The organism is Streptomyces sp. TAA040 (genome assembly GCF_000424845.1).
This window is the reverse complement of the sequence record NZ_AUKR01000006.1, coordinates 56863-113212: the sequence shown is the minus strand read 5'-3', so window position 1 is coordinate 113212 and position 56350 is coordinate 56863. Positions and strand designations below refer to the sequence as shown.

The following is a 56350-nucleotide window of genomic DNA, read 5'->3' as shown; positions in this document are numbered from 1 at the left end:
CGGCGCCTGCGGGCGGGACGGCCGGTTCACCAGATCTCGGAGACCCACTCCGGGTGGTCGACGAACGGGTTCCGATTGTGCTGGAAGTCCTCGAATATCACCTGGTTCCGGCGCTCCTCGAAGGCGTCCGGCGGGTCCTGGAGGTGCCACTGCTCCAGGACAGAGATCTTCCCCAGATACGGCACCGAGCCGTTGCCGACCCGGTCGTTGACCTCCAGGTCGGCGTGGCCGTCGCCGCCCTCGTACCGCACCGCCATGTAGAGGACCATGCGGGCGACGTCGCCCTTGACCTCGTCACGGGGTTCGAAGGAGTCGCCGTCGGTGCTGCTGTCCGGCGCCCCGCTGACCGGACTGCCGCCGTTGTCGAAGTCCTTGTTGCCGCGCGCGCTGTTGACCTGCACGTCGGTCGGCCGCAGGTGGTGGAGGTCGGTACCGGGGCCGGTGGACGTGCCGAAGCCCCCGTGCGACTTGGCCCAGACGTGTTCCCGGTTCCAGTCACCGACGCTGCCGCCGTTGGTGTCCTTGGCCTGGGAGCGGCCGCTGTAGAGCAGCACCACGTCTCCGGAGTCGTCCGGGTCCTCGTCGGTCTCCTTGAGCGCGTCCCACACCTGGGAGTAGGAGAGCGTGCTCTGGTCGCTGACGATCTCGTGCAGCGCCTCGCGGAGCGGTTCGCCGGTCTTGCCCTCGGCGTCCGCGTAGTAGGCGTCGATCTCGGCGTCGAGCCGTTCCTGCGCCGCGGTGGAACGTTCCGGCAGCGGAGCGGCGGGGTCCGGCCCGGCAGCGGCGTGGTGCACGGTGAGGCCGGCGAGCAACAGTCCGGCGGAGACGGCGACGAGCGCCCTGCGGTGCCTGGTGCGGGGGACGGTCATGGGGGGGGTGTCCTCTCCCGTTGACGCGCGTAGCTACCGGGCCGGAGCCGTCGAACCGCACGCGCGATGGCATGAACTCAACATGCGGAGCGTGACACGGCCGCCGCTCCCCGGCGTGAACAGCGTGCGCCGGTTCGGTGACAGCCCGGTGCAGGGTGCGCTCCGCACGGCAATTCCGGCTCCGGAGAAGCGTGTTGGGGTGCAATCCGGTGCGCGGTGCTGCGCTGTGTGGTTGGGTGATCACCACCTGACGGCGGCTCGGGAGGGAGCGGTACGATGCGGTGCGGGGTGGACGTGCCGGTGTGGCCGTGCGGATCGCGGTGCTGGTCGTCGTGCTGGTGGGCGCCACCGCCGGCGCCCACCGGCTGATCCGGGCTGACGGGTGGGAGGGCGAACCGATCGTGGTCGGCACCACCGGTTCCGTCACCTCGCTCGATCCGGCAGGCGCCTACGACGCGGCCTCCTCGGCGCTGTTCAGCAACCTCTACCAGTCGCTGCTCACCTTCCGGCCCGGCGCCGCCGACCCGGTGCCGGACGCGGCCGAGAGCTGCGCATTCACCGGGGACGACCCGCTGACGTACCGGTGCACCCTCCGGGCGGACTCATGTTCGCCGACGGGCGGCCGATGACCGCCCGGGACGTGCGGTTCCCGTTGGACCGGATCACCCGCATCAGCGCCGACCGGGGCCCGGCTCCGCTGTTCGAGGCGGTCCGGGAGAGCACAGCCGACGGCCACGTGGTCGAGTCCCGGTTGGCCGCCGCCGACGCCACCTTCCCGTACAAGCTGGCCGGCGGTGCCGCCTCCGTCGTGGACAGCACCGCCTGCTTCCCCGACGGCCTCCTCACCGGCGCCGCGGTGTCGGGCTCGGGACCCTACCTGCTCGACGGGTACGAGCGGGGCGGCACCGTCCGGCTGCCCCCGAACCCCACGTACCGCGGCGCCCAAAGCCGGGCGCACTCCCCCGTGACATGCGGTACGTCGACGACTCCGAGGAACTGGCCGCGGCCTGGGAGGAGGGGCGGATCGACGTCAGCGCCGGGCGGATGCCGCCCGCGGCGCTCGCGGCGCTGGACGCATCCGCCACCGGCTGCCACCTCGTCGAGCAGGCCGGCTCCGGCATCCGGACGGCTGTCCTCGACACCCGGGACGGGTCCCCGCTGGGTGACGCGGCGGTGCGACAGGCCGTCGCCGCCCTCGTCGACCGGCAGCGCCTGGTCCGCGAGGTGCACCGCGGAACGGTCGAGCCGCTGTACTCGCTGATCCCGCAGGGCATGACGGGCCACGGAACGCCCTTCTTCGACAACCGCCCGGAGCCGGACCGTGCCGCGGCGGTGGCCCTGCTGGCCGGGACGGGGGTGGAGACACCGGTGCGGTTCCGGCCGGCGTACGCGCGCGGCGCGACCGGGGAGGCGGAGGCCGCGGAGCTGACCGCGCAGTTGAACGGTTCCGGACTCTTCCGGGTGACGACCCGGGCCTACGAGGGGGACGACCTCGCGGCCGGGCATGCAGCCGGGGACTTCGACGTCTACCTGCTCGACCGCGCCCCCGCCCACCCGGACCCGGACACCTTCACCGCTCCCCTGGTGGGCAGCGGCAGCGTCCTCCACAACGGCTACCGCAACGAGGAGATCGACGAACTGGTCCGCACCACCCGGCGCAGCCGGAGCCGCGGACGGGTGAGGGAGGAGTTCCGGACGATCCACCGCGAGGTGGCGCGCGAGGTCCCGGTCCTGCCGCTGTGGCGGCAGAAGGACTACGGGCTCGGCGTGCCGGAGGTCGTCGGCCTCCAGTACCTTTCGGACAGCAGCGGCGTGTGGCGGCTGTGGCGGCTGGGTTGGCTGTGAGCGAACGTCAGGGGCCGCGGAGGCGCGGGCCGGAGCACCCGGAGGGGCCCCGGCGCCCTGGCGGCGCCCGGCCCCCGTGCGCCCGGCCCGCCCACAGCGGGACGGACGGCCGAACGGGACGCCCCGCGGGGCGGTATGACGGCTCCTTCGCTGCGCCGGCCGCCACGGGACGGCCCGGCGCACCGGGCGGTCCCTGCGGCCGTCTGGCTGATTCCGTTCCCCTTGAGGGGCTACGGCGGCGGGTACCGGTCACGCACCCGGTCCTCAAGTCCGCGAGGAGGCGGTACTTTCACTGAGTGCCCATGATTCTTCATACAGTCGCTCGTTTCCTCGCCCGTCCGGCGGTGACCACCGCCGTGCTGCTGCCCGCGCTGCTCCTGCCGGCGTCCGCGGCCGGAGCGGAGGACGTGAAGCCGCCGAAGCAGATGTCCGCCGTCGGCGGTGAGCGGCTCGGCCGCTCGGGCGACCAGGTGGAGCCGCTGCCCGGCCAGGACGCCCCCGGCCTGCCGAAGAAGCTCACCTCGCGCTCCTGGATCGTCGCCGACGCCGAGACGGGCGAGGTCCTGGCCGCGCGGAACGCGCACTGGCCGCTCGCACCGGCGTCCACCATCAAGATGCTGTTCGCCGACACCCTCCTGCCGAAGTTCGACAAGGAGACCGAGCACATGGTGCTCCCCGAGGACCTCGCGGCCCTGGGTGCGGGCAGCAGCGCGGTCGGCGTCAAGGAGGACCACTCCTACACCGTCGAGGACCTGTGGAACGGCGTCTTCCTCAGCTCGGGGAACGACGCCGTGCACGTGCTGGCCGCCATGAACGGCGGGCTGGCCCAGACCGTGCGCGAGATGAACGACCACGCCGAGAAGCTGGGCGCCGGGGACACCACGGTGGTCAGCCCGGACGGGTACGACGCCGAGGGCCAGGTCTCCTCCGCCTACGATCTGACGCTGATCGCCCGCTCCGGGATGCAGAAGCCCGACTTCCGCACCTACGCCTCCACCGTGCGGACCCAGTTCCCCGGCGGCGGAAGCGGGGACGAGCGGGAGCACTTCGAGATCCAGAACACCAACCGGCTGCTGATCGGTGACCTGGGCCTGGATCCGTACGAGGGCCTGGCCGGCATCAAGAACGGCTACACGAGCGAGGCGGGATACACCTTCACCGGCGTCGCGCAGCGCGGGGACCGCAAGCTGCTGGTCACCGCGATGCACCCGGAGAAGGGCCACCACCGGGTGTACGAGGAGACCGCCGCGCTGCTGGACTGGGGCTTCGAGGCGGCCGGCAAGGTCGAACCGGTCGGCGAACTGGTGCCGCCGCTGGCGGAGCAGCGCCGGGTGGACGCGGCGGGCGGCAAGAACGGCGAGGAAGGCGAGACGGGACTGGCCGGGGGCTCCCGCGTCGCCGCCGGGGAAGCGCCGGCGCGCGGCGGCACCGTGACGGCGCTCGGGGTGAGTGCCGCGATGCTGCTGGCGCTGGCCGGCGTGGGCGTCCTGCTGCGGCACCGGCCGACCGCCGCGGAGCGGGCGGCGGGCACGGCCGCCGGGCGGGCGGGGCGGGCCGGTGGGCGGTTCACTCCCCGCCGGCCGTGGACCTCCCGGCGCGCGACCCCTCGGGCGGCGGCGGACCTCCTCCCGGGCCCGAAGGAGTGACCCCCGGGCCCCCCGGCCCGGGCTCGTGCGCCGCGGGGCCCCGCGGCCCCGGGGCGGACGGGACGGCGTCCTCGTCCCTCCCCTCGCCGGTCCCGCGCTCCGGCTCCTCGGCGCCCAGGGGCTCCTCGTCGGCGTCGGAGTGCCGCGCGCGTGCGGTGGCCGTCCAGGCGGCGCAGAGGAGCAGCAGCTTGGCCATCAGGCTGATCCAGACCAGCAGGGCGATCGGCACCCCGAACGCGCCGTACATGCTCTTTCCGGCGACCCCCCTGAGGTAGCCGCCGAGCAGCAGCTTGAGCAGCTCGAAGCCCACCGCACCCATCAGTCCCGCCTCCACGAGCGTACGGCGGCCGGGCCGGACGCCCGGCACCCGCGTCAGGACGTAGCCCAGCAGCAGGAAGTCCACCGCGAGCGCCGCGGCGACCGGCGCGATGCGCAGCAGCCAGCCGACCGGGTCGGCCTGCTCCACGCCCAGCCGCTCGGCCGTCCACTCCACTGCGCCGACCGCGAACGCGGAGCCGGCCAGGGAGAGCAGCACCACCAGCCCGAGGCCGAGCAGCATGCCGAGGTCCTTGAGCTTGCCGACGACGAGGTTGACGTCCTCCTCGTCCAGCAGCCAGACCGCGCGCAGGCAGTCCCGCAGCGAGTGCACCCAGCCCAGCCCGGTGAAGAGCAGCGTCACCCCGGCGATCAGCCCCACCGTGCCGGCGTTGTCGACGAAGGACTGGAGGCCGATCCGGTCGGAGATCCCCGGCACCTGGTCGGAGAGCCACCGCTGGCCCTCCTCGATCTGCTCCGGGGAGAGGTAGGCGGCGGCCACCGCGGCGCCGAGCGCCAGCATCGGGAAGAGCGAGAGGAAGCTGATGAAAGTGATGGCGGCGGACAGCCGGTCCCAGTGCGTGTGCTCCAGACGTCGGTACGCCCGCCACAGGTGGGTGCGCATCAGGCGGACGAGCAGGGGACCGATGACAGGCTGCTTGATCAACCACTCCATGGAGCCGTTCTACCCCGATTGGGCCCCGACCCGCAGGACCTGCGGACCGGACGGCGCGGCCCGGGGAGGGCATCCGCGGGGCCTGTGCGCGCTCAGCCCGGGTGGCTCCCCGGCGGCCGCCTCAGCGACTGGGAGCGGCCGGGCGGACGTGCCGGGCGTTCTGCTGCGGGAGCCCGGGCAGCGGCGCGCAGCCGGAGCGGCCGCCGAAGTGGAACTCGCGCTGCAACCTCCACACTCCGTCGTCACCCTGCTCGTAGAGGGCGAACCCGGGGGCCGGCCAGGCCGCCTCGAAGTCGGCCAGCTCCGCGTGGGCGAAGTCCATGGCCGCCTCCTCGATGCCGTGGGCGACGGTCACGTGCGGGTGGTAGGGGAAGTTCAGCTCCCTGGCGAGCGGCCCCGAGGCCTCCCGCACCCGCTCCTGGAGCCGGCCGCAGGCCCTCGCCCCCTCGACCACCTGCACGAAGACCACAGGGGAGAGCGGCCGGAAGGTGCCCGTCCCGGCCAGCCGCATCCGGAAGACGTGCTCGGACGCCGCGACGGCGGCGAGATGCTCCTCGACGGCCGGCAGCAGCGCCGCGTCCACCTCGGTGGGCGGCAGCAGCGTGACGTGCGTGGGGATGCCGTGAGCAGCGCCGTCACCGAAGGCCGCGCGCTGCTCCTGGAGCAGACTGCCGTACGGCTCCGGGACCGAGATCGAAACACCGAGCGTGACGGTCCCCACGTTGTCTCCTTTCCGGGACGAACCGGACCGCTGTCTGCGGCCCCGCGGAGCGGTGCGCGCCGGGCGGCGGCCGGTCAGTGCTTGGCGGGCAGGAAGCCCACCCTGTCGTAGGCCTGGGCGAGCGTCTCGGCGGCAACGGTACGCGCCTTCTCCGCTCCTTCGGCCAGGATCGAGTCCAGCGTCTCCGGGTCGTCCAGATATTCCTGCGTCCGTGCGCGGAAGGGTGTCACCCAGTCGGTGACGACCTCGGCCAGCTCGGTCTTCAGCGCGCCGTAGCCCTTGCCCGCGAAGCGCTGCTCCAGTTCGGCGACCGGGGTGCCGGTCAGTACGGCGTGGATGGTCAGCAGGTTGCTGACCCCCGGCTTCTCCTCGCGGTCGAAGCGGATCTCCGAGCCGGTGTCGGTGACGGCGCCCTTGATCTTCTTGGCCGTCGCCTTCGGCTCGTCGAGCAGGTTGACGATGCCCTTCGGCGAGGAGGCGGACTTGCTCATCTTGATCGTCGGGTCCTGGAGGTCGTAGATCTTCGCCGTGTCCTTGAGGATGTACGCCTCGGGGAGGTCGAAAGTCTTCCCGAACCGGGTGTTGAACCGCTCGGCGATGTCCCGGGTGATCTCGATGTGCTGCCGCTGGTCCTCGCCGACCGGCACCTGATCGGCGTGGTAGAGCAGGATGTCGGCGATCTGGAGGACCGGGTAGGTGAAGAGGCCGACCGTGGTGCCCTCGGCGCCCTGCTTGGCGGACTTGTCCTTGAACTGCGTCATCCGGGAGGCCTCGCCGAAGCCGGTGAGGCAGTTCATCACCCAGGCCAGCTGCGCGTGCTCGGGCACCTGGCTCTGCACGAAGAGGGTGCAGCGCTGCGGGTCGAGCCCCGCGGCCAGCAGCTGGGCGACCGACAGCCTGGTGGAGGCGCGGAGCGCGGCGGGGTCCTGCGGCACCGTGATCGCGTGCAGGTCCACGACGGCGTAGAAGGCGTCGTGGTTCTCCTGGAGGGCCACCCACTGGCGCACCGCACCGAGGTAGTTCCCCAGGTGGAAGGATCCTGCGGTGGGCTGGATACCGGACAGCACGCGCGGACGATCGAGAGCCATGGCAGACATTCTCGCAGAGCGCCCGGCCGGGATCGGCCCTTGTGCAAGGACTGGCAGGAGTGCGCCGGTGCCCGGCGACCCTGTCCCGCGACGGCCCCCGGCGCGGGTCCGGCGGCGCCACCTGCCCTGCCTGCGCGGATCACCACAGGTCGCATACCGTCACGGACCGCGCCAATCACCCGGTGTGCGCCCGGGCGCGAGCCGGTGTGGTGCACAACACCCCGGGCGGCGGACGATGGGGGCGGCACCGGCGCTCCGACCGCCGCCGGCGCCCTGACCCGGAAGGAGCGCAGCGATGCCCAGCGCCGAAGAACTGATCGCCTCCGCGGAGGCGCACAGCGCCCACAACTACCACCCGCTCCCCGTCGTGGTGAGCTCGGCGGAGGGCGCCTGGATGACGGACGTGGCGGGGCGCCGCTATCTCGACCTGCTGGCCGGGTACTCGGCTCTGAACTTCGGGCACGGCAATGCGCGCCTGATCGCCGCCGCGAAGGCGCAGCTCGACCGGGTGACGCTCACCTCGCGGGCGTTCCACCACGACCGCTTCGCCGCCTTCTGCGCCGAACTGGCCGCCCTCTGCGGGATGGAGGCGGTGCTGCCGATGAACACCGGGGCCGAGGCCGTCGAGACCGCGGTCAAGACCGCCAGGAAATGGGGCTACCGGGTGAAGGGGGTGCCGGACGGCCGCGCGCGGATCGTGGTGGCCGACGGCAACTTCCACGGCCGCACCACCACGATCGTGAGCTTCTCCACCGACCCCGAGGCCCGCGCCGACCACGGTCCGTACACGCCCGGATTCACGGTCGTGCCGTACGGGGACGCGGAGGCGCTGGCCGCCGCGGTGGACGAGGACACCGTCGCGGTGCTGCTGGAGCCGATCCAGGGCGAGGCCGGCGTGCGGGTGCCCCCGCCCGGGTACCTGCCCGCCGTGCGCGCACTCACCCGGGAGCGGAACGTACTGCTCCTCGCGGACGAGATCCAGTCGGGCCTGGGCCGCACCGGTGCCCTGTTCGCCTGCGAGCACGAGGGCGTCGTCCCCGACATGTACGTGCTGGGCAAGGCGCTGGGAGGGGGCGTGGTGCCGGTGTCGGCGGTGGTCTCCTCCCGGGAGGTGCTCGGGGTCCACCGGCCGGGCGAGCACGGTTCGACCTTCGGCGGCAATCCGCTGGCCTGCGCGGTCGCCCTGGAGGTGATCGCCATGCTGCGCGAGGGGGAGTACCTCGCGCGCGCCGCCGGGCTGGGCGCCCACCTGCATCGCGCGCTGGCCGCGCTCGCGGAGGCGGGGGCGGTCGAGCACGTCCGGGGGCGGGGGCTGTGGGCCGGGGTGGACATCGCCCCGGAGCGGGGGACGGGCCGCGAGCTGTCCGAGCGGTTGCTGGCCAAGGGGGTGCTGGTCAAGGACACCCACGGCTCCACGATCCGGATCGCACCGCCGCTGACCATCTCCGAGGAGGACCTGGACTGGGGGCTCGACAGGCTGCGCGAGGTGCTCGCCGGGCACTGAGGGACCCGGCTGCCCCTCCGGTCCGGGCGTCCGCCGGCGCCCGGACCGGACCAGGGCGCCGGGTGCGGGCGGACGGTGCGGGCGGGGACGCGGGGAGACGCGGCGACCGCACCGGAGCGGGGCTCAGAGTCCCCAGAGCCACTTCTTCCAGGTGCCCTCGTTCTCGCCGGCCCACTGCCGGGCGGCGGCGTCCAGCGACAGGCCGTCGCCAGCGATCATGCGGGCGACCTCGTTCTGCTCGTCCTCGCCCCACTCGAAGTTCCGCAGGAAGCCGGCGGCCTTGCCGCCGTTCTCCGCGAAGTCCGCGTTGAGGTACTTCATCAAGGGGGTCTCCGCGTATCCACAGGCGACCTTGTCCGGATCGTCGTCGCAGCCGTCGTAGTGGTCCGGCAGCCGCACCTCGGACAGCTCGACCTCCGCCTCGATCCAGTGCGGGGTCCACCAGTAGGTGAGAAAAGGTTCCTGCGTCTTGGCCCGCTGCCGGATCCGCTCCAGTTGCGCGTCCTCGGAACCGAGGTACTCCAGCTCCAGGTCGAGGTCGAGGTTCTCGATCAGCGCCTCGTCGTTCGACTTGTACGAGGGGTCGCCCTGGTAAAGCACGCCCTTGCCGCCGCTTCCCGGGGTGGTGAAGAGGTCGGCGTACGCGTTGAGGTTCTCCCAGCGGGTGATCTCCCGGTCGCTGTCCGCCAGATAGCTCGGGACGAACCAGCCGATCCGGCCCGTCACGCCGAGCTGTCCGGCCGACACCACGGTGCCCGCCTGCTCGACCCACTTCTCGTACTCCTCGGGGAGGTCCCAGTCCTCCAGGATGGCGTCGGCGTCGCCCCCTCCCACGGCCGCCCAGCCGTCGGACTCCGCCATCTCCTCCACGTTCACCCGGTAGCCGAGCTCCTCCTCCAGCATGTACTTGGCGACCGCCACATTCGCCTGACCCCCGGCCCATAGCGGCGAGATCAGAGTGACCGGCTCGCGGTCGGCGGCGGAGTCGGAGCCGCACGCGGTCAGCGCGAGCAGCGCGAGGACCCCGGTTCCGGCGATGAGTGATCTGCGGGCGGACAGCCGGGCGGCGCGTATACCAAGCATGTACGTATCTTCTTCGACCTGGACGAGTGCGGCGGGCACGAGCGACGTGTGGGGGCTGGTGGAGATAGACGGACTCTAACAGGGCGGTACCTTGCACGGTCAGGTCGTGACAGCACCGCAACCAACGCGCGCGAACGCGCCGCCATCCGGTCTCGGCACCGGTGGACCCGGAGTGACGGAGACGTTTCCGAACGTCTCCGTCACGGGGCTTCCGCGCCTCGCCGTACGGGCACCTCCGCGCGGCAAGCGGTACCGCCGCGGAACATGCGGGCCCCGCGCGGTCCGTGGCCGGCCCGCCGCCGTGGCGCACCGTCAGCCCGGCCCCCGGGCGGGGCGCTCGGGCATCCAGGAGCTCCACACCGCCTCGTTCTCCTTGATCCACCGGTCGGCCGCCTCCTCCGCCGGCACCCCCTCGTCGCCGATCATCGCGGCCACCTCGTTCTGGTGCTCGTTGGACCAGCGGAAGTTGCGCAGGAACTCGGCCGCCGTTCCGCCGTGCTCCTCGAAGTCGGTGTGGAAGTACTTCTGGAGCGGCATGGTCGGGTACGCGCAGTCGGCCCTCTCCACCGGTTCGTTGCAACCCTCCACGAACGTGGGCAGCTCGACCTCGACGAGGTCGAGCTCCAGGTTCTTCCAGTGCGGTTCGTACCAGTAGGTGAGGAAGGGCTCCCGGGCCTCGTAGGCCTCGTCGATCGCCGCCAGGAGGCCGTCCTCGCCCTCGGTCTCGTCGATGCGGTAGTCCAGCTCCAGGTTCTCGACGAGGTGGGCGTCGTAGTTGGTGAACTGGGCGTCGGCTCCGATGAACCGGCCCCTGCCACCGGACGGCTGGAAGTCCTCGACGTGGTCGTTGAGGTTCTCCCAGTCGGTGATCCCCGGGTTCTCGTCCGCGTAGTACTTGGGCACGAACCAGCCGATGTGGCCGGTGACGCCGAGGTCGCCCGCCTCGATGACCGTGCGGCGCTTCTCCAGGTACTTCTCCTCGCGGTCGGTGTAGACCCGCCAGTCCTCCAGGATCGCCTGCACCGAGCCGTCGTTGAGGGCGTCCCAGGAGTCCGCCCCGGTCATGACCTCGACCGTGACGCCGATGCCCAGCTCGCGCTCCAGCAGCCGCTGCGCCACCGCGACGTTCGCCCGGGCCCCGGCCCATGGCGGGACGGCGAGGGTGATGCGGCGGTAGTCCCGCCCGTCCCCGTCATTGTCGTCCTCGGACGACGCGGTGCATCCGGTGGCGGCCGTCAGCACGAGCACCACCCCCGCGGCGAGCGCTCCGCGACGCACAACCGCTCCGCCCGCGCCGCCGACCCTGCCGCTTCCCGTCCGACCCGTCCGACCCGTCCGACCCATCCGAGACGTCCCCCCTGCTGTGTCGCCGGCGGTCCGGGCCCCTCCCGGCCGCGGCACCGCGTCCGGCCGCGCGGGCCGTCCTGCCCCCGGAGCCCCGAGCATCCCGGGAACGGTACCGCCCTGAAGGACGCGCGAGGCCCCGGAAGCCGTTCCCGCACGCTTCCGGGGCCTCGCGCCGCGCGGCGTCAGGCGCCGCGGTGCCTCACTTGGCGGACTCGGGAATCCACTGCTTCCACACGTCCTCGTTGGCGGCGATCCACTCGGCCGCGGCGTCGGCCGGGTCCATCTCCTCGCCGGCGATCATCTTGGCGACCTCGTTCTGGTCGTCGGTGGTCCACTCGAAGTTCCGCAGGAACTCGGCGGCCTCACCCCCGTTCTCGTCGAAGTCCTTGTTGAAGAACTTCTTGAGCATGAGGGTCTGGTAGCCGCACTCGGTCTGCTCCGCGGGCTCGTTGCAGCCCTCCTCGTACTCGGGCAGCTCGACCTCGACCATCTCGATGGTGGCGTTCATCCACTGCGGCTCCCACCAGTAGGAGATGAAGGGCTTCTTCGCGTCGAAGAGCCGCTGGATCTCCTTGAGCTGGGCCGCCTCGCTGCCGGTCGGCAGGACCTTGAAGTCCAGGTCGTGGTTCTTGATCAGCTCCTCGTCGTACGAGGTGTACGACGGGGCGGCACCGATGAACTGGCCCTTGTCCCCGGACTCGGACGTCTTGAAGTCGTCGGCGAAGTCGTTGAGGTTCTTGTAGTCCAGGACCTCGGGGTTCTCCTCCGCGTAGTACTTGGGGACGAACCAGCCGATGTGGCCCTCGACGCCGAGGTCGCCGGCCGGGACGACCGTCTTCTTCTCCTCGACGTAGAGCTCCTCCTTCTTCGGAACGCCGCCCCAGTCCTCCATGATGGCCTGGGCCTTGCCGCTGTTCAGCGCGTCGAAGGCGACCGGCTCGTCCATCTGCTGCTGGGTGACCTCGATGTCCATCTCGTCCTCGAGGAGCTTCGCCGCGACGGCGGTGTTCGCCTGCGCGCCGACCCAGGACGGAACGGCCAGCGTGACCTTGTCGACGCCGCCGCCGTCCCCGGAGCCGCTGCTGTCGGTCTCCGCCGCTCCGCAGGCGCTCAGGGCCACCATGCCGAGCACGCCGGCACCGGCGACGAGGGAAGTGCGTATCCGCTTGCTGTGCATGAGCAGGGGTGCTCTTTTCTGTGTTGGGGTTGATGCGGGTTCGGGAGATGCGTTGGGGGGTGTCGCGAGCCGGCGCGCCGTGTGCGCGGCCGCCGGCGGATCGTGGGGGCCGGTCACCGGCCCGCCGCCCGGCGGTTCGCCGGCTGGGTCAGCCGGTCGAGCATCACGCCGAGGCAGACGATAGCGATGCCGGCCGGGAGGCCGATGGCCAGGTCACCCCTGGAGAGGCCGGTGATGACGTCGTTGCCCAGCGCGCCGCCGCCGACCATGCCGGCGATGACCACCATGGACAGCACCAGCACCACTCCCTGGTTCACCGCGACCAGCAGCGAACCGCGGGCCAGCGGCAGTTGCACCTGGCGGAGCTGCTGCCAGCCGGTCGCGCCCATCGAGCGGGACGCCTCCACCGCCGCCGCGTCCACCTGGCGGATGCCCTGGGTGGTGATGCGGATGACGGGGGGCAGCACGAAGACCACGGCCGCCGCGATGCCGGCCGTGCGTCCGGCGCCGAACAGGGCGATCACCGGGATCAGGTACACGAACTGCGGCATGGTCTGCATGGTGTCCAGCACCGGTCGCAGCAGCCGTTCGACGCGTTCCACCCGGGCGGCGAGGATGCCGATCAGGAAGCCGAGGACCAGTGTGACCAGCAGACCGAGGAGCACCTGCGAGAGCGTGTTGAGCGAGTCGTCCCACAGGCCGATCACACCAGTGGCCGCCATCGCCAGGGTCGCCGTGACCGCCGCCCGCAGCCGGCCGACCGTCCAGGCGAGCACGGCCACGAGCACCAGCAGGGACCACCACGGGGCGGCTATCAGCCCGCTGCGCAACGGGTTGAGCACCCAGACGGCGAAGTTGTCCGCCCAGGCGATGGTGCCGCCGAACACCGGCACGCCGGAACCCAGCGTGCTCTCGAACCAGCCGGTGAAGTCGTTGACCGGCGAGGCGATGTTGACCCGCCACTCCCGGGGCCAGTCCTCCTCGGAGAGCAGTCGGCCGCCGAACGCCAGCGCCGCGGTGAGGACCGCGAACAGCGCCCAGGACGGCCAGCCGCGCAGCCGGGTCCACAGCGTCGGGCCGGTCGCCTTCGCGTAGGTGTCGACCTCGTCTATCCGGGCACCCGCGGCAGCGGTGGTCCGGTCCAGCAGGACCGCGAGCAGCACGATGGCGATACCGGCGGTCAGTGCCTGCCCGACGTTCACCCGGCCGAGCGCCTGGTAGATCCGGTCACCGAGGCCGCCGGAGCCGACGACCGAGGCGAGCACGACCATGGAGAGGCACATCATGATGGTCTGGTTGAGCCCCAGCATCATCTCCTTGCGGGCCAGTGGCACCCGGGCGGTGATGAGCCGCTGCCAGGAGCTGGCGCCCAGCGAGGCGGAGGCCTCCAGGGTCGACGGGTTGGCGTTGCGCAGGCCCAGCGAGGTCAGCCGCGCCATCGGCGGGGCGGCGTAGATGACCGTGGCGATCAGTGCCGAGGGCACACCGATGTCGAAGAGCAGCACGAACGGCAGCAGGTACGCGAACGCCGGCATGACCTGCATGGTGTCGAACACCGGGCGCAGCAGCCGCTCGAAGCGGTCGGACAGCCCGGAGGCGAGTCCCAGCAGCAGTCCCAGCAGCGCGGCCACCGAGACCGCGACGGTCATCAGCGCCAGCGTCTCCATGGTGGACTCCCACATCCCCAGGAAACCGCAGGCGAGGAAGACGCCGAGCGCCGTGCCTCCGGTGCGCAGGGCGCTGCGGCGCAGGCCACCACCGCCCGCGTACCACGCGACCAGGGTGCCCAGGAGGGTCACCCCGACCCAGCCCACGGAGGTGAACAGCTCGGTGAGGCTGTCGACCGAGGACTCGGCGGCGTTGCTGATGTGCAGCAGGAAGTAGAGGAAGATCCAGTGCGAGTCGCGGTTGTTGACCAGCCAGTTGTTCAGGTCCTCCAGCGGGGAGCCGATGTCCCACACGAGGGAGGTCGGCCAGGTGCCCTCGGCGGCCAGCAGGCCGCCGGCCACGGTCAGCAAGAACGCGCCCACGACCAGCGGGAGCCGCGGATCGGCGCGCAACCGCTCCAGCAGGCCGGGGCCCGCCGGAGCCGGGCGCGCAGTGGTCTTCTCCGGAGGCTCCGGGGACTCCGGAGGCTTGGTGAGCGTGGTGGGGGCGGCACTCATACTGCCGCCACCTCCCGCCCCTCGGGTTCCTCGTCCAGACCGGCCACGACGGCGAGCAGCCGCCCGTGGTCGACCACTCCGAGGGTGCGGCCGGCGTCGCCGACGCGGACGTGTTCCCCGCTGCGCGCGACGGCTTCGATGGCGTCCACCACGAGGGTGCCGGGAGCGATGATCGGACCGGTCTCGACCTCGCCGCCGACCGGCGGCCGCATCGCCCGGCGCACGGTGATGACCTGCTCGCGCGGGACGTCGCGGACGAAGTCCCGGACGTAGTCGTCGGCCGGGTTGGCGACGATCTCCTCGGGGGTGCCGAGCTGCACGATTTCGCCGTCCCGCATCAGCGCGATCCGGTCGCCGAGCTTGAGCGCCTCGGAGAGGTCGTGGGTGATGAAGACCATCGTCCGGCCCTCCTCCTGGTGCAGCCGGACGACCTCCTCCTGCATGTCCCGGCGGATCAGCGGGTCGAGGGCGCTGAACGGCTCGTCGAAGAGCAGCACTTCGGGGTCGGAGGCGAGCGCGCGGGCCAGTCCGACACGCTGCTGCTGCCCGCCGGAGAGCTGTCCCGGACGGCGTTCGCCGAGGCCGTCGAGCCCGACCTTCTCCGCCATGGCGGTGGCCAGCTCGCGCCGTTCGGCCTTGCCCATGCCCTGGATCTCCAGGCCGTAGGCGATGTTGTCGATGACGCTGCGGTGCGGGAGCAGGCCGAAGTGCTGGAAGACCATGGCCGCGCGGTGCCGACGCAGTTCGCGCAGCCTCGTCTTGTCCATGGCGCGGACGTCCTCGCCGTCGATGCGGAGGTCCCCGCTGGTGGGCTCGATGAGCCGGGTCAGACAGCGCACCAGGGTGGACTTGCCCGAACCGGACAGCCCCATGACGACGAAGACCTCGCCCTTCTGGACGTCGAACGAGACGTCGCGGACGGCTGCGGTGCAGCGGGTCCGCTCCGTCAGCTCGGCGCCGCTGAGCGAGGCCAGTTCCTTGTCGCCGGGTATCCGATCCGCCTTGGGACCGAACACCTTCCAGAGATTGCGCACGGAGAACACCGGCTCGGTGACTGGGTTCTCGGGGTTCTCGGGACTCCCGGGGCTCTGGGTCGTCTCAGTGAGCGCAGACATTAGGCAACACCTCCCGGTGTCGTAGAAGAAGCTTGCAACAGGTCGGCCGCCTTCTCCCCCACCATGAGCACCCCGATCATGGGGTTGACCGCGGGCATCGTGGGGAAGACGGAGGCATCCGCGACACGGATACCCTCCAGTCCGCGAATCCTCAACTCGGGGTTGACGACGGCAAGTTCGTCGTCCTCCGCGCCCATCCGGCAAGTGCCGGCGGGGTGGTACACGGTGTGGGCGACCTGGCGAGCGTAGGCGCTGATCTCCTCGTCGGACGTCACCTCGGGCCCGGGGCACACCTCCCGCTTGAGCCATTTCGCGAACGGCTCCCGCGCGGCGACCTGCCGGGCGAGCTTGATGCCGTCCACCAGGGTCCGGCCGTCGTAGCCGTCCTCGTCGGTGAAGTAGCGGAAGTCGAGAGCCGGTTTGACCTCGGGATCGGCGCTGGTCAGGTACAGCCTGCCGCGGCTCCTCGGCTTGGGGATGTTGGGCGTCATCGACACCCCGTGCTCCGGACGGTCGTAGCCCAGCCGCTCCGGGTTGTCGGTGAACGGGATCTGGTAGAAGTGGAACATCAGGTCCGGGCCCGGCAGCTCCGGGTCCCGCCGTACGAACAACCCGGCGTCCGAGTCCATCGCCGAGTTCTCCGGGATCGGCCCGTCGGTCTCCCAGACGATCACCGACTCCGGGTGGTCCAGCAGGTTCTCGCCGACCCCCGGCAGGTCGCGTACGACGGGTATGCCCAGCGCCTCCAGGTCCTCGCGCGGCCCGACACCGGAGTGCAGCAGCAGCCGCGGGGTGTCCACGGCTCCGGCGCAGACCAGCACCTCCCGGGTGGCCTCGACCACCGATTCGGTGCCGTCCTTCGCCCGGACGTGCACCCCGGTAACCCGGTCCCCCTCGAACCGCAGGCGGTGGGCCCAGGTCTCCAGCATCAGCTCCAGATTCGGCCGGTCGCCGGCCTCCAGGTGCGGGTGCAGGTAGGCGACGGACGCAGACGAGCGCTTGTTGGTCTCGGGGTGGTACGAGAGGTCGAAGAACCCGGCCCCCTCGTGAAAGGGCTTGTGGTTGAAGCCCTCCACCCGCGGCACCCCGAGCGCGTCGACCGCGGCGGCCACCCAGTCGCGGGCGATGGCGTTCCGGTCCTTCTCGTCCACCGCGACGACGTTGTTGCGCAGCTTGCCGAAGTACGGGTCCATCGACTTCGCGTTCCAGCCGGCGGCCCCCGCCTCCTGCCACTCGTCCCAGTCGGACGGCAGCGGCTTGAACGAGATCAGGGTGTTGTGCGAGGAGCAGCCGCCCAGCACCCTGGCCCGGCTGTGCCGGATGTGCGAATTGCCGTTGGGCTGAGGGGTGGTGGGATAGTCGTAGTCCAGCTCACCACCGAGCAGGCCGAGCCACCGGCGCAGGGTCAGCACCTCGGGCCGGTCCAGGTCGGAGGGGCCGCCCTCGATGACGGCCACCCGGACTCCGGGGTCCTCCGTGAGGCGGGAGGCGATCACCGACCCCGCGGTGCCGCCGCCGATGACGACGTAGTCGTATGCGCTCATGTCTGGGAAGTGCTCCTTGAGGGGTGCCGCCCTGCCGGGGGACGGGGCTCAGCCTGCGAACCAGCGGACGGGGGAGGGGCGCAGGTTCTCGTAGACGTGCTTCGTCTCGCGGTACTCGTCCAGCCCGGTCGGGCCGAGCTCCCGCCCCACACCGGACTTGCCGAAGCCGCCCCACTCGGCCTGCGGGAGGTAGGGGTGGAAATCGTTGATCCAGACGGTGCCGTGCCGGAGCCGGCCGGCCACCCGGCGGGCGCGGGCGGTGTCGGCGGAGAACACCCCGCCGGCGAGACCGTACTCCGTGTCGTTCGCCAGTTCCACCGCCCCGTCCTCGGTCGTGAAGGACTCCACGGTCAGCAGCGGACCGAAGGTCTCCTCGCGCACCACCCGCATCGCACGGTGGCAGTCGTCGAGAAGGGTCGGGAGGTAGAAGTACCCCTCGGCGGGACGGACGTCGCTCGGCTCCGGGCGGGCACCGCCGCACACCAGCGTGGCGCCCTCCGCCAGGGCGGAGGCGACGTAGTCCTCGGTCTTCTCCAGTTGCTGCCGGGAGACGAGCGGGCCGCACTCGACGTCCTTCGCGGTACCGCGTCCCAGCCGGATCAGCCGGGCGCGGCGGGCCAGCTCGGTGACGAAGCGCTCCCGGACGGACTCCTCGACGATCAGCCGGGCGCCGGCCGAGCAGACCTGGCCGCTGTGGATGAAGGCCGCGTTGAGCGCCTGGTCCACCGCGGTGTCGAAGCCCTCCTCGGTGGCGCAGATGTCGGCGAACACCACGTTCGGGTTCTTGCCGCCCAGCTCGAGTGCGACCTTCTTCACGCCGGGCGCCGCGGCCTGCGCGACCTTGACGCCGCTGGCGAGCCCACCGGTGAAGGAGACGAGGTCGACGTCGGGGTGTTCGGACAGCCGGGCCCCCACCGGAAGTCCGGCGCCGGTGACGACGTTGCCGACACCGGCCGGCAGGCCGGCCTCGACCAGCAGCCGCATCAGGTGCACGGTACTGAGCGGGGTGACCTCGCTGGGCTTGAGGACGAAGGTGTTGCCTGCGGCGAGCGCCGGGGCGACCTTCCAGCTCGCCTGGAGCAGCGGGTAGTTCCAGGGCGTGATCATCGCGCACACCCCGACGGGCTCGTGCACCACGACGCTGTGCACCTCGGCGCTTCCCGCGTCGACGACCCGGCCGCCGGACTCGTTCATCACCAGGTCGGCGAAGTAGCGGAAGGCTCCGGTGACGTCGTCGACGTCGACCCGGCCCTCCTCCAGGGTCTTGCCGGTGTCCTGCGACTCGGTGAGGGCGATCTCCTCGCGGTCCCGCTGGAGGAGGTCCGCGACCCTGCGCAGCAGCGCGGCCCGCTCCGCGGTGGGCGTCGACGGCCAGGGCCCGGAGTCGAAGGCGCGACGAGCCGCGGCCACGGCCGCGTCGGTGTCCGCCGTGCCACCCTCGGCGACCACGGCGAGCGTCGTGGCGTCCGCCGGGTTCAGGACGTCGCGGGTGTCACCGGCTGTGGCGGTCCGCCACACTCCGTCCACATGAATACTTTCGGGTCCCGACACGTCTGCTTGCTGCCTTTCTTCACCGTTTTGTTACCTCGCAGCCTTACTGCAACTTGCACCCCTTCCCCGATCCGCCGAAGACATGTCTGTGAATCCCGAATAAGTAATCTTCCTCACCGCCGACGCCGCGCATTCCTGCTTCACCTACCGTGATTCCCCCCTACCCCTCCGTGTCGGGGCGGCGGCGTTGCGCAGCAGGGCACACGCCCGCACCCGGCGCCCGCACCGCGGGGGGCGTCCGAGGGCGGTGCGCCCGAGGGGCGGTGGCGACAGCGCACCGCCGGCCTTCGGCACCGCCGAACGGACCGGAAAACCACACGCCCACCGGCGGTCCGGTCACTGGACGAGAACCCCGGAACCCCGGCGGAACGCGAAGGACCGCCGTTCGGCGGAGCCGGGAAAAGGGCCGCTGCGGCCGGCGGCGGTGCGAACGGGGAAAAGGCCGCGCGACTTCGGGAAGGGCCTCACGGGCAAACTGGCGGAGAAGTCGCGCCGATCCGGCCGGAGGGAGCGAATTCTGCTCCGGAAAAGAACGGCCGCCGGAATTGCCACTGCTGGTTCCCGGTCCCGCCGCGGCTGTCGGGGGAGCCGAAACGGGCACCTCCGGGCACGGAACAGGCCCGGGAGCGCCGTGCTGCTCCCGGGCCCATGGACGGACCGCGCCCAGCCGGTACCTGCCGGCCGGGCCCCGCGTCAGAGGAGGCCGAGTCCGCGGACCGCCTCGCGCTCCTCCGCCAGTTCCTTGACCGAGGCGTCGATGCGGGTCCGGGAGAACTCGTTGACCTCCAGGTCCTGCACGATGCGGTACGCGCCGTCGGCGCAGGTGACCGGGAACGAGGAGATGAGGCCCTCGGGCACGCCGTAGGAACCGTCCGAGGGGACGCCCATCGAGGTCCAGTCGCCGGCCGGGGTGCCGTTGACCCAGGTGTGCACGTGGTCGATCGCGGCGTTGGCGGCGGAGGCCGCGGAGGAGGCGCCGCGGGCCTCGATGATGGCCGCGCCGCGCTTGGCGACAGTCGGGATGAACTCGTCCGCGAGCCACTTCTCGTCGTTCACCGTCTCGGCGGCGTTCTTCCCCGCGACCTCGGCGTGGAAGATGTCGGGGTACTGGGTGGCGGAGTGGTTGCCCCAGATGGTGAGGCGGCGGAGCTCCGCGACCGGGGTGCCGGTCTTCTTGGCGAGCTGCGACAGCGCGCGGTTGTGGTCCAGTCGGGTCATCGCGGTGAACCGCTCGGCCGGTACGTCCGGCGCCGCAGCCCGGGCGATCAGGGCGTTGGTGTTGGCCGGGTTGCCGACGACCAGCACCTTGACGTCCCCGGCCGCGTGGTCGTTGATCGCCTTGCCCTGCGGCTTGAAGATGCCGCCGTTGGCCTCCAGCAGGTCCCCGCGCTCCATGCCCTTCGTCCGCGGACGCGCACCGACCAGCAGGGCGACGTTCGTGCCGTCGAAGGCGACGTTCGGGTCGTCGGAGATGTCGATGCCGCGGAGCAGCGGGAAGGCGCAGTCGTCCAGCTCCATGGCCGTGCCCTCGGCGGCGCCCAGCGCCGGGGTGATCTCCAGGAGCCGCAGCCGGACGGGGACGTCCGGTCCGAGGAGGTGGCCCGAGGCGATGCGGAAGAGCAGCGCGTAGCCGATCTGGCCGGCGGCTCCGGTGACGGTGACATTGACGGGAGTGCGGGTCATGGCGGGTCTCCGTTGTACCTGACGGTGGCGGCTGGATCTCGTGGATCTCACAGGTCTCTCCACATCAAGAGACCCGGCGTCAGGCTACCGTGCCTCGTCACCCGGAGACACCTGGGCAGCCGCCCGCCGGAGGGGGGTGCGGGCGGCTGCCGTGCGGCGCGGCACCCGTGGGGGTCGTGGAGATGCTTGCCCCGAAATCCCGGGCGCATGCACGGAACTTCCCGACCCGAGGCGGACGGGGGGTCAGTTGCGTGTGCAGCCCTGCCCACCCTGTGCCCCGGTCAGACACACCTCGGCGTCCTTCGCCGTCTTCGCGGCGACCATCTGCGTGTAGCCCTCGGTGTTCTCGCCGACCGAGGTGTCCTGCGACTTCTCGTGCGCCGCGATCCGCAGTGCGGCACCGGGCGCGGCATCGGTGACGCGCGCCCAGGCGGCCTGGCAGACCTCGCTGTAGCGCAGCTCGATGTAGGCGTCGCCCACCATCGCGTCCGAGGTGGTCTCGGCGTACTGGCCGCCGCACCCCATGAGTTCCGGGTCCTTCCCGGCGCAGTCCGCTCCGGAGCACTCGACACCGGCGGGGAGCGTCTTGGCGACCTTGCTCGGCTCCGGCTCGGGCGGCGCGGCGGCCTGCTCGCTTTCCTCGAGGCCGAGAAAGAAGATGGCGACCACTATCACGGCCAGCGCGCCCGCGACACCGGCGAGGAACATCCCGGCCCGGCGGGCCGGGGAGGGCTTGCCGTTCGCTCCGGCTGCGGCCGGGGAGACGGGGCCGGGCGGCTCCGGCGCACCGTGCCGGGGGGCGGGGGCGCCCGCCGCCGAGGACGGCGCGGGGTTCTGCCGCCGCAGCACGGTGGTGCCGTCGTGCCGCGGTTCCTGACCGTTCCGGCCGTGGGCGGCAGCGGCGAAGGGGGCTGAGGCGGGCCGCTGCGCCGAGGGGGAGGGGCGCTGCGGGCCGGACGAGGCGGGCCGGGGCTTGGCGGGGCGCGTCCGGGCCTTCTTGATCACCGGAGTGGAGCCGGTGGCGGCCAGGGCGTCCCTGGCCTGCGAGATCCGGATGGCCTCCATGGTCATGTCGTGGCGCATCTCGGCCCGGCCCCAGGCGCGTTCGGCCAGCTCCCACATGGTGGCGAGGTGGCCGACGTCCGTGCGGGTGGCTTCGGCCAGGGCGGATATTGCTCCCTGCGGGGGGAGCAGCCGACCGTTCAGGTACCGTTCCCACGAGGTCTTGCTGTAACCCGTGCGGTCACCGACCTCGGAGAGACTCAGCCCGCTGCGGTCCACGACCCTGCGCAACTGAGTGGTGAACTCGACGATCTCCGGATCCAGTTCATCCGGCAGTGCCTTCCAACGAGGCATGGCCCTCCCCTTGTCCCCCTGTGCGTGCGATGACGGCTCCCCCCTGAGCCGGCGCGCCCGGACCGGCCTGCCCGGGGCAGCCGTCGGTAGTTCTGCGCACGCCTAGTGTGCCACTAGGGAGGGGTCCGCTCACCTCTGCTCACGCCATCGGTGCCGGCCGCGGTTCCGCGCGGTGAGCGTGACTCTCCGGTTCGCGCGCCCACGCGCCCCCGTGCGCGCCCGGGGCCGGGCGCCGGACGGACGGACCGGCGCCCGGCTGCTCAGTCGACGGTGAAACGGAGCACGTCCTTCAGGAACGGGATCTCCAGCCAGGGGTCGGGCTGCACCATGAGGGCGAGCAGAACGATCAGCGAACCGAGCGTCCCGTAGGTGAGCAGGTCGGTGAAGCGGGAGCGGACGGCGAGCATGCCGACCGAGGAGACCAGCCGGCGCAGCACCGCACCGCCGAGCACCGAGGCGCCGACGATCAGCAGCCCGATGCGGCTCTCCCCCACCATCACCAGCAGCCCGGCGGCGACGCCCAGCATCACCGACAGCAGCGGCCACTGCCGGTACGGCGCCGGGGCGTCCCCGGACGCCGCCCGGCCGCCGCCCTCAGGACGCGCGGTGCTCCGGGTGAGGGAGGGGAAGCGGCGGGTGCGCCGCCGGGCCGTCCCCTCGGCTCCGTCGGCTCCCTCGGTCCCGTTCGGGGAGGGGCTGTCGGCGGAGGGGCCCTCCCCGCTCCGGCGGAAGCGGCGCACTGCGAACTCGGCACCCACAGCTCAGCCCGCTTCCGCGGCATCCGCGGCTGCCTCGGCCGCCGCCACCACGTTCACCAGCAGCATCGCCCGTGTCATCGGGCCGACTCCCCCGGGGTTGGGCGAGAGCCATCCGGCAACCTCGGCCACCGCCGGGTCCACGTCGCCCACGATCTTCCCGCTCTCGTCCCGGCTGACGCCCACGTCCAGCACGGCGGCGCCGGGCTTGACGTCGTCCGGGCCGACGAGCCGCGGGACACCCGCCGCCGCCACCACGATGTCGGCCCGGCGCAGGTGCGCGGACAGGTCCCGGGTACCGGTGTGGCACTGCGTGACGGTAGCGTTCTCCGAGCGGCGGGTGAGCAGCAGCGGAAGCGACCGCCCCACCGTGATCCCCCGGCCGACGACGACCACGTCGGCGCCGTTGATCTCCACACCGTGCCGCCGCAGCAGCTCGATGATGCCGTTCGGCGTGCACGGCAGCGGCGCGGGCTCGTTGAGCACCAGTCGGCCGAGGCTGTTCGGGTGCAGCCCGTCGGCGTCCTTGGCCGGGTCCATCAGCTCCAGCACCCGGTTGGTGTCGATGCCCTTCGGCAGCGGCAACTGGACGATGTACCCGGTGCAGGCCGGGTCGTCGTTCAACTCCCGCACGACCTGCTCGATCTCCTCCTGCGTCGCCGTCGCCGGCAGTTCGCGCTGGATGGAGGAGAGACCCACCTGGGCACAGTCACGGTGCTTGCCGGCGACGTACTTCTGGCTGCCGACGTCGTCACCCACCAGCACCGTCCCCAGGCCCGGGGTCACCCCGCGGGCCCTCAGGGCCGCCACCCGCTCGGTCAGTTCGGACTTGATGGCGGCGGCCGTGGCCTTGCCGTCGAGGATCTGCGCGCTCATGGACCCCATACTCGCGGATCGGGGGGCCGGGACTCCAATCCGGGCCCCCGGCTCCGCGGGACGGCGCCGAGGGCCCGGATCGGGAGACGAGCGGCCGGGTCAGTGGAAGAAGTGCCGCGTCCCGGTGAGGTACATCGTGACGCCGGACGCCGCCGCGGCCTCCACCACCTGGTCGTCCCGTACCGAGCCGCCGGGCTGCACCACCGCGCGGACACCGGCCGCGGTCAGCACCTCCAACCCGTCGGGGAAGGGAAAGAACGCGTCCGAGGCCGCGAAGCTGCCGGCGGCCCGCTCCGTTCCGGCCCGCTGCACGGCCAGCTTCGCCGAGTCCACCCGGTTGACCTGGCCCATGCCGACGCCCACCGTGGCGCCGTCCCTGGCCAGCAGGATCGCGTTCGACTTCACCGCGCGGCAGGCGCGCCAGGCGAAGGCCAGCTCCGCGAGCTCCGCGGGCGGGAGCGCCTCCCCGGTGGCCAGCCTCCACTGCGACGGGTCGTCGCCGTCCGCCTGGAGCCGGTCCTTGGTCTGGAGGAGCGCGCCGCCGTCGATCGGCTTGACATCCCAGGAGTCGGCCGGCGCGTCCGGGCAGCGGAGCACCCGGATGTTCTTCTTGCGGGCGAGCACCTCCACGGCGCCCTCCTCGAAGCCGGGAGCGACGACGACCTCGGTGAAGATCTCCGCCACCTGCTCGGCCATCGCCACCGACACCGGGCGGTTGACCGCGATGACGCCGCCGAAGGCGGAGAGCGGGTCGCAGGCGTGCGCCTTGCGGTGGGCCTCGGCGACGTCCGCGCCGACCGCGATGCCGCAGGGGTTGGCGTGCTTGATGACGGCCACGCAGGGCTCGCCGTGGTCGTAGGCGGCCCGGCGGGCCGCGTCGGTGTCGGTGTAGTTGTTGAAGGACATCTCCTTGCCGTGCAGCTGCTCGGCCGCCGCCAGCCCGCCGGTGCCGTCTCCGTAGAGAGCGGCCGGCTGGTGCGGGTTCTCCCCGTAGCGGAGCACGTGCGCACGGGTGCGCGTGCCGCCGAGGAAGTCCGGGAAGCCCGAGTCGTCCGCGGCGGCGTAGTCGGCCGCGAACCACGAGGCCACCGCGACATCGTAGGAGGCGGTGTGCTGGAAGGCCTCGGCTGCCAGCCGCTTGCGCTCGGACAGTGCGAAGCCTCCGTCGTCCGCCGCCTTCAGCACCTCGGCGTAGCGCCGCGGGTTCACCACCACGGCCACCGAGGGGTGGTTCTTGGCGGCTGCCCTGACCATCGAGGGGCCCCCGATGTCGATCTGCTCGACGCACGCGTCCGGAGCCGCGCCGGAGGCCACCGTCTGCTGGAAGGGGTAGAGGTTGACGACCACCAGCTCGAAGGGCTCGACACCGAGGTCGGCGAGCTGGGCCCGGTGGCCCGCGATCCGCTGGTCGGCGAGGATGCCGGCGTGCACCGTGGGGTGCAGCGTCTTGACCCGGCCGTCCAGGCACTCGGGGAAACCGGTCAGCTCCTCGACCCGCGTCACCGGAACCCCGGCCCCGGCGATCCGGGCCGCGGTGGAACCGGTGGAGACCAGTTCCACACCGGCCGCGTGCAGCCCCCGGGCGAGCTCTTCCAGACCGGTCTTGTCGTAGACGCTGACCAGTGCGCGGCGAATCGGCCGCTTCGTACCTTCGGCACTCATGCCGGAACCCGTACCTTTCGTCCCTCGATGGAAAACCCGTCGCGGGCGAGGCGGCCCACGACATCGACGAGCAGGCGCCGCTCGACTTCCTTGATCCGCTCGTGCAGGGCGGCCTCGTCGTCCTCGGCCCGCACCGCCACCGCTTGCTGGGCGACGATCGGGCCGGTGTCGACGCCGTCGTCGACGAGGTGGACCGTGCAGCCGGTGACCTTCACGCCGTAGGCGAGCGCGTCACGCACCCCGTGCGCTCCCGGAAAGCTCGGCAGCAGCGCGGGATGGGTGTTGACGACCCGGCCGCCGAACCGGGCCAGGAACTCCGGGCCCACGATCTTCATGAAACCGGCCGAGACGACCAGGTCCGGCCGGTGGGCCTCGGTGGCGACGGTCAGCGCCCGGTCCCACTCGGCACGACTCCCGTGGTCCGCCACCCGGCGGACGAAGGTCGGCAGCCCCACACGCGCGGCCCGTTCCAGCCCTCCGGCCCCCTCGCGGTCCGCCCCCACCGCCACCACCCGGGCTCCGTACCCTTCCGGGCCCTGCTCCTCGACGGCGTCCAGCAGTGCCTGGAGGTTGCTGCCGGAACCCGAAACGAGCACGACGAGCCGGGCGGGAGAGTCGGAAACGGCCACGGTGCAGCTCTTTCTCGAACGGGGCGGACGGCGGGCGTCAGCCGACCCGGCGGCCCGATGGTGTGATCGAACGAATGTTGCGGACCCGCCGATCCGGAGAACCCTACGAATCGCCCGGCCGTCAGCAACGATACCGGGACTGCGCACCGCCCCCGCGGCACGGGTGCGGCGACAGCAGGTAGCGTCTGGCACAAGGCTCCGCAGCATTTCGCGGCCGTGGCAGCTCCGCGGACAGGCAGCTCGGACACACGAAGGGGAAGAAGCCCACCACATGACGGACCGACGCCGCGCCTCCGGACAGTCCGGCCAGGAGGACAACCCCTTCGCGCCGCCGCCGGAGCACGCCCCGGACCGGCCCTGGCAGCCCAGGGGCCACCAGCCCGGGAAGTCCGAGGGCCCCGAGGGGTCCGAGGAGCGGGACGGACACGACGGGTCCGAGGACCCGGACGACGGCGGGCAGGACCGCGAGGGCAGCCGCTGGGGCGGGCAGCAGTGGAGCAGCCGTCAACCCGGCAGGGACCACCGCGGCTTCGGCAGCGGCTCCGGCACACCGGAGGGCGGGGGCAGCGGCCCGTCCGGCGGGGGTTCCGGCCGTTCGGGCGGCCTGCGCTGGGACCCCCGCGACCCTGCCCAACGGCGGGCGCGGTACGCGATGCTCTGCGGTCTGTGGGGCTTCTTCTTCGCCCTGTTCAACATCCCCCCGGTCGCCCTGCTCCTGGGCGCGCTGGCGATCTACTGGGGCATCGACTCGCTGCGCGGCTCCCCGGGTGCCGGCGGTGACGAGCCGGCCGCCCGGCGCGCGGGCGCCACCGCGGCGGACGTGGACGGCGACGGCTCCGGTTCCGGTCCGGCCTCCGGCTCCGAGGCGGCACCGGCCCGTACCGGCGCCGCGGCCACCCGGCAGAGCCGGATGGGCAGACCGCAGCGGTCGGCCTCCATCGGCGGACTGGTGACGGGCGTCCTGGCACTGCTCGTGGTGGCCGGTACCTTCTCGCTCCAGCTCGTCTACAGCGACTACTACCACTGCGTGGACGACGCGCTGACCGAGTCCTCCCAGCAGAAGTGCGAGCAGCTGCTGCCCGAGCAGCTGCGGCCGATCCTCGGCGAGCGGGACTGACCCCGTCCGCCTCGCTGACCGCCACCGGCGGATGCCGGTGGCGGTCGTACGCGGAGGACGGGGCGCACGTCTCGTGGGCGTGCGGGGCACCGACGTCGGCGGGCCGGGCCGCCGCGAGGCGGGCGGCGTACCGTCACCGCCGAGGGTCGGGCAGCGGGGCGTCGCCGGCGGCACCGGCCCCGTGCGCCCCCTCGCCACTGCTCCCCCGCTGCGCGGCGCTCCCCTGCCGGCCACCACTGCCGGCAACGGGGTCGAAGACCTCCGCGTCGAAGACCTGCTGACCGCTGGCCCCGACGAACGGGGTGGCCGCCGCCCCCTCCCCGATACCCCTCCCGGCGTTCCCTCCCGCGTCTCCGGCAGCCTCTCCTCCCGCAGCTTCGGTACCGGCGGCCGCCTCGGGCCCGTCACCCGTCGCGGCGTCCCGGCGGCGTGCCGGGTCGAGGTCCGGCACCAGGCCACCGGAGGCCCGCTTGAGCGCCGCCCAGCGCGAGTGCCGGGCTCCGGTGCCGTGCCACTCCGCATCCGGCTCCGGGCGGCGGGCGGAGAGGGACCGGCACCAGGCGAGCGCGCGCCGCCGACCGATGCCCGCGGCGAGCACCGGGTGCGGATCACGCAGCCGCCACAGCCGCACCAGCAGCGCCGCCGGCGTCGCGACCACCAGCATCCATCCCAGGGCGGCCGCCCCCGTCAGCCAGCGGTCCGGGCCGAAGACGGACAACCGTTCGGCGCCGAGCGGGCCGCCGGCCAGGTCGGCCAGCAGCGTCCCCGCGAGTCCGCAGCACACCGCCGCCAGCGCGGCTGTCCCCGCAGTGGTCTGCACCGACGTCGCTCCGTGCGCACTGCCCGGCAGCGGCACCTGCGCCCGGGCGACGTACCAGCCGGCGGCGGTCCCGGCCGCCAGTGGCAGCACTCCCGCCAGGACCCAGGTGACAGGCCCGGCCGCACCCTCGGGCGGCAGCGCCGCGAGCAGCGGGAAGTGCGGCAGCTGCGGGTACCCGCCGGCCGACAGCGGGGTGACCGTGCTGCCGACGCCGAGGCTGAACCCGGGCCCCAGGCCGTACGCGGCACCCCACACGGCGGCGTTCGGCGCCAGTGCCAGGCACAGCAGGAGGACCGCCGTCCGGCCCGACCAGGCCTCGGTGAGCCGAGGGAACGCCTCCTGCGCCGCCTGCCCGTGCCAGACCAGCATGCCGGCCGCGAGCAGCGCGCCTCCCGCGGTCAGCACCGCGACGGCCACTCCGGCGGCGCACAGCGCCGTCCATCCGGCCGGACTCCGGCCGGGACGCGGCAGCAGGCGTTGCAGCAGCCGGGGCAGGCGCTCGACGGGCGGCGACGGACGGCCGCGCGCCAACCACACCCCGGCGGCGACGACCGCGAGCACGAACGGGGGAACCCGGAGCGCCGCACTGAGCAGGTCGACCCGCAGGGCACCCCCGGCGGAGAACCAGGCGACGGGAACGGCGACGGTGAGGTACCCCGCGGCGAGCAGCGCCACGGTGGAGCGGGCCGCCCCCTCGGCGCTCCGGGCCACCCGCTGGAGCAGCACCACCGGGAGCACGGTCAGCAGAAGCGGCGAGACGCCGAGGGGCGCGGGGGGGCCACCGAGCGTGTCCGTCCGGACCAGGTCGGCGCCGTGCGCGAGCAGCCAGAGGCCCGCCGCGGTGCGCAGCGCGCCGCCGGGTCCGCTGTCCGGGTAGGGGGAGGTGATCCACAGCAGCAGCACCAGCATGGCGACGGCGGCGAGGCCCAGGCAGGCCGCGAACACGCCCTCCACCAGCAGGTTCATGGCCGCAGCCGAGATCCGGGAGCGCAGGGTGCGGTGCGTCGTTTGGCTCACCGCACCATGCTGTCAACAACACCCCAAGAGCGTGGGTAGCGCGCGAAATCTCGCTGTGTCGCTCAATATGTACTTATGCACCTTTTCACACAGGGTGTCGATGTGACCGGTGTGCTTGTCACCTCCGGGCACCCGGCCGTGGACCGTGCGCATCGTGTCGAGAGGCAGGCATGACAGAACTCGATCACCGGACGAAGCCGAGCCGGTCCGCTCCGGCACCGGCGGAGCAGCCCACGCACGCCCCGGAGGCCGCCGGGCCGCAGGCCGAGCACCCGCCACCGAACCCGAAATCCTCCCGACCGTCCCGCCCCGGGGCGCGGAAGGGGAGCCGCGGTCCGAGGCCCTCCTGGGCGCTGGGCGCGCCGGAGGCTGCGAGCTTCGCCCGCCGCGCCACCGACCGCCCGGCCCCCAACGCCCCGGCTGCTGAGGACGCCCGCGCGGCTGAGGACGCCCCCACCGGTGAAGAGAGCCCCGCCACCACTCCGGTATTGGACACCGCCGCGCCGGAGGAGAGCCCGCCGGAACCGTCGGACGGCGTGCCGGAGGAGGCCGCTCCGGCGTCGGAGAACCCGGCCGTCACCGCCTTCGACGCGCTGTACGCACGCCACGTCCGCTCGCTGACCCGGCAGGCCTTCCTGCTGACCGGGCATCGCGCGCTGGCCGAGTGGGCGGTGCGCCGGGCCTTCCACACCGCCTGGGAGCACTGGCCCGAGGTCGCGGTGGACCGGGACCCGGCGGGCTGGGTCCGCGCCGCCGCGCACGACGGCGCCCTCTCCCCCTGGCACCGGCTGCGGCCCGGGCACCACGCGCCCGAGGCCTACTCCGGGCTCCCCGAGGACAAGGCCTGTCTGGACGCCCTCCTCAGCCTGCCGCCGTGTTACCGCAGGACCCTGCTGCTGCACGACGGCATAGGGCTCGGTCTGGCGGAGACCGCGGCCGAGTCCGAGGCGAGCACCGCAGCGGCCGCCGGACGGCTGCTGCACGCCCGGGAGCAGTTGGCCGAGCTGCTCCCCGAGGTGGGTGGCGCGGCACCGGAGGACCGCGGGCCGGTGATCGGGGCGCTTCTGGACAGGCTGGCGGCCGCGCAACCCGTCGGAACCGTCTCGGCGCGGGTCGTCCGCACGGGCAGCGAGCGCCAGTCAAAGCGCTGGATACTGGCTGCCTGCGGACTGACGGTGGCCGTGGTCACCGCCACCTCGTTCACGGTCGCCACGACCGAGAGCGACGGCATCCTCCCGCACGAACTGGCCGCGGCGGTGCACCACCTGACCCGCTGAGTCATGCCCGGCGAACGGCGGGCACGGCGGGCACGGCGGGAACAGCGGCCCGGACGGGCACGGACACATGACCCGGAAGGGACCGCTCGCGGACGCTGCGTACCGCGGCCGCGGTACGCAGCACGGCCGCCCGCCACGACGGCTTCGGGCCCGCCCCCGTGTTCTGGGGCGGGCCCGAAGCCGTGTCGCCGCGCCGGAAGCGCGCCCGAAGGGGCGCACTCGCCACCGGTCCGCGGAGGACCGGCCGGTACCGCGCGGCCGGTACCGGCGGCCGTCAGCCGCCGAGGATCTCGCGCGCCAGACGGGCGGTCTCCGAAGGCGTCTTGCCGACCTTCACGCCGGCGGCCTCCAGTGCCTCCTGCTTCGCCTGGGCGGTGCCCGAGGAGCCGGACACGATGGCGCCGGCGTGGCCCATGGTCTTGCCCTCCGGAGCGGTGAAGCCCGCGACGTAGCCGACAACCGGCTTGGTGACGTGGGCCTTGACGAAGTCGGCGGCGCGCTCCTCGGCGTCGCCGCCGATCTCGCCGATCATCACGATCAGGTCCGTCTCCGGGTCCGCCTCGAACGCCCGGAGAGCGTCGATGTGGGTGGTGCCGATGATCGGGTCGCCGCCGATGCCCACGCAGGTGGAGAAGCCGATGTCCCGCAGCTCGTACATCATCTGGTACGTCAGCGTGCCGGACTTGGAGACCAGGCCGATACGGCCGGGCTTGGTGATGTCGGCCGGGATGATGCCGGCGTTGGACTCACCCGGAGTGATGAGCCCGGGGCAGTTCGGCCCGATGACGCGGGTCTTGTCGCCCTTGGCGCCGGCGTGCGCCCAGAAGGCCGCGCTGTCGTGCACCGCGATGCCCTCGGTGATCACCACGGCGAGCGGGATCTCGGCGTCGATCGCCTCGATGACCGCGGACTTGGTGAACTTCTCCGGCACGAAGATGACGGTGACGTCGGCGCCGGTGGCCTCCATGGCCTCCTTGACGCCGCCGAAGACCGGGATCTCCTGGCCGTCGAAGTCGACCGTGGTGCCCGCCTTGCGCGGGTTCACCCCGCCGACGATGTTGGTGCCGGAGGCAAGCATGCGCTTGGTGTGCTTCTGGCCCTCGGAGCCGGTCATCCCCTGGACGATGACCTTGCTGTCCTTGGTGAGGAAGATAGCCATGTGTGTCGGTTCCTCGTCTGTCCTCGTCTGTCCCGGTCCGGGGTTACTTGGCGGCCAGCTCGGCGGCGCGGTCCGCGGCGCCGTCCATGGTGTCGACCTGCGCCACCAGCGGGTGCGCGGCGTCGTTCAGGATCTTGCGTCCCAGCTCGGCGTTGTTGCCGTCCAGACGCACGACCAGCGGCTTGCTGACGTCCTCGCCCTTGGACTTGAGGAGCTCCAGCGCCTGGACGATGCCGTTGGCCACGGCGTCGCAGGCAGTGATCCCGCCGAAGACGTTCACGAAGACGGACTTGACCTCCGGGTCGCCCAGGATGATCTCCAGGCCGTTCGCCATGACCTCGGCGGAGGCACCGCCGCCGATGTCGAGGAAGTTGGCCGGCTTGACGCCGGAGTGCTTCTCGCCGGCGTAGGCGACGACGTCGAGGGTGCTCATGACGAGCCCCGCGCCGTTGCCGATGATGCCGACCTGGCCCTCCAGCTTGACGTAGTTCAGGCCCTTGGCCTTCGCCGCGGCCTCCAGCGGGTTGGCCGCCGCCTGGTCCTCCAGCGCCGCGTGGTCCGGCTGCCGGAACTCGGCGTTGGCGTCCAGGGAGACCTTGCCGTCCAGTGCGATGACCTTGCCGTCGGCGGTCTTCACCAGCGGGTTGACCTCGACCAGGAGGGCGTCCTCCTTGATGAAGACGTCCCACAGCTTCTGCAGGGCGACGACCGTCTGGTCGGCGATCTCGGCGGGGAAACGGGCGGCCTCGACGATCTCGCGGGCCTTGGCCTCGGTCACACCTTCCAGGGCGTCCACCGGGATCTTGGCGAGCGCCTCGGGCTTCGTCGCCGCGACCTCCTCGATCTCCACCCCGCCCTCGACGGAGGCCATCGCCAGGAAGGTGCGGTTGGTGCGGTCCAGCAGGAAGGAGACGTAGTACTCCTCCGCGATGTCCGCGGTCTCGGCCAGCATCACCTTGTGGACCGTGTGGCCCTTGATGTCCATGCCGAGGATCGCGCCGGCCTTCTCGACCGCGTCGGCGGGGTCGGAGGCGAGCTTCACGCCGCCCGCCTTGCCACGGCCACCGGTCTTCACCTGGGCCTTGACAACCGCGCGACCACCGAGGCGCTCGGTCACCTCACGCGCCGCCTCGGGCGTGTCGATGACTTCCCCGGCCAGCACCGGTACGTCATGCTTGGCGAAGAGGTCCCTCGCCTGATACTCGAACAGGTCCACGCGCGTCCGTCCCTCATCAGTTTTCGCGGTTCGTTGTCAGCGTGGGCGTGCCGCGTGGCCGCGTCTGCGATGTCCGCGGCATGTCCGCCTCGCAGGTTAGCCCGGTGCGTGTGCGCTTCATAAATTCCACGTCGCTCGGGCGCGGTGAGACCGGTCACATCCGGTCACCGAAGCGACGCGTCACGCTTCCGGAACAGGCAGCGGGCGTTTTTCGATCGCCGCCGCCGTCACCCCGGGGAAATGATCGGGCGTACATGCGAATGCCGGGCCCCCAGCGCCGCGAGTGCCGCCGCGTGCTCCCGGTCGTAGGCGGCCGCGCCCGCGTCCGACAGCGCGAGCAGCGTGACGAACCGGACTCCGGAGCCCTTCATCGCAGCCACCCGCTTGAGCATCTCGTCCCGGATGCCGCCCTCGTAGAGGTCGCTGATCAGGACCACCACCGTGTCGGCGGGACGGGCGATCCGGGACTGGCAGTAGGCGAGCGCCCGGTCGATGTCGGTCCCGCCGCCCAGCCGGGTGCCGAACAGGACGTCCACCGGGTCGTCCAGGGCGTCGGTGAGGTCCACCACCGCGGTGTCGAGGACGACCAGACGAGGCGCCAGCGACCGCATCGAGGCGAGGACCGCGCCGAACACCGAGGCGTACACCACCGAGGCCGCCATCGATCCGGACTGGTCGATGCAGAGGACGACCTCCTTCTTCAGCGCCTTCGACGCCCGGCCATACCCGACGAGCCGCTCCGGCACGACGGTGCCGTGCTCCGGCAGGTAGTGCCGGAGGTTGGCCCGGATGGTGCGGTTCCGGTCGACGTCAGCGAGCCGCGGCCGACTCACCCGCGCGGAGCGGTCCAGCGCACCGGTCAGGGTGGACCTCGTCCGCTCGGCGGGCCGGCTCTCCAACTCCCGGACGACCTCGCGCACCACGGCCCTGGCCTTCGGCGGGCCGCGGGCCCGCTGGCTGGCGGGGCTCAACCCGGGGTGGCGGTCCGTCCGGCGCGGCGCCGCGCCGGACTCCGGCCCGGACCCGGAGGACGCGCAGGCGGGGCGAGCTGCACGGCGCCTGGGCCCGGGCCGCGGTGCGGCAGAAGGACACCGCCTGGACCCGCGCGCTGCTGGGCCGCCCGTCCGAGGCATCCGCGGAGGGTGCGGACGTGACGCCCCGGTTGCTCGCCGCGCTGCCGGGACCGGAGCGCTCGGCCTGGGCAGCCGAGTTCGTCTCGGCGCACGGCCCCTCGCACGCGTTCGGTGTGCTCGGTGTCTGCGCCGTCCCGTGGGCCCCGACCTAGGCCGGGCGGTGGTGGACACGCTGGAGATCGCGCGTGACGCGGGGAGCTATCCGTGGAGCCTGAGCGGAGTCCTCGGGCTGGCGGAGCGCTCGCTCGCCCCTGGACACGCGGCGCGGCCTCCGCCGCTCGCCACCCGGGCGGCGGAGGCCGGCACCCGGGCTCCCGGCGCCGGCGGCTACGGGGCGGAGTCCTTCCAGCGGCTGCTGACCACCCTCCGGCTCCGGCACGCGATGGCGGAGGAGCTGGCCGGCCGCTCCCCGGAGACCGTGCCTGAGGCCGGCTCCGACGGCGCCCGGTTCCGGTGGGGTTCAGGCGCTCACCGAGCGGACGTGGGTCCGTACCCACGCGACGACCGCGGTGGTGGGGGCGCCGGGGGTGAAGATCTCGGCCACGCCCCGCTCCTTGAGCGGCGGGATGTCGTCCTCGGGGATGATTCCCCCCCCGAACACCTTGATGTCCTCGGCGTCCCGCTCCTTGAGCAGGTCGAGCACCTTGCCGAAGAGGGTGTTGTGCGCACCGGAGAGGACGGACAGCCCGATCGCGTCGGCGTCCTCCTGGATGGCAGTGGCGACGATCTGCTCGGGCGTCTGGTGCAGCCCGGTGTAGACGACCTCCATGCCCGCGTCGCGGAGGGCCCTGGCGATCACCTTGGCCCCGCGGTCGTGGCCGTCGAGCCCCGGCTTCGCCACCACCACGCGGATCGGACCCGACACACCCATCACTGCCTCCATCGATGTCGACTGCGGCTCCGTCCGGCCGACGGCGCGCCGGAGTGAACGAACGTTATCGTCCAGCATCGCTCACCGGCACCGTTTGGCGGTGGCCGGGGAGGGGGAAATCACAGAAAGGGACAGCAGAACCACCGGAGCGGCTTCCGCAGTGCCCTTCGGATGCGTACCGGGCCACGGGACGGCCGCGGTACGCGAGCCGCGACGAGGTCGTCGCGGCCGCGCGCCGGCAGGCGGGGCGGCCGAGGCGGCCCACGGGGGTGACCCATGGTCCCGTTGCCGCCCATGCTCAGCACCCTGCGCACCAACGCCGTGGAGGCGGCGGTCCTCACCGGGCATCTGCTGCTCTATCCGAGCGGGTTGCGACAGGAGCCCCCGGGGGCGCCCGTGCCACCCACCGACCTGCCCGGTCCGCGCCCGGTCGTCCTGCTCCACGGCTTCGTGGACAACCGCGCGGTGTTCGGCCTGCTGCGGCGATCGCTGCTGAAGAACGGTCGGCCGCAGGTCGCCGCGCTCAACTACTCGCCGCTGGCCGTGGACGCCCGGGAGGCCGCCGCGGACCTCGGGGAGTTCGTCGAGGGGCTGTGCGCGCGGACCGGCCACGACCGGGTGGACGTCGTGGGGCACAGCCTCGGCGGCCTGATCGCCCGGTACTGGGCCCAGCGGCTCGGCGGAGACGCCAGGCTGCACACCCTCGTCACCCTCGGCACCCCGCACGCGGGTACGGAGGCCGCCCCCCTGCTGTCGCTGCATCCGCTGGTGCGCCAAATGCGCCCCGGGTCGGGGCTGCTGTCCGAACTGGCCGCACCGGCGCCGGGGTGCCGGACCCGCTTCGTGAGCTTCTGGAGCGACCTCGACCAGGTGGTGCGTCCGGTGGAGTCGGCCCGGTTGGACCACCCCGACCTGCGGGTGCGCACCGTCCGGGTGCACGGGGTCGGGCATCTCTCGCTGCCCCGGCACTGGTCGGTGACGGCCCGGGTTCGGCAGGAACTCCGGGAGCCGGGCGCCGATCGGGTCGCCGAGCGCGCCGACCGAGGGGCCGCCTGACGGGCCCGTTCCCGCCCGGCCCGTGGGCCCCTCCCCCGCACGTCGGCAGACGGCGGCTCCCCCTCGCGCCGGGAGGCGGCGGCCCCTGGCGTCCGGAGGCGGCGCGACACGCCGGGGCGCCCGTGCGACCCGGGACGAGTACGGCGAAGGGCGGCAGCCGCCCGCGGCGCGCGGGCCCGGGGCCGGGCCCCCTGCGCCGGTTCCGCCCGCCGGACGACTGGGACCGCGGACATCCGTCCAGGTCGGCCAGAGGGCCGAGGCCGCCCGACCAGGGTGGGCCGACCGGCACAGGCCGCGGTCCAACCCGGGCTCCCGCGGTCGAAAACAAGCCGAACGTCCTCGCGACTACCGGCCCGTAGTCAGCCGAAAGGCGGCCTATTGCCCGGGTTTCCGGCGGGCGAAACCTGCGGAAGATTGTCGGCGCCGTGAAGTGCCGGGTACAGTCGCCGCACTGCTCTGGCAGCCCCTGTCTCCGAGGCGAAAGAGAAGTTGGTGGTGAACGACCGTCCCCCACCGGGAGCCACAACCCCGGCCGGCGCTGTCCCCGACGCCTCGTACGCCGACCACGGCGCGCACTACGAGCCGTCCTACGGACAAGGCGTTCCCTACGCGTCCCCCGTGAGCGGCTCATACTCCGAGGACCCGCTCTTCGGCGACCTCCCCCGGCAGGGGGCCACCGCGACGGCGGTGCAGGACACGTCCTGCCCCTCCCCCGGATACCTGCCCCAGGACCCGCAGGGCTTCCCCGAGACCCCTTGGTCGTACGGCGCGGAGCCGCAACTCGACAGCGTGCCCCCGCAGACCGGCCAGCACTGGAACCCGGACGACTCCGGCCAGTGGGATGCCCACGTCCCGGCCTACGGCACGGGGGCATCCCACGCCGGCGGCCACGGCACCGGTCCGTACGACACCGGCGGTTACGACCTCGGCGGCCACGGCACCGGCGCGTACCCGCAGGACGGTGACGGCACCTACGGCTACGACATCCGCGGCGGCACCGACGGGCACGGCGCGGTGTACACCGACCCCGCCGACGACGGCCACTCCGGTCCGGCGGACGGCTACTCGTCGGGCACTTCCGACCACTGCGCGTGGCAGTCACCCGCCGGGAACGAGTGGCGGGCGCCCGCCGAGCAGGGCCTCGCGGCCGAGACCACGCAGTGGGAGACCTCCGCCCCGCACACCGTCAGTTGGGACAGCGGCGCCTACCAGACCGTCCGTTGGGACACCGGAAGCTGGGACACCGGAACCTGGTCCGACACCGCGGAGGCGGAGCCCGCCCCGGCCGCCGACGCGGCCGGGCAAGGCGAGGAGACCGAAGACGGGTACTCCGAGGGTGACGACGGGCTCGGGTCCGGGCGGTCCCCGGTGGGGGACACCGCGGCGCTCCGTGTCGTGTCGCCGTCCGCGGCCGATCCGCCCGGCCCGGCGGCCCCGGTCGACGCCGACACCCCCCTGCCGGTCGCCCCCTCCCGCGGGCGCCGACGTGCCGCCAAGCCCAGGCGGTCGGCGCTGCTCACCGTCGCGGTGCCCTCGGTGGCGGTCATGGGGGTGGCCGGCATCGCCGCCGCCTCGGTGAACGACCACACCGAGGACACCGAGGACAAGCCGCTCCAGGCGGCCCCGGACGCCGAACCGCAGAAGGTCTCCGCCGCCAACAGCAAGCTGGACACCCAGCTCGCCGGGGTCTCCGCGGACGCGGGCGACTTCGCCGGGCGCGCCAGCCGGACGCAGGAGCGCATCGACCTCAAGAAGCGCCAGGAGGAGGAGCGCAAGCGCAAGGAGGCCGAGGCCGCCCGTGCCGAGGCCATGCGTCCCAAGTTCGCCCTCCCGGTCGCGCAGCACGGGCTGAGCGCCTACTACGGTCAGGCGGGCGTCAACTGGATGTCGATGCACACCGGCATCGACTTCCCCGTCAGTTACGGCACTCCGGTGCTGGCTGCCACCGACGGCACGGTGAGCACCAAGTGGGACCTCGCGTACGGCAACATGGCCGTGGTCACGGCCGCCGACGGCACCGAGACCTGGTACTGCCACCTCAGCAGCACCAAGATCAGGAGCGGTCCGGTGAAGGCCGGCGACACGATCGCCTACTCCGGCAACTCGGGCAACTCGACCGGCCCCCACCTGCACTTCGAGGTGCGGCCGGGCGGCGGTTCGGCGGTCGATCCGCTGGCCTGGTTCCGCGGCAAGGGGCTCGACCCGACGTAGGCCCGGCGCAGGCCGCCACCTCCGGGCATCCACGGCGCCGCTGGTCGGAACGTTTCCGACCAGCGGCGCCGTCGTCCGTGGCACCCGGCCCGCTCGCCTCCCGAGGAGGAGGACAGGCCCTGTCCTCTTGCTCCGTCATCGTGGCACCAGCCGCGAGGGAGCACCGCTCCCGGGCACGGCAACCGCCTGCGGAGCGTGGACGGTCGGCGATGCCCACATCGCGTCGAAGCAGGGAGCAGGCCATGGCCGTCACGCCCACCACTCATCTGAACTTCCGGGGGACCGCCCGCGAGGTACTGGACTTCTGCCGGTCCGTCTTCGGCGGGCAGCACCCTCGCGGTCACCTACGGGGACGCGGGCGCGTGCAGGACGGCAGCGAGGCGGACCGGGTGACGTGGGTCGGGGCCGCCGGCGACAACGGCTTCAAGGTGATGACCTCTGACGTGCCCGCGCACCTGCCCTGCCCCGGGACCGCGGCCAGAACCCGTCCTTCGTCTCCGTGCGCGGCGACGACGCCGGGGAGTCCGCGCCCTGTGGAGCGGGCCGGCCGGGGACTCGACCGTGGTGCGGGCGCCGGAGCCCGCGCAGTGGACACCGCTGTACGGCATGCTCACCGACCGTTTCGGCGTCACCTGGGTCCTCGACGTCAGCGCTCCGCACGGCGGCTGATCCGGCACGGCGGTGCGGCCGGCACACCGGCCGCACCGCCGTCCGGTCAGAGCTTCTCGACGGGGGCGTAGCGCAGCAGCAGGCGCTTGGGTTTCGGATCACCGAAGTCGATGGTCGCCTCGGCGCTGTCCCCGCCGCCGTTGACCCCGACGACGGTGCCCAGGCCGAAGGTGTCGTGGGTGACCCGGTCGCCGACCGCGAGTGCCACCACCGGGCGCTCCCTGACCCGCCGGGTGGCGAAGCCGCCGCTCCCCCGCCGGCCGGCGGGGGCGGCGAGCCCTCCGGCCCTCGCCGCGGCGGGGCCGCCCCCCGCCGCGCTGCCCGTCCGCCGCCAGTCGAGGTACTCCGGCGGGATCTCCTCCAGGAACCGGGAGGCCGGGTTGTAGGCCGGCTGTCCCCATGCGCTGCGCAGGGTCGAGCGGCTCAGGTACAGCCGCTCCCGCGCCCGGGTGATGCCGACGTAGGCGAGCCGGCGCTCCTCCTCCAGCTCCTTCGGCTGGCCCAGCGCCCTCATGTGCGGGAACACGCCGTCCTCCATGCCGGTGAGGAAGACGACCGGGAACTCCAGGCCCTTGGCCGTGTGCAGCGTCATCAGAGTGATGACGCCGGTGTTCTCGGCCTCGCCGTCGTCCTCGTCGGGGATCTGGTCGGAGTCGGCCACGAGGGCGACCTGCTCCAGGAAGTCGGAGAGGGTGCCCGGGTCGTCCTCCCCGCGCTCCTGCTCGAACTCCAGCGCCACCGCGGCGAGTTCCTGGAGGTTCTCCACCCTGGTCTCGTCCTGCGGGTCGGTGGACGCCTGCAACTCGGCCAGGTAGCCGGTGCGTTCGAGTACGGCTTCCAGCACGGTGGCCGGACCGGCACCGGACTCGGCGACCGTGCGCAGCTCCTCCATGAGAGTGTTGAACCGCTTGACCGCGTTGGCCGAGCGGGACGCCATCCCGTAGGCCTCGTCGACGCGGCGGAGCGCGTCCGGGAAGGTCGTCCGCTCGCGCAGCGCCAGGGCGTCCAGCATCGCCTCGGCCCGGTCGCCGATGCCGCGCTTGGGGACGTTCAGGATGCGCCGCAGCGGAACGGAGTCCTCCGGGTTGGCGAGCACCCGCAGGTACGCCAGGACGTCGCGGACCTCCCTGCGCTCGTAGAAGCGCACCCCGCCGACGACCTTGTACGGCAGGCCGACCCGGATGAAGATCTCCTCGAAGACCCGGGACTGGGCGTTGGTGCGGTAGAAGACCGCGACGTCCCCCGCCCTGGCGTCCCCCGCGTCCGTCAGCCGGTCGATCTCCTCGGCGACGAACTGGGCCTCGTCGTGCTCGGTGTCGGCGACGTAGCCGGTGATCCGGGGGCCGGCCCCGGCCTCCGTCCACAGGTTCTTGGGCCGCCGGTTCTCATTCCGCTCGATCACGGAGTTGGCCGCGCCGAGGATCGTCTGGGTGGAGCGGTAGTTCTGCTCCAGCAGGATGGTGGTGGCGTCCGGGTAGTCCTCCTCGAAACGGAGGATGTTGCGAATGGTGGCGCCGCGGAAGGCGTAGATGCTCTGGTCCGCGTCGCCCACCACGCACAGCTCGGCGCGCTCCGGCCCGGCGGGCGCCTCGCCCTGACCGTCGTCCGCCGAGGCGGGTCCCACTGCTCGGCCCGTCCCCACCAGCTCCCTGACCAGGGTGTACTGGGCGTGGTTGGTGTCCTGGTACTCGTCGACCAGGACGTGCCGGAAGCGCCGGCGGTAGTGCTCGGCGACGTCGTCGAACGCCTGGAGCAGGTGGACGGTCGTCATGATGATGTCGTCGAAGTCCAGCGCGTTGGCCTCGCGCAGCCGTGCCTGGTACAGGGTGTACGCCTCGGCCAGCGTCTTCTCGAAGCCGTCCGCCGCGGTGGCGGCGAAGTCCTCCTCGTCGACGAGTTCGTTCTTGAGGTTCGAGACCTTCGCGCTGAACGCCTTCGGCGGGAACCGCTTGGGGTCGAGTGCCAGGTCGCGGCAGACGAGCGCCATCAGCCGGCGCGAGTCGGCCCCGTCGTAGATGGAGAACGAGGAGGTGAAGCCGAGCCGCTTGCTCTCCCGGCGCAGGATCCGCACGCAGGCGCTGTGGAAGGTGGAGACCCACATCGACTGGGCGCGCGGACCGACCAGCTCGGCCACCCGCTCCTTCATCTCGCCGGCCGCCTTGTTGGTGAAGGTGATGGCGAGCACCTGGCCGGGGTGCACTCCCCTGGCCCCCAGCAGGTACGCGATGCGGTGGGTGAGCACCCGGGTCTTGCCCGAGCCCGCCCCCGCGACGATCAGCAGCGGCCCGCCGCTGTGCACGACCGCGGCGCCCTGCTGCTCGTTCAGACCGGCCAGCAGCTCCTCCGGGTCCGTGACCGTCCGTGGAGCGCCGCCCCGGTGGAACGCGTCCCGGGGGCCGCCGGGACCGGCGAACGAGCCCGCGAACAGGCCGTCCGGCACCTCCTCCGGCTGCGGCGCGGCGGGGTGCTCGGGGTCCGGCGGCGGAGCCTCGCCCGCGGGGGGCTCCAGGTCGGCCAGGAAGCTGTCGTCGAAGAGGCTGCTCATCGCTGCCGAGTCTAAGGGCTCCCTCCGTCACCCCCGGGGCGAGCACCGGGTCCGCCGCCCCGGCACGCAGCGGTCTGCGGCTCTGTCCGGGGCCGCGGGCACCTCCTAGACTTGGCGGCATGACTGATCCCTCCGGAGCGACCGCGCCAGGACCCGGCCACGACCCCGAACTGCGGGCTTCGCACGCGGACCGGGAAGCGGTGGCCGAGACGCTGCGGGAGGCCGCCGGCGACGGCCGGATCGGCATCGACGAGCTGGAGGACCGGCTGGAGCGGGCATTCGGGGCGAAGACCTACGGCGAGCTGGAACCGCTGACCGCGGACCTGCCGACCACCGCCGGCGCCCCCGAGCCGCGCGCCGGTGAGCCGATGGTGCTCAAGGCCGGGGCCGGGGACATCACGCAGACCGGTTACTGGGTGGTGCCGTCCCGGATCACCGCCACCTCGCGGATGGGGGACGTCCGGATCGACTTCTCCCAGGCCGAGTGCCGGCAGCGCGAGGTCCACCTGGAGATCAACGCGGCGATGGGCAACGTGACGATCGTCGTGCCCCCGGGGTGGTCGGTCCGCCCCCACGGCATGCGGGTCAGCATCGGCTCGGTCCGCAACCGGGTCTCCGAGCCACCCGTCCCCGGTGCCCCGACACTGGAGCTGAGCGGGCGCACCGCGATGGGCGACGTGCGGATCCGCTACCCCAACCGCTGGGAGCAGTGGAAGCGGCAGAAGCAGCAGGAATGGCTGGCGCGGGAGCAGCAGGGCTGACGGGCGCGGGGGCCGCCCCGCCCCCGGTGCGGCGGGGCGGCCCCACATCCGCCCGGTGCGGCGCCGCCTCCTGCCCACCCGGGCCGGAGCCGATCACGGCAGGTCACCGAGCGGACGCGGAGCCGCGCGGATAACGAATCGGTTTCGGACATAGCGCGCACCCGTCTTCCCAAGAGCACCGTGTCGTGGCTACGGTGCTGCCTCAGGCGGCCCGGAGACCGTCGGCGACAGTGCCGGCACGGGCGGCCTCCGCCGAGTCCGGCATCCGCCGGAGCCGGGGACCCACCCGTGCACTTCCGGGGTGAATCGGGGCCCGCGCAGGGACCCGTAGGGCAGCCTTCCGACGCCCGAACCCGACAGCTAACCCGGTAGGCGGCCCACGGAAGGAGTTGCCGTCTTGGCGACACACCGCAAGCCGCGTGTCCCTGTGCGGCAGTCGGCCGCGCTGCGCGGAGGAACGGTGGGCGCGACCGCCGCCGCGCTCGCCTCCGTCACGCTGCTCTCGCAGAGCGCCGTCGCGGCACCCGGCGACGGCGGCCCCTCACTGGAGGAGACGCAGGAGAAGGTCGACGAGCTGCACCGGCAGGCGGGCGCCGCGACCCAGAAGTACAACGCGGCGAAGGAGAAGGCCGAGAAGCAGCGCAAGAAGTCAGACCGGCTGCTGGACGAGGTCGCCGAGCGGACCGAACGGCTGAACGACGCCCGGCGCAAGCTGGGCGGTTTCGCCGCCGCCCAGTACCGCAACGGCGGTATGTCGGAGACGGCCACCCTGCTGCTCTCCGCGGACCCGCAGGGCTACTTCCAGCAGACGCACGTGATGGAGCGGCTCACCGGTCAGCAGAAGCAGGCGGTCGGCGACTTCCAGGAGGAGCAGCGCGAGGCGGGCAACAAGCGCGACGAGGCGACGAAGAACCTCACCGAGCTGAACCGGGCCCAGACGAAGCTGGCCGAGGAGAAGAAGTCCGTCCAGGGCAAGCTCGCGGAGGCCCGCACCCTGCTGTCCGAGCTGACCGAGGAGGAGAAGGCCAGGCTGGCGGCCATCGAGCGGGAGAAGCAGCGCGAGGCCCAGGAGAAGGCACGCGCCGCGGAGCGCAAGGCGGCTGCCGAGCGGAAGGCCGCCGCCGAGGCCGCTGCCGAGCGGGAGACCGCCGCTCCGGCGTCCGGGGGCGGGCAGCCGGCCTCGCAGGAGCAGACGGCGGGCACCGGGGGGGCGGACGGATCGCAGGACACGGCCGGCAGCGGGAGGGCCTCGCAGGTACTGGCCTTCGCGAAGCGCGAGCTGGGCAAGCCCTACGTCTGGGGTGCCGCCGGCCCGAACTCGTACGACTGCTCGGGCTTCACCCAGGCGGCCTGGCGGGCGGCCGGGGTCGAGCTGCCGCGCACCACCTACGACCAGGTCGACATCGGCACGCGGGTCGCCAAGTCGCAGTTGCAGCCGGGCGACCTGGTGTTCTTCTACCCGGACGTGACCCATGTGGGCATCTATGTCGGCGGCGGCCAGATGATCCACGCCTCCAAGCCGGGCGACGACGTGAAGTACGAGTCGATCGACTACATGCCCTTCCACAGCGCGGTGCGGCCGGCCTGACGCCGGGCGGGGTCGGCCGCCCGGACCCTCGTGGGGCGGGGCCGGGCGGGCGTCACACCCACATGGTGGCGAGGAAGACGTTGAGGCAGGTCAGCGCGCCCACGGCGGCCATCGTGCCGGCGGGCACCCGCTGCTCGTCGCGCTTGACGTAGACGAGCACCAGGATCACCACCAGCACCGCGAGCTTGACAGCGACCTTGACGTGGTTCACGTCGTTGTCGGCGAGCTGGTTGAAGCCGACCAGGGCGAGGCCCGTCAGGAGCATGGTGGAGGCGCCGTGCAGCATGCCCGGCGTCAGCCGGGCCTCGCCCGCGCTCATCGCCTTCATCTGGAGGAGGAAGCCGCCGAGGAGTGCCGCGATGCCGATGATGTGCAGCCCGACAAAGAAATTGATGAGTACGTCCATGACGCGGAGCGTATCGGGGTATTAGCACACCGCAAGAGTCAGACCCGCCCCGTTCGCCACCCCGAACACAGCACAGCACCGGATGCTCCGAAATGTGCCCGGGGCACCCGGTTCCGACCACTTCGCGATCGACAGCGAAAAATACAGGTCACCGTCCGCTCACGGGGCCGATACGGCCTAGCGTCGCCGTCCATGGCAGCACATCGCAAGCCCCGCAACTCCGGCTTCCGCACTTCTCGTTGGGCCGGCCTGGCCCTGGTGGGCGCGGCGACCGCGACCGCGACCGGCTCCGGCGGTGCCGCGCACGCCGACCCGCAACCGGCCGGGGAGAAGGCCGACGTCCAGCGCATGGTGGACCGGCTCCACCACGAGGCCGAGCAGGCGACGGAGAAGTACAACGGCGCCACCGAGCGCGCCGAGCAGGCGGAGAAGAAGCTGGACGGACTGCGCGACGAGGCGTCCCGGCAGACGGCGCGCGTCAACCGCACGCGCAACGCGCTCGGTTCCCACGCGACCGCGCAGTACCGGCAGGGCGGCGCGATCGGCCCCACCGTGCAACTGGCGCTCTCCTCCGCGCCGGAGGAGTTCCTCCGGCGGGCCGCGACCGCGGACCGCGCCGGCTCCCAGCAGGCGCGCACCCTGGACCGCCTGCACAACCGGCTGCGCACCGTGCGGCAGCTGCGCAGCCAGGCCGCCGACCGCACCGAGACGCTCCGGGAGGCCCGGTCCACGGCCGAGGACCACAAGCGCACCGTGCGCAAGAAGCTCGCCGCGGCGGATCGGCTGCTGGACCGGCTCACGGCGGCCGAGCGGGCCGAGGTACTGGCCGGGGACGGGCACGGCGGTGAGGAGCGCGAGCAGGTGGACGCGGCCCCGGTGGCGGCCGCCGGACGGGCCGCGCGCGCCCTGACGTACGCCAGGAACGCACTCGGCAAGCCCTACGTCTGGGGCGCCACCGGGCCGAACGCCTTCGACTGCTCGGGGCTCACCCAGGCAGCCTGGCGCGCGGCCGGGGTCGAGCTGCCGCGCACCACCTACACCCAGGTGAACGCCGGGCAGCGGATCGCCAGGAGCCGGCTCGTCCCCGGCGACCTGGTCTTCTTCTACTCCGGTCTCAGCCACGTCGGCCTGTACCTCGGCAACGGCCAGATGATCCACGCACCGCGCCCCGGCGCGCCCGTCCGGATCGCCCCGATCGACCAGATGCCCTTCAACACGGCCACCAGACCGGCCTGATCCAGCCGGGAAGCCCGCGAAGGCCCCGGCACTCGTGGACTGTTGAGCCGACCAGGTGAATCGTGCGGCACAATTCCTTCCCATTGCCGGTAAGTCGGCGGCGTCCCGGGGGCGGCCGTCCGTGGAGAAGGTGGCGTTGCAGGTGGCCGTGGACACGGCTCGGGAGAGCACAGCAGACAGCGGCGTCGGTGCACGCCCCACGCACCGCGGGGACTGCCGTTGCGTCGACTGCCCGAACAGTGCGCCCCGACGCCACCGGCAGGCGCGGGCCGCCTTCCGACGGCGCCGCGACGACCTGGCCGAGGGCATCGGAGTACCCGCGGCACTCGCCCACTCCCCCGGCGCGTCCCGGCAGTGGGTCTCGGACGAACTCGTCCTGGCCTCCCGCTCGGTGGCCGACGGCGCCCGGGCGGAGAGCGCGGTGCGCACCGCCCGGCTCCGGCAGCGCACCCTCTACGCGGTGTGGGGCGCGGTGGTCCTGCTGCTGGCCGTGCAGACCCTGACCGCCGTCGGCGACGGATGGACGCGCGGGCGGACGGCTGCGCTCCTCGCCGCCGTACTGCTCGCCGGTGCGGCCACCGCCGCCGGCCTCCGGCACCGGGAGGCCCCAGGACTGCCCACCCTGCTGACCGGCCGGGACAACCGGTTCTCCACCTCCCGCACGGTGGCCGCCTGCTGGATGCTGCTCACCGCGTTCGCGGTCCTCATGACCGCCTGCCGGCTCGCGCTCACCCCGGACGCCGCGGAACGCCGGGACCTGCTCGACCTGGTCGCCGTCAGCACCGCGGCCGGTACCTTCACCGCCCTCGCCCTCGGTTGCGCCGCCGCGGTGCTGGCCCAGCTCGCCGTCGCCCGGGGTGTGGCGCGGCAGCGGCTCCAGAAGGTCCCGGCCGACCGGCCGCGCGCCGCCGACCTGCTCACCGACGACGACGGCCGCGGCAGCTTCACCGACGCCCAGTACGTGCTGGTCAACGCGGTGGTACTGGGATTCGCCGGCACCCTCCTGGCACGCCGGCCCGAGCAGGTGCCGCACCTGCCGTGGGCCCTGCCGCTACTGCTCGCGGTCTCCGCGGCCGTCTACCTGGCGGCGAAGCACACCGGCGGCGGCCGGCCGGTGGTGCTCTCCGTGGTGCGGGCCAGGGAGGCCGGCGATCTGGACGCCCCCATCCGCACCGGCGACGACATCGAGATCCGCGGCAGCGGCTTCGTGCCACCCGGCGGGCACACCCCGGACCGGCTGGCCCGGACGGTCGTGCGGATCGGCACCGTGCACGTCCACGTGCCGCTGGTGCCGGTGGTCGGCGGGTTCGTGAACCCCGCCGACACCGTGCTGACCGTGCCGGTGCCCGCCGACGTGGAGCCCGGTCGGCTGGACGTACAGGTCGTGACCCCTGCCGGAGCGGAGTCGAACCGCTGTACGATCGACGTCATGGAGTGAGGTCGGCCTGAACGCCCCGGCCGCCTTGCACGTACTGCTCCGCAGTGGATCACCCCCGGACCGTTCCGGACCGGGGCCTCGTCGCCGGGACCGCCGGGAGCGGTCCGCCGGGCACCGTACGCAACTGCGGCAGGCCGCGGGGGACCGGGGCGGGCTGCGGGAAGGGGCACAGACCGATGGCTCACTCGGCCCGCGCGGACCGCCACGACACCGGACCGCAGCTCGACCCGACCGGCGGCCCCCGGTCCCGGGCCCCCCTCTACGCCCTGCTGCCGCTGCGGATCTTCCTCGGGGTGACCTTCGTCTACGCCGGCCTGGACAAGCTCACCGACTCCGGCTTCCCCGGCTCGCTGACGGGGATCATGGAGTCCGTCTCGGGCGCGGCGGCACCCTGGCTGCTCGACCTGGCGCTCACCGACCCGGAGAGCTTCGGCTACGCCATCGCCTTCGGCGAGATCGCCGTGGGGCTGGGCGCCCTCGCCGGTCTGCTGACGAGGATCGCGGCGCTGGGCGGCGCGCTGATCTCGCTCTCGTTCTGGCTCACCCTCAGCTGGAACGTCGGCCCCTACTACTACAGCCAGGACCTGCCGTACCTGGTGGCGTGGATACCGCTGATCATCGCCGGCGCCCCGCTGTTCTCCCTGGACGCGGTGATCGCCGGGTGGCGCGCCCGCCGCGGCCGCCGCCAGTTCGGCTGAGCCGCCCGCCGGCCCGGACCCTTGACCCGCGCGACGCGCATCCTTATGTTTAAGTTCTTGCTTAATTAAGGAGCTACCGAATTGGCGGACGCGTCCGAGACTCTCGACCTCGTCTTCGGCGCCCTGGCCGAGCCGAACCGGCGCGCCATGCTGACGCGACTGAGCCGTGGACCCGCCACCGCGGGGGAGTTGGCCCAGCCGTTGAGGATCAGCAAGCCGGCCGTTTCACAGCACCTGAAGGTCCTGGAAGCGGCGGGGCTCGTGATCCGCACCCGGCAGGCGCAGTGGCGCACCTGCACGCTGCGTACCGAACCGCTCGACGAAGCGTCCGCCTGGCTCGACCGGCAGCGCGCCGCGTGACAGGAGAGCTTCGACCTGCTGGAAGACCGGCTGCGCGAGATGAGACGCGAGCAGGACGCGGAAGCGGCTCCGGACCGACGTGACGAAGGGACGAACGACCGATGACCGAAGGTGCGAAGCCGATCGACATGCAGGGCTTCACCCTCACCAGGGTGCTGGATGCCCCGCGCGACCTCGTATGGCGGGCGTGGACCGAGCCCGGGCAGACGGCCCGGTGGCTGCATCCCCGGGGCGCCACCACGCCACGCGAGGACGTCCGGGTCGATCTGCGCGTCGGCGGCCGCTACCGGTACGTGCTCGTCGGCGAGGTGGAGCAGTACGAAGACGGCCATCGGCTCTGCTACGTCCGCGGCCCGGAGGGGGTCATCGTCGAACTGGTGGAGCAGATCGGCTGACACCCTCGCGCTTCCACGCCCTGCCCGGCCGTCCCGGCGTCCCCGCCGGCCGGGACCGCCACCGCGTCAGTCACCGGGGAGGGCACCGCGCCGGGAGCGGCGACGGAACAGCGACACCGCTCCGCCCAGCAGGCCGGACAGCACCATGGCGCTCGGCAGCAGCAGCACCAGCACGACGTACGAGACCTCCAGCGAGCCGGTGGCCCGGAGCAGGAACAGCGCCGCGATGCCCAGCAGCGAGAGGCCGAGCAGCAGCCGGGCAGGCGCGAACGGACGCCGCGCCCGCCCGGCGTGCTCCGGCGCCCGCCGGCCCCCGAAGGCCGCAGCGGGGGCGCCGTCCGGCGGACGGCGCAGGCCGCCACCGGACGGCGCCCCCGGCCCCGTACCCGACCTGTGCGTCATCGTCTCCCCTCCGCTTCCCCGCCACCGGGCTTCTGGCGCCCGCCGGCGCCGCTGCCCGGCGCCGCGCCCTCCACGACCACGACCTCCCCGACGCCGAGCCGGATCTCGACCACCAGCGTGCCGGAGTCGGCGTCCTCGCGGGGCCCGAGGTCGAGGTCCCTGCTCACGTTGACGCCGCCGCCGTCCACTCCCGCGCCGCCCGGGTCCTCCCGTTCGGCAGGCAGCCGGTAGCCGCCGGCACCGAGTTCGATCCCCAGCTCGACGGCGGTGCCCTCCGGGGCGATGACGGTCACCTGCCCCGCGGCGACGTCGACCGCGGTCCGCAGGGTCCGGTCGGCGGGCACGGCCACGCCCGACAGGTCCAGCTCCGCCGATCCGGTGCCGAGCCGGTAGGTGGAACGCACCTCGGCCGGACGCTCCGGCGCCCAGGAGGCGGCCGTCCAGTCCGTGGTGATCTGCTGCGGCAGTGCGGCGGCTGCGGCCAGCGCCACCGAGGTGAGCACCACGCAGAACACCGTGCCCGGGCCTGTGCGACCGGCGAACGCGCTGAGCGTCAGCCCCAGCCCGAAGACGGCGAGCGCGCAGCTGAGCCCGATGACCAGCGCCGTCCCCAGCGGATGGGCGGTCCACGCCGCGGCGGTGGCCGCCGAGCCCGCGGCCACCGCGCCCAGCAGCGTGATCCCGCCGAGCGAGCGCTCCCTGGGCGGCCTGACCGGCTTCGCACCGCCCGCCGGCACCACCGGTTTCCGCGGCGCCCGGGCGACCTGCGTCTCCTCGGCGTCCTCCGGGCCCCACAGGTAGCCGGAGTCGCGGGTGGTGGGGTCGCGCCACCAGGACGGCGAGGAGGGGACCGGCGGCGCCTTCGCCTCCGGCGGTGTGTCCGGCAGCGGCTCCAGATTGTCGTCGGTCTCCGCGCGGCGGTTGCGGGCCCAGTACACGGCGGCGCCCACGGCCACCGTCACCATCAGGGAGAAGGAGATGCTGCTGTTCCGGCCGCCCGTCGAGGCCAGCACCAGGCCACTGCCCGCGAGGGCGCACAGCACGGCCGCCAGCGACGCGCCCTCCACGCGGCCGGAGAGCATCCGGCGGCCCTCGTTCTCGCGCTCCCCCTCCAGCGGGATCAGCAGCCAGGCGAAGCCGTAGAAGAGCAGGCCGAGGCCGCCGACCACCGACAGCACCCCCAGTGGCACCCGGAAGATCACCGGGTCGACACCGAAGTGCCGGCCCAGTCCGCCGCACACCCCGGCCACCACCTTGTGCCGCGGGCTGCGTTCCAGCCGCGGCACCGGCGGGCGCTCCGGGTCGGCCACCGGCCCCGCCGCGGCCCCGCGGGTCCCGGAGGGGGCCGGGCCGGCACCATGGTCCTTCGTCATGTGTCCATCCTGGCCGTCGGGCGGCACCGACGGTATCCGGGAGCGGCCCCGAGGTGTCCCTGAGTTCCCCGCTCCGGGACTCCTCAGGGGCCGACCCTGATGCCCGCGCGCCCGCGCCCGTGTGACGATCGGTTCCATGACCACCGCCTCCGCCACCGCTGCCGAGGGGAACGCGCTGCGCAAGCTCTACCGCAGTTCCGAGGGGCGCTGGCTCGGCGGGGTCGCCCGCGGGCTGGCCGGGCACCTGGCGCTGCCGGTGTTCTGGGTCCGCACGGTGTTCCTGCTGCTGCTCTTCACCAGCGGTCTGGGCGCCCTGCTCTACGCGGTCTTCTGGTTCGTGGTGCCGCTCGGCACCGGTGGCGTGGACGCCGGACGGCACACCCCCCGCGCCGGTGCGGCGGGCCAGGGGGTGCGCCGCCGTCCGGACAAGGGTCAGGTGCTCGCCTTCCTGGTGCTGGTCATGTCGATGGTCGCGCTGGTGGACAACCTCCAGTTCGGCTCGGCCAACGCCTACGTCTGGCCCCTGCTGCTGATGGGCATCGGCGTGGCGGTGGTGTGGCGGCAGGCGGACAACGCGCGGCGCGCGCGCTGGACGGAGGTCGGCCGCCGGCACCGGCTGCTGCCGGTCGCCCGCAGCGCCGCCGGAGCCATCCTGGTCGGTGCGGGGGTGACCGGCTTCGTCTTCATCCAGGGATCCGGACGCCAGTTGGGCGCCGTGCTCCAGGCCTCCATCGCGGTGCTGGTGGGCATCGCGCTGCTCGCGGGCCCGTACCTGGTCCGCATCACCCAGGACCTGTCCGAGGAGCGGATGATGCGGATACGCGCCCAGGAGCGGGCCGAGGTCGCCGCGCACGTGCACGATTCCGTGCTGCACACCCTGACCCTGATCCAGCGGAACGCCGAGCAGCCCCGGGAGGTCGCCCGGCTGGCCCGCGCCCAGGAACGGGAGCTGCGGGCCTGGCTGTACCGGGGCGGCGAGGGCAGCGGCAAGGAGGCCGAGGACGAACCGAGCACCCTGGCGGAGGCGGTGAAGGCGACCGCCGCGGAGGTCGAAGACCACCACGGCGTCCCGGTGGAGGTGGTGTGCGTGGGCGACTGCCCGCTCGACGACCGGTTGAGCGCCCAGGTCCAGGCCGCGCGCGAGGCGATGGTGAACGCCGCCAAGTACGGTGGCAGAGGGGGCGCGGTACAGGTCTTCGCCGAGGTGGAGGGCCGGACGGTGTTCGTCTCCGTCCGCGACCGCGGTCCCGGCTTCGACCCGGACGCGGTCCCCGCGGACCGGATGGGCGTGCGGGAGTCCGTGATCGGCCGGATGGAACGCAACGGCGGCACGGCGCGTATCCGCTCCGAAGCGGGCGAGGGCACCGAGGTCGAGCTGGAGATGGAGAGGGCGGAATCATGAGCGAGCACATCGGCGGGGGCGGCGGCGCTGCCGGGGAACCCGTGGGCGGCAGCACCGGCGCGGACCGGGGCGGCACGGTGCCGGGCGACGGTTCGGGCGCGGCGGCGGGCAGCGGTACGGGCGGGGCGGCGGGCTCGGGCGGACCGGAGCGGCAGGTGCGGGTGGTGCTGGTCGACGACCATCGCATGTTCCGCGCCGGAGTGCAGGCCGAGATCGGCGAGACGGACACCACCGGCGTCGAGGTCGTCGGCGAGGCGGGCGACGTCGACCAGGCCGTCTCGGTCATCACCGCCACCCGCCCCGAGGTCGTGCTGCTCGACGTGCACCTGCCGGGCGGGGGCGGCGTGGAGGTGCTGCGCCGCAGCGCGTCGATGACGGCCGACTCCCGGTCCCCCGTCCGGTTCCTGGCGCTCTCCGTCTCCGACGCGGCCGAGGACGTCATCGGCGTCATCCGGGGCGGCGCCCGCGGGTACGTCACCAAGACCATCACCGGCAAGGACCTGGTCGGCGCCGTCTTCCAGGTGGCCGACGGCGACGCGGTGTTCTCCCCGCGGCTGGCCGGCTTCGTCCTGGACGCCTTCGCCTCCACCGACGCCCCGCCTCTCGACGAGGACCTGGACCGGCTGACCCAGCGCGAGCGCGAGGTGCTGCGGCTGATCGCCCGCGGCTACGCCTACAAGGAGATCGCCAAGCAGCTCTTCATCTCGGTGAAGACCGTCGAGTCGCACGTCTCCGCGGTACTGCGCAAGCTCCAGCTCTCCAACCGCCACGAACTCACCCGCTGGGCCACCGCCCGCCGCCTGGTCTGACGCACGGGGCAGCGGCAGGTGCCCGGGCCGACGCGCCACCGTCGGCCCGGGGCTACCGCAGGTCGCACTCGGCCCACACCGTCTTGCCCACCGTGCGGGGGAGGACGCCCCACCGGGAGACCAGCGCTTCCACGATCGCCAGGCCGCGACCGAACATCTCCTCGTCGCCGGCCTCCCGCCGCCGGACCCGGCGTTCGCCGCGGGGGTCGGTGACCTCCACCCGGACCACCGAGGCCGTCAACATGAGATGGACCCGGAAGAACCGCCCCCGCACGGAGCCGTGCAGCACGGCATTCCCGGCCAACTCGCTGACGACGAGGGCGACGTCCCCCGCCACGTCGGGGTGGCCCCACTCGCACAGGAGCCGCGCCACTCGACGGCGCGCAAGCTGCACACTCCCCGCGAACGGCGTGTAGTCGAGGCGGTCTTCTCGGAGAAGAGCGGCGAGCAAGGCGCGTTGGTCACCCATGAGTCTCCCTTTTCCCATACATGCCGACGGGCAGCACTCCGGACTGCACCGACGGCTCGGCACGCTCAGTACTTGCCCGATCACCCTTCGAAGCATGTCTGTTCGTCGCCCGGGATGCGAGCGAAGCAACTTGAACGAGTTGCAATCCAGATCACCTCAGGGTCCTGTGGCACCATGCCGTTGAACCGTCAGGTGAGGGAGATGGGGATGCCTGGTGAGCTGCGGCCCACTGTTCGACGCCGAGTTCTGGGGACCAACCTGCGGCGCTTGCGGGAGGAGAAGGGGCTCCACCTCGAAGATGCGGCCTCCCGCCTGAGCTGCCATCCGGGCAAGGTGAGCCGCATCGAGTCGGGGCGCAGCGGGATTCGCCAGCTCGACCTGAGGGAGCTGCTGAGTCTCTACGGCGTGCGGGAGGAATCAGTTCGCGAGTCGTGGCTGGCCCTCGCCCGGGAGAGTCGCCGCCAACGCCGGTGGCGCGTCCTGGAGGACCGACTGCCGCAGGATTTCCTCGAATTGGTCGGTCTGGAGCAGGAGGTGGCCGCTTGCCGCAGCTTCCAGCCCAGCACGGTGCACGGGCTGCTCCAGACAGAGCAGTACGCGACCGCAGTCGTCCAGGGAGGCAGCGCCGGACCTCTCACCGATGGCCAGCGCACGCGGCTGGGCATTAGGTTGGAGCGTCAGAAAGCTCTCACCCGGACCGAGAGGGACCCGTTGGACCTGTGGGTCATCCTCGGGGAGGCGGCACTGCGCCAGCAGGTGGGCGGTCCGTCCGTTCTGCGCGGGCAGTTGCTGCATCTTGTCGAGACAGCCCAGTTGTCCAACGTTACGCTGCAAGTACTGCCCTTCACCGTCGGCGCCTGCCGGGGCGGGATGCTCCCTTTCACGCTCTACGGCTTTCCGGCTCCCGCTCAGCTGGAGGTCGTCCTTCTGGAGCACTTCACCAGCCATGCCTACCTGGAGGCAGCCGATGACACGGCGCACTACGGGGACGTGTTCAACCACCTGCGAGCGTCCGCCCTCAGCCCGTTGGATTCGGAGACCCTCATTCTCCGGATCGCTGACGAACTGACCTCACCCCAAGGGACGTACTCATGACCCCCTCGACCCGCTCCGACTGGTTCAAGAGCACCCACAGCATGCAGAACGGCGACTGCGTGGAAGTCCGTTACGCCTCGGAGGACATAGCCGTCCGGGACTCCAAGCGGCCCGGGGGTGCGCAGCTTCACCTCTCCCCCGCGGCCTGGGCCGCGTTCGTCTCCCGGCTCGGGAGCCGCGACCGCGCGTGAGTGCGGGTGGCGTGCCGTCGGCACGCCCCGGGCGCCTCCGGCACGAAACGGGCGGGGCCGGGAACCCGTCGGTTCCCGGCCCCGCCCGCGGCGGCACGCTTCGGCGTCCGCCCCTCGGTGTGCCCGGTCGGCTCAGTGGCGACCGCGGGCGCTTGACGAAGCGCCTCCGAAAAGCCGCGCCACAGCGCGGAAAGGCAGCGTGACGACGGTAGCGATGGCGCCGCCGATCGAACGCAGGACATCAGCGATTGCCTTCAACATGACCGTTCCTCCTTCGTGGCGCATCGGCAGCGACACCGGGTGGGCGCTGCCGCCTGTGCGGCCGTGGAACTGCCGAGTGCCCGGGATGCGGGAACGAAAACCACGTGGTAGTGGTGGCTTTGCGTGATCCCCCGCGCACGGAACGGCGTCGCCCGGGGAGCCCGTGAGGCCCCCGGCGTGACGCGCCGACGCTCCCGTGCGAGTGAAGCGACTGTGCCCGATGCTGACGGTTGCGCCCGGGATCGCCGTGGTTTCGCGGGCACTGAGCGCCCGGAAGGGACAGGGCGGCCGGACACGTTCGACATTCAATGATCCGCTGCCGAGGAGCGGCCGGTGTTTACTCGGGGCGTCGCGCACCCCGTCCAGGCTGCCCGCGGGGCCGCCCGGACGGCGCGGACGCGACGAGCCGTCCGTCCTGCCGTCCCCGCGCATCCCGGAGCACCCATGCACCACCGCCGTGAGGTCCTGCGCCTCGGCGCACGGGCCACCGCCGCCGCGCTGGCCACCGGAACGGCCGTCGGCGCGGCCGGCGGGCAGGCCGCCGCAGCCGTCCACACCGGTCCGCCCGCAGGCGCGCCCGCCACGGCAGGCGGGGAGCCCGAGGCCGCCGCCTGGCGCGCGCTGGGGCGGGCTCTCGGCCCCGGCGCCGGGCTGCACCGGCCCGGCGGGTCCGGGTACCGAAAGCTCGCGGACCCGGACAACCTCCGGTACGCGCACGTCCGCCCTGCCGGGATCGTGACCTGCGCCGAGGCGAAGGACGTGCAGACGGCCGTCCGCTGGGCGTCCGTACACGGCGTCCCGCTGGTGGCCCGCTCCGGCGGCCACAACTACGCCGGCCACTCCACCACCACCGGCCTGCTGATCTCGCTGCGCCCGATGCACGCCGTCACCCCGCACGGCCGGTCGCTCCGGGTCGGCGGCGGCGCCACCAACTCGGACGTGTACCGGGCCCGTTCGTCGAACCTGTACGTCCCCGGCGGCCGCTGCCCGGAGGTCGGGGTGGCCGGTCTGACGCTCGGGGGCGGGCTGGGCTTCAACGACCGCAAGTGGGGGCTGACCTGCGACCGGCTGCTGGAAACCGAGGTCGTCCTCGCCGACGGCGCCCTGGTACGGGCGAGCGAGCGCGAGAACAGCGAGCTGTTCTGGGCCTGCCGGGGAGGGGCCGGCGGCAACTTCGGCATCAACACCGGGTTCACCTTCCGCGCCGTCCCGGTGGACCGGCAGGTCGCGACCGTCTTCGACCTGAGCTTCCCGGTGGACGCGTCCGTCGCGCTGGCCGCCGCCGTGCAGGAGGCCCTGGAACGGGACCGCGCAGGTGACCTCGATGTCCGGCTCAGCTTCTCCCGCTCCGCCGGGGAGCCCGCCCGGGCCGCCCTGCTGGGGCAGTACCTGGGCGACGAGGACCGGCTGCGGCGGTTGCTCCGTCCGGTGCTCGCACTGCGTCCCCGCACCGGGACGCTGGAGCAGCGGCACTTCTGGGCCGCGCAGGACCGTCTGATGGCCGGGCCCGGCCGCGCGGCGATGGCGACGAGGTCCCTCGTGCCGAACCGTCCGCTGGACGACCGCACGGTCGAGACGATCGCCGGGTGGGCACAGGACTGGCGCTCCGGCGGCCCGGGCAGCGCCGGGTACGTCACCCTCTTCGCGATGGGCGGCGCCGCTGCCCTGCCCGGAGCCGAGGAGACGGCGTATCCGCACCGCGACGCCACCTTCGTCGTGGACATCGGCACGCACTGGGACCCGGCGGAAGCGGCCGCACTGCCGGAGGCGGTGCGGCGGCTGCTGGAGCAGACCGGCGCCGTCCACCGCACGCTCACCGGGCTGCTGGGCACCAAGGCCGCCTACGTGAACTTCCCCGACCCGGACCTCGCCGACTGGACGCGCGCCTACTACGGCGGCAACTACGAGCGGCTCGTCGCCGTCAAGCGGCACTACGACCCGGGGCACGTCTTCCACTACCGCCAGTCGGTCGGCTCCGCCTGAGGCGGATGCGGCCGCCGGGCCGCGACCGGGCCGGGCCGCCTCCCGTCGGGGCGGGAGGCGGCCCGGGCCGTCCTCGTTCCCCGGCCGGGCGCACCGCGCCCGGCCGGGGGTCACTCCCACTCGATGGTGCCCGGGGGCTTGCTGGTGACGTCCAGGGTGACCCGGTTGACCTCGGCCACCTCGTTGGTGATCCGGGTGGAGATCTTCGCCAGCACGTCGTACGGGAGCCGCGACCAGTCGGCCGTCATGGCGTCCTCGGAGGACACCGGGCGCAGTACCACCGGGTGGCCGTAGGTGCGTCCGTCGCCCTGGACCCCGACGGAGCGGACGTCCGCCAGCAGCACCACCGGGCACTGCCAGATGTCCCGGTCCAGGCCCGCCGCGGTCAGTTCCTCGCGGGCGATGGCGTCGGCCTCGCGGAGCAGGTCGAGGCGGTCCTTGGTGACCTCGCCGATGATGCGGATGCCCAGGCCGGGGCCGGGGAAGGGCTGGCGCTGGACGATCTCCTCCGGCAGGCCCAGCTCCTGGCCGACCATCCGGACCTCGTCCTTGAACAACTGGCGCAGCGGCTCCACCAGTTCGAACTCCAGGTCCTCGGGCAGGCCGCCGACGTTGTGGTGCGACTTGATGTTGGCGGCGCCGGTGCCGCCGCCGGACTCGACCACGTCCGGGTAGAGGGTGCCCTGCACGAGGAAGGCCACCTCGGCGCCCTCCGCACCGGCCTCGGCGACGAGTTCGGCCTGCGCCTGCTCGAAGACCCGGATGAACTCCCGGCCGATGATCTT

Annotated in this window: 48 protein-coding genes, 3 pseudogenes and 1 riboswitch (1 of these 52 cut by a window edge); of the genes and pseudogenes, 22 read left to right on the top strand and 29 right to left on the bottom strand. The window is 72.9% G+C overall.

Annotated features, from left to right (window positions below):
• Nucleotides 1-26: 26 nt before the first annotated feature.
• Nucleotides 27-869: an endonuclease gene (locus H300_RS0106200; protein WP_028426745.1), complete on the bottom strand. Its 843-nt coding sequence runs from the start codon at nt 867-869 to the stop codon at nt 27-29.
• Nucleotides 870-1150: 281 nt separating this feature from the next.
• On the opposite strand from H300_RS0106200, the gene H300_RS29140 reads away from it, so the two are divergent.
• The 4 genes and pseudogenes from H300_RS29140 (at nt 1151) to H300_RS25245 (ending at nt 4360) form a co-directional block, all read left to right on the top strand.
• Nucleotides 1151-1498, top strand: a complete 348-nt coding sequence (locus tag H300_RS29140) for a hypothetical protein (protein WP_486583576.1) — start codon at nt 1151-1153, stop codon at nt 1496-1498.
• Nucleotides 1474-1749: pseudogene (locus tag H300_RS32195) on the top strand (ABC transporter substrate-binding protein); the annotation flags it as partial. The gene H300_RS29140 and the pseudogene H300_RS32195, both read left to right, overlap by 25 nt.
• A gap of 89 nt (nt 1750-1838) precedes the next feature.
• Nucleotides 1839-2714 (top strand): ABC transporter substrate-binding protein, encoded by an 876-nt coding sequence (locus tag H300_RS29135; protein WP_051269563.1) that lies wholly within the window; start codon nt 1839-1841, stop codon nt 2712-2714.
• A 302-nt stretch (nt 2715-3016) separates the two neighbouring features.
• Nucleotides 3017-4360: a D-alanyl-D-alanine carboxypeptidase family protein gene (locus tag H300_RS25245; protein ID WP_078515746.1), complete on the top strand. Its 1344-nt coding sequence runs from the start codon at nt 3017-3019 to the stop codon at nt 4358-4360.
• Here H300_RS25245 and H300_RS25240 read toward each other — a convergent pair.
• The 3 genes from H300_RS25240 to trpS all read right to left on the bottom strand — a co-directional run bounded on the left by H300_RS25240 (nt 4281) and on the right by trpS (nt 7160).
• Nucleotides 4281-5351 carry a YihY/virulence factor BrkB family protein gene (locus H300_RS25240; RefSeq protein ID WP_051269561.1) on the bottom strand — a complete coding sequence of 357 codons (1071 nt, stop codon included), beginning with the start codon at nt 5349-5351 and terminating at the stop codon, nt 4281-4283. The two genes, H300_RS25245 and H300_RS25240, sit on opposite strands and share 80 nt — an antisense overlap.
• A gap of 121 nt (nt 5352-5472) precedes the next feature.
• Nucleotides 5473-6072 (bottom strand): 2'-5' RNA ligase family protein, encoded by a 600-nt coding sequence (locus H300_RS0106180; protein ID WP_028426744.1) that lies wholly within the window; start codon nt 6070-6072, stop codon nt 5473-5475.
• A gap of 74 nt (nt 6073-6146) precedes the next feature.
• Nucleotides 6147-7160: a tryptophan--tRNA ligase gene (gene trpS, locus H300_RS0106175; protein ID WP_028426743.1), complete on the bottom strand. Its 1014-nt coding sequence runs from the start codon at nt 7158-7160 to the stop codon at nt 6147-6149.
• Nucleotides 7161-7455: 295 nt separating this feature from the next.
• Here trpS and rocD point away from each other — a divergent pair, with 295 nt between their 5' ends.
• Nucleotides 7456-8664 carry an ornithine--oxo-acid transaminase gene (gene rocD / locus H300_RS0106170; protein ID WP_028426742.1) on the top strand — a complete coding sequence of 403 codons (1209 nt, stop codon included), beginning with the start codon at nt 7456-7458 and terminating at the stop codon, nt 8662-8664.
• 123 nt (nt 8665-8787) lie between these two features.
• On the opposite strand, the gene H300_RS0106165 is transcribed toward rocD, so the two are convergent.
• The 13 genes from H300_RS0106165 to purN form a co-directional block, all read right to left on the bottom strand.
• Nucleotides 8788-9747, bottom strand: coding sequence for a glycine betaine ABC transporter substrate-binding protein (locus tag H300_RS0106165; protein WP_106966713.1), 960 nt, complete (start codon nt 9745-9747; stop codon nt 8788-8790).
• Between the two features lie 312 nt (nt 9748-10059).
• Nucleotides 10060-11025: a glycine betaine ABC transporter substrate-binding protein gene (locus H300_RS25235; RefSeq protein WP_037979273.1), complete on the bottom strand. Its 966-nt coding sequence runs from the start codon at nt 11023-11025 to the stop codon at nt 10060-10062.
• A gap of 268 nt (nt 11026-11293) precedes the next feature.
• Nucleotides 11294-12271 carry a glycine betaine ABC transporter substrate-binding protein gene (locus H300_RS0106155; RefSeq protein WP_028426740.1) on the bottom strand — a complete coding sequence of 326 codons (978 nt, stop codon included), beginning with the start codon at nt 12269-12271 and terminating at the stop codon, nt 11294-11296.
• A gap of 113 nt (nt 12272-12384) precedes the next feature.
• Entirely contained in the window at nt 12385-14436 is a 2052-nt protein-coding gene (locus H300_RS0106150; protein WP_028426739.1) for an ABC transporter permease subunit, read from the bottom strand.
• Nucleotides 14433-15551, bottom strand: coding sequence for a glycine betaine/L-proline ABC transporter ATP-binding protein (locus H300_RS0106145; protein ID WP_028426738.1), 1119 nt, complete (start codon nt 15549-15551; stop codon nt 14433-14435). The genes H300_RS0106150 and H300_RS0106145 overlap by 4 nt, the downstream gene beginning before the upstream one ends.
• Nucleotides 15551-17095, bottom strand: a complete 1545-nt coding sequence (locus H300_RS0106140; RefSeq protein WP_028426737.1) for a GMC oxidoreductase — start codon at nt 17093-17095, stop codon at nt 15551-15553. Before H300_RS0106140 ends, H300_RS0106145 begins: the two co-directional genes overlap by 1 nt.
• A 48-nt stretch (nt 17096-17143) precedes the next feature.
• A complete protein-coding gene (locus tag H300_RS0106135) occupies nt 17144-18646 on the bottom strand; it encodes an aldehyde dehydrogenase family protein (RefSeq protein WP_028426736.1) in 1503 nt (500 codons plus the stop codon).
• Between the two features lie 693 nt (nt 18647-19339).
• Entirely contained in the window at nt 19340-20329 is a 990-nt protein-coding gene (locus H300_RS0106130) for a malate dehydrogenase (protein ID WP_028426735.1), read from the bottom strand.
• A 243-nt stretch (nt 20330-20572) separates the two neighbouring features.
• A complete protein-coding gene (locus H300_RS0106125) occupies nt 20573-21685 on the bottom strand; it encodes a helix-turn-helix domain-containing protein (RefSeq protein ID WP_028426734.1) in 1113 nt (370 codons plus the stop codon).
• A gap of 260 nt (nt 21686-21945) precedes the next feature.
• The gene (locus tag H300_RS0106120) at nt 21946-22443 is read right to left on the bottom strand and encodes a DUF3017 domain-containing protein (RefSeq protein WP_028426733.1); all 498 of its coding nucleotides are present in this window, start codon (nt 22441-22443) and stop codon (nt 21946-21948) included.
• 3 nt (nt 22444-22446) lie between these two features.
• A complete protein-coding gene (locus H300_RS0106115) occupies nt 22447-23316 on the bottom strand; it encodes a bifunctional methylenetetrahydrofolate dehydrogenase/methenyltetrahydrofolate cyclohydrolase (RefSeq protein ID WP_028426732.1) in 870 nt (289 codons plus the stop codon).
• Between the two features lie 99 nt (nt 23317-23415).
• A complete protein-coding gene (gene purH, locus H300_RS0106110) occupies nt 23416-24978 on the bottom strand; it encodes a bifunctional phosphoribosylaminoimidazolecarboxamide formyltransferase/IMP cyclohydrolase (RefSeq protein ID WP_028426731.1) in 1563 nt (520 codons plus the stop codon).
• Complete coding sequence (purN, locus tag H300_RS0106105; RefSeq protein WP_028426730.1) at nt 24975-25607, bottom strand: phosphoribosylglycinamide formyltransferase; 633 nt, start codon at nt 25605-25607, stop codon at nt 24975-24977. The genes purH and purN overlap by 4 nt, the downstream gene beginning before the upstream one ends.
• Nucleotides 25608-25878: 271 nt before the next feature.
• Here purN and H300_RS0106100 point away from each other — a divergent pair, with 271 nt between their 5' ends.
• Nucleotides 25879-26724: a hypothetical protein gene (locus H300_RS0106100; protein ID WP_028426729.1), complete on the top strand. Its 846-nt coding sequence runs from the start codon at nt 25879-25881 to the stop codon at nt 26722-26724.
• A gap of 133 nt (nt 26725-26857) precedes the next feature.
• On the opposite strand, the gene H300_RS25230 is transcribed toward H300_RS0106100, so the two are convergent.
• Entirely contained in the window at nt 26858-28561 is a 1704-nt protein-coding gene (locus tag H300_RS25230) for a cell division protein PerM (protein ID WP_158678324.1), read from the bottom strand.
• 170 nt (nt 28562-28731) lie between these two features.
• Here H300_RS25230 and H300_RS25225 point away from each other — a divergent pair, with 170 nt between their 5' ends.
• Complete coding sequence (locus H300_RS25225; RefSeq protein ID WP_158678323.1) at nt 28732-29838, top strand: hypothetical protein; 1107 nt, start codon at nt 28732-28734, stop codon at nt 29836-29838.
• Nucleotides 29839-30112: 274 nt separating this feature from the next.
• Here the strand turns inward: H300_RS25225 and sucD are convergent, their stop codons facing one another.
• From sucD to H300_RS25220, 3 genes and pseudogenes are all read right to left on the bottom strand, one after another.
• Complete coding sequence (gene sucD / locus H300_RS0106085; RefSeq protein WP_028426728.1) at nt 30113-30997, bottom strand: succinate--CoA ligase subunit alpha; 885 nt, start codon at nt 30995-30997, stop codon at nt 30113-30115.
• A 43-nt stretch (nt 30998-31040) separates the two neighbouring features.
• A complete protein-coding gene (gene sucC, locus H300_RS0106080) occupies nt 31041-32213 on the bottom strand; it encodes an ADP-forming succinate--CoA ligase subunit beta (protein WP_028426727.1) in 1173 nt (390 codons plus the stop codon).
• A gap of 180 nt (nt 32214-32393) precedes the next feature.
• Nucleotides 32394-33145: pseudogene (locus tag H300_RS25220) on the bottom strand (VWA domain-containing protein); the annotation flags it as partial.
• A gap of 116 nt (nt 33146-33261) precedes the next feature.
• On the opposite strand from H300_RS25220, the pseudogene H300_RS32190 reads away from it, so the two are divergent.
• Nucleotides 33262-33683 (top strand): annotated as a pseudogene (locus H300_RS32190) (DUF5691 domain-containing protein); the annotation flags it as partial.
• A gap of 123 nt (nt 33684-33806) precedes the next feature.
• On the opposite strand, the gene icmB reads toward H300_RS32190, so the two are convergent.
• A complete protein-coding gene (gene icmB, locus H300_RS0106065) occupies nt 33807-34217 on the bottom strand; it encodes a coenzyme B12-dependent isobutyryl CoA mutase small subunit (protein ID WP_028426725.1) in 411 nt (136 codons plus the stop codon).
• Between the two features lie 294 nt (nt 34218-34511).
• Here icmB and H300_RS0106060 point away from each other — a divergent pair, with 294 nt between their 5' ends.
• Complete coding sequence (locus H300_RS0106060) at nt 34512-35273, top strand: esterase/lipase family protein (protein ID WP_486583575.1); 762 nt, start codon at nt 34512-34514, stop codon at nt 35271-35273.
• Between the two features lie 489 nt (nt 35274-35762).
• Nucleotides 35763-37484, top strand: a complete 1722-nt coding sequence (locus H300_RS29805; RefSeq protein ID WP_486583574.1) for a M23 family metallopeptidase — start codon at nt 35763-35765, stop codon at nt 37482-37484.
• A gap of 715 nt (nt 37485-38199) precedes the next feature.
• On the opposite strand, the gene pcrA is transcribed toward H300_RS29805, so the two are convergent.
• Entirely contained in the window at nt 38200-40698 is a 2499-nt protein-coding gene (gene pcrA, locus H300_RS0106045) for a DNA helicase PcrA (protein ID WP_028426722.1), read from the bottom strand.
• Between the two features lie 119 nt (nt 40699-40817).
• Here pcrA and H300_RS0106040 point away from each other — a divergent pair, with 119 nt between their 5' ends.
• Both H300_RS0106040 and H300_RS0106030 read left to right on the top strand, forming a co-directional pair.
• Complete coding sequence (locus H300_RS0106040) at nt 40818-41459, top strand: DUF1707 and DUF2154 domain-containing protein (RefSeq protein WP_028426721.1); 642 nt, start codon at nt 40818-40820, stop codon at nt 41457-41459.
• A 240-nt stretch (nt 41460-41699) separates the two neighbouring features.
• A riboswitch (cyclic di-AMP (ydaO/yuaA leader) is annotated at nt 41700-41850 on the top strand.
• Between the two features lie 6 nt (nt 41851-41856).
• The gene (locus H300_RS0106030; protein ID WP_028426720.1) at nt 41857-43047 is read left to right on the top strand and encodes an NlpC/P60 family protein; all 1191 of its coding nucleotides are present in this window, start codon (nt 41857-41859) and stop codon (nt 43045-43047) included.
• 52 nt (nt 43048-43099) lie between these two features.
• Here H300_RS0106030 and H300_RS0106025 read toward each other — a convergent pair whose 3' ends face one another.
• Nucleotides 43100-43453, bottom strand: a complete 354-nt coding sequence (locus H300_RS0106025; protein ID WP_028426719.1) for a hypothetical protein — start codon at nt 43451-43453, stop codon at nt 43100-43102.
• Between the two features lie 192 nt (nt 43454-43645).
• Between H300_RS0106025 and H300_RS0106020 the strand changes: the two genes are divergently transcribed.
• From H300_RS0106020 to H300_RS25200, 5 genes are all read left to right on the top strand, one after another.
• Complete coding sequence (locus H300_RS0106020; RefSeq protein WP_028426718.1) at nt 43646-44689, top strand: C40 family peptidase; 1044 nt, start codon at nt 43646-43648, stop codon at nt 44687-44689.
• Nucleotides 44690-44831: 142 nt separating this feature from the next.
• On the top strand, nt 44832-46127 hold the full coding sequence (locus H300_RS0106015; RefSeq protein WP_028426717.1) for a hypothetical protein: 1296 nt from the start codon (nt 44832-44834) through the stop codon (nt 46125-46127).
• 176 nt (nt 46128-46303) lie between these two features.
• Complete coding sequence (locus H300_RS0106010; protein ID WP_028426716.1) at nt 46304-46825, top strand: DoxX family protein; 522 nt, start codon at nt 46304-46306, stop codon at nt 46823-46825.
• Nucleotides 46826-46906: 81 nt separating this feature from the next.
• Complete coding sequence (locus H300_RS25205; protein WP_051269550.1) at nt 46907-47185, top strand: metalloregulator ArsR/SmtB family transcription factor; 279 nt, start codon at nt 46907-46909, stop codon at nt 47183-47185.
• Nucleotides 47186-47286: 101 nt separating this feature from the next.
• The gene (locus H300_RS25200) at nt 47287-47580 is read left to right on the top strand and encodes an SRPBCC domain-containing protein (protein ID WP_051269548.1); all 294 of its coding nucleotides are present in this window, start codon (nt 47287-47289) and stop codon (nt 47578-47580) included.
• Nucleotides 47581-47646: 66 nt separating this feature from the next.
• Here the strand turns inward: H300_RS25200 and H300_RS29115 are convergent, their stop codons facing one another.
• Complete coding sequence (locus H300_RS29115) at nt 47647-47982, bottom strand: hypothetical protein (protein WP_051269546.1); 336 nt, start codon at nt 47980-47982, stop codon at nt 47647-47649.
• On the bottom strand, nt 47979-49355 hold the full coding sequence (locus tag H300_RS25195) for a PspC domain-containing protein (protein ID WP_051269544.1): 1377 nt from the start codon (nt 49353-49355) through the stop codon (nt 47979-47981). The genes H300_RS29115 and H300_RS25195 overlap by 4 nt, the downstream gene beginning before the upstream one ends.
• 136 nt (nt 49356-49491) lie before the next feature.
• Here H300_RS25195 and H300_RS0105985 point away from each other — a divergent pair, with 136 nt between their 5' ends.
• Entirely contained in the window at nt 49492-50757 is a 1266-nt protein-coding gene (locus H300_RS0105985; RefSeq protein WP_028426714.1) for a PspC domain-containing protein, read from the top strand.
• Nucleotides 50754-51566, top strand: a complete 813-nt coding sequence (locus tag H300_RS0105980) for a LuxR C-terminal-related transcriptional regulator (RefSeq protein ID WP_486583573.1) — start codon at nt 50754-50756, stop codon at nt 51564-51566. The genes H300_RS0105985 and H300_RS0105980 overlap by 4 nt, the downstream gene beginning before the upstream one ends.
• A gap of 52 nt (nt 51567-51618) precedes the next feature.
• Here the strand turns inward: H300_RS0105980 and H300_RS0105975 are convergent, their stop codons facing one another.
• Entirely contained in the window at nt 51619-52035 is a 417-nt protein-coding gene (locus H300_RS0105975; protein ID WP_037979270.1) for an ATP-binding protein, read from the bottom strand.
• Between the two features lie 207 nt (nt 52036-52242).
• On the opposite strand from H300_RS0105975, the gene H300_RS0105970 reads away from it, so the two are divergent.
• Together H300_RS0105970 and H300_RS0105965 are read left to right on the top strand one after the other, a co-directional pair.
• Nucleotides 52243-53130, top strand: a complete 888-nt coding sequence (locus H300_RS0105970; RefSeq protein ID WP_028426711.1) for a Scr1 family TA system antitoxin-like transcriptional regulator — start codon at nt 52243-52245, stop codon at nt 53128-53130.
• Nucleotides 53127-53321: a DUF397 domain-containing protein gene (locus H300_RS0105965; RefSeq protein WP_028426710.1), complete on the top strand. Its 195-nt coding sequence runs from the start codon at nt 53127-53129 to the stop codon at nt 53319-53321. The genes H300_RS0105970 and H300_RS0105965 overlap by 4 nt, the downstream gene beginning before the upstream one ends.
• A gap of 132 nt (nt 53322-53453) precedes the next feature.
• Here the strand turns inward: H300_RS0105965 and H300_RS32185 are convergent, their stop codons facing one another.
• Nucleotides 53454-53582, bottom strand: a complete 129-nt coding sequence (locus H300_RS32185) for an LPFR motif small protein (protein ID WP_486583572.1) — start codon at nt 53580-53582, stop codon at nt 53454-53456.
• 444 nt (nt 53583-54026) lie between these two features.
• On the opposite strand from H300_RS32185, the gene H300_RS25190 reads away from it, so the two are divergent.
• The gene (locus tag H300_RS25190; RefSeq protein ID WP_051269542.1) at nt 54027-55565 is read left to right on the top strand and encodes an FAD-binding oxidoreductase; all 1539 of its coding nucleotides are present in this window, start codon (nt 54027-54029) and stop codon (nt 55563-55565) included.
• 110 nt (nt 55566-55675) lie between these two features.
• On the opposite strand, the gene guaA is transcribed toward H300_RS25190, so the two are convergent.
• Nucleotides 55676-56350, bottom strand: the 3' end of a protein-coding gene (gene guaA / locus H300_RS25185) for a glutamine-hydrolyzing GMP synthase (RefSeq protein WP_486583600.1). The gene runs 870 nt beyond the window's last position; the window shows 675 of its 1545 coding nt (coding positions 871-1545); the start codon falls outside the window, past its right edge — the gene reads right to left on this strand; the stop codon is at nt 55676-55678.

Bases quoted from the DNA above. Each gene is read 5' to 3' on its own strand.
- H300_RS0106200 (WP_028426745.1), bottom strand. From the start codon at position 869: ATGACCGTCCCCCGCACCAGGCACCGCAGGGCGCTCGTCGCCGTCTCC.
- H300_RS29135 (WP_051269563.1), top strand. From the start codon at position 1,839: ATGCGGTACGTCGACGACTCCGAGGAACTGGCCGCGGCCTGGGAGGAG.
- H300_RS25245 (WP_078515746.1), top strand. From the start codon at position 3,017: ATGATTCTTCATACAGTCGCTCGTTTCCTCGCCCGTCCGGCGGTGACC.
- H300_RS25240 (WP_051269561.1), bottom strand. From the start codon at position 5,351: ATGGAGTGGTTGATCAAGCAGCCTGTCATCGGTCCCCTGCTCGTCCGC.
- trpS (WP_028426743.1), bottom strand. From the start codon at position 7,160: ATGGCTCTCGATCGTCCGCGCGTGCTGTCCGGTATCCAGCCCACCGCA.
- rocD (WP_028426742.1), top strand. From the start codon at position 7,456: ATGCCCAGCGCCGAAGAACTGATCGCCTCCGCGGAGGCGCACAGCGCC.
- H300_RS0106165 (WP_106966713.1), bottom strand. From the start codon at position 9,747: ATGCTTGGTATACGCGCCGCCCGGCTGTCCGCCCGCAGATCACTCATC.
- H300_RS0106155 (WP_028426740.1), bottom strand. From the start codon at position 12,271: ATGCACAGCAAGCGGATACGCACTTCCCTCGTCGCCGGTGCCGGCGTG.
- H300_RS0106150 (WP_028426739.1), bottom strand. From the start codon at position 14,436: ATGAGTGCCGCCCCCACCACGCTCACCAAGCCTCCGGAGTCCCCGGAG.
- H300_RS0106145 (WP_028426738.1), bottom strand. From the start codon at position 15,551: ATGTCTGCGCTCACTGAGACGACCCAGAGCCCCGGGAGTCCCGAGAAC.
- H300_RS0106140 (WP_028426737.1), bottom strand. From the start codon at position 17,095: ATGAGCGCATACGACTACGTCGTCATCGGCGGCGGCACCGCGGGGTCG.
- H300_RS0106130 (WP_028426735.1), bottom strand. From the start codon at position 20,329: ATGACCCGCACTCCCGTCAATGTCACCGTCACCGGAGCCGCCGGCCAG.
- H300_RS0106125 (WP_028426734.1), bottom strand. From the start codon at position 21,685: ATGCCTCGTTGGAAGGCACTGCCGGATGAACTGGATCCGGAGATCGTC.
- H300_RS0106115 (WP_028426732.1), bottom strand. From the start codon at position 23,316: ATGAGCGCGCAGATCCTCGACGGCAAGGCCACGGCCGCCGCCATCAAG.
- purH (WP_028426731.1), bottom strand. From the start codon at position 24,978: ATGAGTGCCGAAGGTACGAAGCGGCCGATTCGCCGCGCACTGGTCAGC.
- H300_RS0106100 (WP_028426729.1), top strand. From the start codon at position 25,879: ATGACGGACCGACGCCGCGCCTCCGGACAGTCCGGCCAGGAGGACAAC.
- H300_RS25225 (WP_158678323.1), top strand. From the start codon at position 28,732: ATGACAGAACTCGATCACCGGACGAAGCCGAGCCGGTCCGCTCCGGCA.
- sucD (WP_028426728.1), bottom strand. From the start codon at position 30,997: ATGGCTATCTTCCTCACCAAGGACAGCAAGGTCATCGTCCAGGGGATG.
- icmB (WP_028426725.1), bottom strand. From the start codon at position 34,217: ATGGGTGTGTCGGGTCCGATCCGCGTGGTGGTGGCGAAGCCGGGGCTC.
- H300_RS0106060 (WP_486583575.1), top strand. From the start codon at position 34,512: ATGCTCAGCACCCTGCGCACCAACGCCGTGGAGGCGGCGGTCCTCACC.
- pcrA (WP_028426722.1), bottom strand. From the start codon at position 40,698: ATGAGCAGCCTCTTCGACGACAGCTTCCTGGCCGACCTGGAGCCCCCC.
- H300_RS0106040 (WP_028426721.1), top strand. From the start codon at position 40,818: ATGACTGATCCCTCCGGAGCGACCGCGCCAGGACCCGGCCACGACCCC.
- H300_RS0106025 (WP_028426719.1), bottom strand. From the start codon at position 43,453: ATGGACGTACTCATCAATTTCTTTGTCGGGCTGCACATCATCGGCATC.
- H300_RS0106020 (WP_028426718.1), top strand. From the start codon at position 43,646: ATGGCAGCACATCGCAAGCCCCGCAACTCCGGCTTCCGCACTTCTCGT.
- H300_RS0106010 (WP_028426716.1), top strand. From the start codon at position 46,304: ATGGCTCACTCGGCCCGCGCGGACCGCCACGACACCGGACCGCAGCTC.
- H300_RS25200 (WP_051269548.1), top strand. From the start codon at position 47,287: ATGACCGAAGGTGCGAAGCCGATCGACATGCAGGGCTTCACCCTCACC.
- H300_RS29115 (WP_051269546.1), bottom strand. From the start codon at position 47,982: ATGACGCACAGGTCGGGTACGGGGCCGGGGGCGCCGTCCGGTGGCGGC.
- H300_RS25195 (WP_051269544.1), bottom strand. From the start codon at position 49,355: ATGACGAAGGACCATGGTGCCGGCCCGGCCCCCTCCGGGACCCGCGGG.
- H300_RS0105985 (WP_028426714.1), top strand. From the start codon at position 49,492: ATGACCACCGCCTCCGCCACCGCTGCCGAGGGGAACGCGCTGCGCAAG.
- H300_RS0105980 (WP_486583573.1), top strand. From the start codon at position 50,754: ATGAGCGAGCACATCGGCGGGGGCGGCGGCGCTGCCGGGGAACCCGTG.
- H300_RS0105975 (WP_037979270.1), bottom strand. From the start codon at position 52,035: ATGGGTGACCAACGCGCCTTGCTCGCCGCTCTTCTCCGAGAAGACCGC.
- H300_RS0105970 (WP_028426711.1), top strand. From the start codon at position 52,243: ATGCCTGGTGAGCTGCGGCCCACTGTTCGACGCCGAGTTCTGGGGACC.
- H300_RS0105965 (WP_028426710.1), top strand. From the start codon at position 53,127: ATGACCCCCTCGACCCGCTCCGACTGGTTCAAGAGCACCCACAGCATG.
- H300_RS32185 (WP_486583572.1), bottom strand. From the start codon at position 53,582: ATGTTGAAGGCAATCGCTGATGTCCTGCGTTCGATCGGCGGCGCCATC.
- H300_RS25190 (WP_051269542.1), top strand. From the start codon at position 54,027: ATGCACCACCGCCGTGAGGTCCTGCGCCTCGGCGCACGGGCCACCGCC.